Source organism: Colwellia piezophila ATCC BAA-637 (genome assembly GCF_000378625.1).
Lineage (GTDB): Bacteria > Pseudomonadota > Gammaproteobacteria > Enterobacterales > Alteromonadaceae > Colwellia > Colwellia piezophila.
In genome coordinates, this window is sequence record NZ_KB905161.1 from 115915 (window position 1) to 173585 (window position 57671).

Annotated in this window: 42 protein-coding genes (2 of these 42 only partly in view); 18 read left to right on the forward strand and 24 right to left on the reverse strand. The window is 38.9% G+C overall.

Annotated features, from left to right (window positions below; translation table 11 throughout):
* Together F580_RS0103875 and F580_RS0103880 are read right to left on the reverse strand one after the other, a co-directional pair.
* On the reverse strand, positions 1 to 168 hold the 5' portion of the coding sequence (locus F580_RS0103875) for a serine/threonine-protein kinase (protein WP_019026375.1). The gene continues 2493 nt to the left of window position 1, outside the view; 168 of the gene's 2661 nt are visible here — the first part of the coding sequence; the start codon lies at positions 166 to 168; its stop codon lies off the left edge, out of view.
* Positions 161 to 1174: an FHA domain-containing protein gene (locus tag F580_RS0103880; RefSeq protein ID WP_019026376.1), complete on the reverse strand. Its 1014-nt coding sequence runs from the start codon at positions 1172 to 1174 to the stop codon at positions 161 to 163. Before F580_RS0103880 ends, F580_RS0103875 begins: the two co-directional genes overlap by 8 nt.
* Before the next feature lie 494 nt (positions 1175 to 1668).
* On the opposite strand from F580_RS0103880, the gene F580_RS0103885 reads away from it, so the two are divergent.
* Positions 1669 to 2541: a 1-acyl-sn-glycerol-3-phosphate acyltransferase gene (locus F580_RS0103885; protein WP_019026377.1), complete on the forward strand. Its 873-nt coding sequence runs from the start codon at positions 1669 to 1671 to the stop codon at positions 2539 to 2541.
* Between the two features lie 171 nt (positions 2542 to 2712).
* Here the strand turns inward: F580_RS0103885 and pulA are convergent, their stop codons facing one another.
* Positions 2713 to 5565: a pullulanase-type alpha-1,6-glucosidase gene (gene pulA / locus F580_RS0103890; RefSeq protein ID WP_019026378.1), complete on the reverse strand. Its 2853-nt coding sequence runs from the start codon at positions 5563 to 5565 to the stop codon at positions 2713 to 2715.
* Positions 5566 to 5684: 119 nt separating this feature from the next.
* Positions 5685 to 6656 (reverse strand): LysR family transcriptional regulator, encoded by a 972-nt coding sequence (locus tag F580_RS0103895; RefSeq protein WP_019026379.1) that lies wholly within the window; start codon positions 6654 to 6656, stop codon positions 5685 to 5687.
* 223 nt (positions 6657 to 6879) lie between these two features.
* Between F580_RS0103895 and F580_RS0103900 the strand changes: the two genes are divergently transcribed.
* Entirely contained in the window at positions 6880 to 7815 is a 936-nt protein-coding gene (locus F580_RS0103900; protein ID WP_019026380.1) for a redoxin domain-containing protein, read from the forward strand.
* 136 nt (positions 7816 to 7951) lie between these two features.
* On the opposite strand, the gene F580_RS0103905 is transcribed toward F580_RS0103900, so the two are convergent.
* From F580_RS0103905 to F580_RS25380, 4 genes are all read right to left on the reverse strand, one after another.
* On the reverse strand, positions 7952 to 12154 hold the full coding sequence (locus F580_RS0103905) for an alpha-1,6-glucosidase domain-containing protein (protein ID WP_019026381.1): 4203 nt from the start codon (positions 12152 to 12154) through the stop codon (positions 7952 to 7954).
* 135 nt (positions 12155 to 12289) lie between these two features.
* The gene (locus tag F580_RS25370) at positions 12290 to 13462 is read right to left on the reverse strand and encodes a tetratricopeptide repeat protein (RefSeq protein WP_019026382.1); all 1173 of its coding nucleotides are present in this window, start codon (positions 13460 to 13462) and stop codon (positions 12290 to 12292) included.
* Between the two features lie 15 nt (positions 13463 to 13477).
* Positions 13478 to 14128 (reverse strand): SGNH/GDSL hydrolase family protein, encoded by a 651-nt coding sequence (locus F580_RS25375; protein WP_019026383.1) that lies wholly within the window; start codon positions 14126 to 14128, stop codon positions 13478 to 13480.
* Between the two features lie 79 nt (positions 14129 to 14207).
* Complete coding sequence (locus tag F580_RS25380; protein ID WP_157442993.1) at positions 14208 to 16136, reverse strand: SGNH/GDSL hydrolase family protein; 1929 nt, start codon at positions 16134 to 16136, stop codon at positions 14208 to 14210.
* Positions 16137 to 16312: 176 nt separating this feature from the next.
* On the opposite strand from F580_RS25380, the gene F580_RS0103925 reads away from it, so the two are divergent.
* From F580_RS0103925 to F580_RS26560, 3 genes are read left to right on the forward strand one after another with little or no spacing between them, the layout of a single operon-like run.
* Positions 16313 to 18223, forward strand: a complete 1911-nt coding sequence (locus F580_RS0103925) for a carbamoyltransferase family protein (RefSeq protein WP_019026385.1) — start codon at positions 16313 to 16315, stop codon at positions 18221 to 18223.
* On the forward strand, positions 18223 to 18678 hold the full coding sequence (locus tag F580_RS0103930) for an SxtJ family membrane protein (protein WP_019026386.1): 456 nt from the start codon (positions 18223 to 18225) through the stop codon (positions 18676 to 18678). The genes F580_RS0103925 and F580_RS0103930 overlap by 1 nt, the downstream gene beginning before the upstream one ends.
* Positions 18678 to 18830, forward strand: a complete 153-nt coding sequence (locus tag F580_RS26560; protein WP_019026387.1) for a DUF5989 family protein — start codon at positions 18678 to 18680, stop codon at positions 18828 to 18830. Before F580_RS0103930 ends, F580_RS26560 begins: the two co-directional genes overlap by 1 nt.
* Before the next feature lie 765 nt (positions 18831 to 19595).
* On the opposite strand, the gene F580_RS0103940 is transcribed toward F580_RS26560, so the two are convergent.
* Both F580_RS0103940 and F580_RS0103945 read right to left on the reverse strand, forming a co-directional pair.
* A complete protein-coding gene (locus F580_RS0103940; protein ID WP_019026388.1) occupies positions 19596 to 20996 on the reverse strand; it encodes a serine hydrolase in 1401 nt (466 codons plus the stop codon).
* Positions 20997 to 21193: 197 nt separating this feature from the next.
* On the reverse strand, positions 21194 to 23899 hold the full coding sequence (locus F580_RS0103945; protein ID WP_019026389.1) for an early set domain-containing protein: 2706 nt from the start codon (positions 23897 to 23899) through the stop codon (positions 21194 to 21196).
* A gap of 451 nt (positions 23900 to 24350) precedes the next feature.
* Here F580_RS0103945 and F580_RS0103950 point away from each other — a divergent pair, with 451 nt between their 5' ends.
* The 3 genes from F580_RS0103950 (at position 24351) to F580_RS0103960 (ending at position 30215) form a co-directional block, all read left to right on the forward strand.
* Positions 24351 to 27326, forward strand: coding sequence for a TonB-dependent receptor (locus tag F580_RS0103950; protein ID WP_019026390.1), 2976 nt, complete (start codon positions 24351 to 24353; stop codon positions 27324 to 27326).
* 440 nt (positions 27327 to 27766) lie between these two features.
* Positions 27767 to 29293: a tryptophan halogenase family protein gene (locus tag F580_RS0103955; RefSeq protein ID WP_019026391.1), complete on the forward strand. Its 1527-nt coding sequence runs from the start codon at positions 27767 to 27769 to the stop codon at positions 29291 to 29293.
* Positions 29294 to 29306: 13 nt separating this feature from the next.
* Positions 29307 to 30215 carry an aldo/keto reductase gene (locus F580_RS0103960; RefSeq protein ID WP_019026392.1) on the forward strand — a complete coding sequence of 303 codons (909 nt, stop codon included), beginning with the start codon at positions 29307 to 29309 and terminating at the stop codon, positions 30213 to 30215.
* An 89-nt stretch (positions 30216 to 30304) separates the two neighbouring features.
* Here F580_RS0103960 and F580_RS0103965 read toward each other — a convergent pair whose 3' ends face one another.
* Positions 30305 to 31003 (reverse strand): hypothetical protein, encoded by a 699-nt coding sequence (locus F580_RS0103965; RefSeq protein ID WP_019026393.1) that lies wholly within the window; start codon positions 31001 to 31003, stop codon positions 30305 to 30307.
* 146 nt (positions 31004 to 31149) lie between these two features.
* Here F580_RS0103965 and F580_RS0103970 point away from each other — a divergent pair, with 146 nt between their 5' ends.
* The 3 genes from F580_RS0103970 to ygjK all read left to right on the forward strand — a co-directional run bounded on the left by F580_RS0103970 (position 31150) and on the right by ygjK (position 35643).
* On the forward strand, positions 31150 to 31572 hold the full coding sequence (locus tag F580_RS0103970) for a BlaI/MecI/CopY family transcriptional regulator (RefSeq protein ID WP_019026394.1): 423 nt from the start codon (positions 31150 to 31152) through the stop codon (positions 31570 to 31572).
* Complete coding sequence (locus tag F580_RS0103975) at positions 31565 to 32908, forward strand: M56 family metallopeptidase (protein ID WP_019026395.1); 1344 nt, start codon at positions 31565 to 31567, stop codon at positions 32906 to 32908. The genes F580_RS0103970 and F580_RS0103975 overlap by 8 nt, the downstream gene beginning before the upstream one ends.
* A gap of 263 nt (positions 32909 to 33171) precedes the next feature.
* The gene (gene ygjK / locus F580_RS0103980) at positions 33172 to 35643 is read left to right on the forward strand and encodes an alpha-glucosidase (protein WP_019026396.1); all 2472 of its coding nucleotides are present in this window, start codon (positions 33172 to 33174) and stop codon (positions 35641 to 35643) included.
* 227 nt (positions 35644 to 35870) lie between these two features.
* Here ygjK and F580_RS0103985 read toward each other — a convergent pair whose 3' ends face one another.
* Positions 35871 to 36848 (reverse strand): zinc-dependent alcohol dehydrogenase family protein, encoded by a 978-nt coding sequence (locus tag F580_RS0103985; protein WP_019026397.1) that lies wholly within the window; start codon positions 36846 to 36848, stop codon positions 35871 to 35873.
* 246 nt (positions 36849 to 37094) lie between these two features.
* Between F580_RS0103985 and F580_RS0103990 the strand changes: the two genes are divergently transcribed.
* Together F580_RS0103990 and F580_RS0103995 are read left to right on the forward strand one after the other, a co-directional pair.
* The gene (locus tag F580_RS0103990; RefSeq protein WP_019026398.1) at positions 37095 to 38000 is read left to right on the forward strand and encodes a LysR family transcriptional regulator; all 906 of its coding nucleotides are present in this window, start codon (positions 37095 to 37097) and stop codon (positions 37998 to 38000) included.
* A 168-nt stretch (positions 38001 to 38168) separates the two neighbouring features.
* Positions 38169 to 38642, forward strand: a complete 474-nt coding sequence (locus F580_RS0103995; RefSeq protein WP_019026399.1) for a class I SAM-dependent methyltransferase — start codon at positions 38169 to 38171, stop codon at positions 38640 to 38642.
* A 96-nt stretch (positions 38643 to 38738) separates the two neighbouring features.
* On the opposite strand, the gene F580_RS0104000 is transcribed toward F580_RS0103995, so the two are convergent.
* From F580_RS0104000 to F580_RS0104020, 5 genes are all read right to left on the reverse strand, one after another.
* Complete coding sequence (locus F580_RS0104000; RefSeq protein ID WP_019026400.1) at positions 38739 to 39053, reverse strand: hypothetical protein; 315 nt, start codon at positions 39051 to 39053, stop codon at positions 38739 to 38741.
* 2 nt (positions 39054 to 39055) lie between these two features.
* The gene (locus F580_RS0104005; protein WP_019026401.1) at positions 39056 to 39361 is read right to left on the reverse strand and encodes a hypothetical protein; all 306 of its coding nucleotides are present in this window, start codon (positions 39359 to 39361) and stop codon (positions 39056 to 39058) included.
* 16 nt (positions 39362 to 39377) lie between these two features.
* Positions 39378 to 39803 carry a hypothetical protein gene (locus F580_RS0104010; RefSeq protein WP_019026402.1) on the reverse strand — a complete coding sequence of 142 codons (426 nt, stop codon included), beginning with the start codon at positions 39801 to 39803 and terminating at the stop codon, positions 39378 to 39380.
* Positions 39804 to 40141: 338 nt separating this feature from the next.
* Positions 40142 to 41995: an alpha-amylase family glycosyl hydrolase gene (locus F580_RS0104015; protein ID WP_019026403.1), complete on the reverse strand. Its 1854-nt coding sequence runs from the start codon at positions 41993 to 41995 to the stop codon at positions 40142 to 40144.
* Between the two features lie 78 nt (positions 41996 to 42073).
* Positions 42074 to 43708 (reverse strand): alpha-glucosidase family protein, encoded by a 1635-nt coding sequence (locus tag F580_RS0104020; protein ID WP_019026404.1) that lies wholly within the window; start codon positions 43706 to 43708, stop codon positions 42074 to 42076.
* Between the two features lie 281 nt (positions 43709 to 43989).
* Between F580_RS0104020 and F580_RS0104025 the strand changes: the two genes are divergently transcribed.
* The 3 genes from F580_RS0104025 to F580_RS0104035 all read left to right on the forward strand — a co-directional run bounded on the left by F580_RS0104025 (position 43990) and on the right by F580_RS0104035 (position 49379).
* A complete protein-coding gene (locus F580_RS0104025) occupies positions 43990 to 46584 on the forward strand; it encodes a TIM-barrel domain-containing protein (protein ID WP_019026405.1) in 2595 nt (864 codons plus the stop codon).
* Between the two features lie 3 nt (positions 46585 to 46587).
* Positions 46588 to 47646 carry a glucokinase gene (locus tag F580_RS0104030; protein ID WP_019026406.1) on the forward strand — a complete coding sequence of 353 codons (1059 nt, stop codon included), beginning with the start codon at positions 46588 to 46590 and terminating at the stop codon, positions 47644 to 47646.
* 227 nt (positions 47647 to 47873) lie between these two features.
* A complete protein-coding gene (locus F580_RS0104035) occupies positions 47874 to 49379 on the forward strand; it encodes an MFS transporter (protein ID WP_019026407.1) in 1506 nt (501 codons plus the stop codon).
* Between the two features lie 113 nt (positions 49380 to 49492).
* On the opposite strand, the gene F580_RS0104040 is transcribed toward F580_RS0104035, so the two are convergent.
* From F580_RS0104040 to efp, 3 genes are all read right to left on the reverse strand, one after another.
* Positions 49493 to 50515 carry a LacI family DNA-binding transcriptional regulator gene (locus F580_RS0104040; protein WP_019026408.1) on the reverse strand — a complete coding sequence of 341 codons (1023 nt, stop codon included), beginning with the start codon at positions 50513 to 50515 and terminating at the stop codon, positions 49493 to 49495.
* Between the two features lie 275 nt (positions 50516 to 50790).
* Positions 50791 to 51474: an outer membrane beta-barrel protein gene (locus F580_RS0104050; protein ID WP_019026410.1), complete on the reverse strand. Its 684-nt coding sequence runs from the start codon at positions 51472 to 51474 to the stop codon at positions 50791 to 50793.
* A 29-nt stretch (positions 51475 to 51503) separates the two neighbouring features.
* Complete coding sequence (efp, locus tag F580_RS0104055) at positions 51504 to 52076, reverse strand: elongation factor P (RefSeq protein ID WP_019026411.1); 573 nt, start codon at positions 52074 to 52076, stop codon at positions 51504 to 51506.
* A gap of 98 nt (positions 52077 to 52174) precedes the next feature.
* Between efp and epmB the strand changes: the two genes are divergently transcribed.
* Positions 52175 to 53215, forward strand: a complete 1041-nt coding sequence (gene epmB / locus F580_RS0104060) for an EF-P beta-lysylation protein EpmB (RefSeq protein ID WP_019026412.1) — start codon at positions 52175 to 52177, stop codon at positions 53213 to 53215.
* A gap of 38 nt (positions 53216 to 53253) precedes the next feature.
* Positions 53254 to 53559 carry a hypothetical protein gene (locus F580_RS0104065; protein ID WP_019026413.1) on the forward strand — a complete coding sequence of 102 codons (306 nt, stop codon included), beginning with the start codon at positions 53254 to 53256 and terminating at the stop codon, positions 53557 to 53559.
* A gap of 171 nt (positions 53560 to 53730) precedes the next feature.
* On the opposite strand, the gene F580_RS0104070 is transcribed toward F580_RS0104065, so the two are convergent.
* The 4 genes from F580_RS0104070 to F580_RS0104085 form a co-directional block, all read right to left on the reverse strand.
* Positions 53731 to 55485, reverse strand: a complete 1755-nt coding sequence (locus F580_RS0104070; protein WP_245560585.1) for a mechanosensitive ion channel family protein — start codon at positions 55483 to 55485, stop codon at positions 53731 to 53733.
* A gap of 34 nt (positions 55486 to 55519) precedes the next feature.
* A complete protein-coding gene (locus F580_RS0104075; RefSeq protein ID WP_019026415.1) occupies positions 55520 to 56023 on the reverse strand; it encodes a DUF3016 domain-containing protein in 504 nt (167 codons plus the stop codon).
* Between the two features lie 83 nt (positions 56024 to 56106).
* Positions 56107 to 56673, reverse strand: coding sequence for a DUF4136 domain-containing protein (locus F580_RS0104080; protein ID WP_019026416.1), 567 nt, complete (start codon positions 56671 to 56673; stop codon positions 56107 to 56109).
* Positions 56674 to 57661: 988 nt separating this feature from the next.
* Positions 57662 to 57671, reverse strand: partial view of a choice-of-anchor U domain-containing protein gene (locus tag F580_RS0104085; protein ID WP_019026417.1) — the 3' portion only. Its footprint extends 3356 nt past the window's final position; 10 of the gene's 3366 nt are visible here — the last part of the coding sequence; its start codon lies beyond the right edge, outside the window; it ends in the stop codon at positions 57662 to 57664.

Genomic DNA, 57671 nt, shown 5'->3' on the forward strand with positions numbered 1-57671 from the left:
GCGTGCCTCTTGCAGGGCATGATTAATGCCATCATCTTTGGGCTGATAGTTTAATTCTTTAATGGCTACGGATCGTTGTAACTGATTATCTTGGGCTAGGTAAACCTTACCCATGCCCCCTTCACCTAATAATCGTTCACGGCTGTAATGTGGTAACTTATTATCCATGTAATACCGTAAGTGATATTTTATCTTGTCCGCGATTCACTATCAGTTCATTACCTTTATAGATACGATAAAAAACACCGGCAAAACGTATTTTTTTACCTTTACGCTCAATTAACTCGTCACCATCACAAGCGCCATCTAGCATATCTCTAAATTGCTGCTTAGCGCGACAAACATGAGTATTAAAAAGGGTGATTTCGTAGCCTAATTCTTTAATTAACGTTTCAGGTAAGCGCCAACCTTGGTTGTCTTCATCGATACCCTTTTTAGCATCTTCATCCCTATGTCTAGCCAAACTCAAGGTTAAGTAATGATGAGCTTTATTCGCTAAAGAGAATTTTTCATCGTCAGTCGTTACCGTTAATTCAGTACTTTCTTCATCTAAACTTAAATTAAAACGATATTTTATCTGATGAACAGATAACTTCGCTTTGGCCATAAGTACGGTATTGTCAGTGAGCGGCGTTAATTTCAATTGCCATTTTTGATTACCAAAAAATAATAAGTCTGAATTTGCTACTGGATAGGCACTACCGTCGGTATCAACGAGAAACTCTTTATACCATTGATCTTTACTGGGTACATAAAACAAGGCAATTTCAGGCTTATCTTCATTGGGTAGTAAATTACCATCTGATAATACAATGGGTGCTGTCGATGCTTGCCCACTGAACTCATCAATAGGCAGTAACATATTTTGCGGTGGACTCAAATCTTGGATAGCATAACCGTGACTTTCACCCGAAGCGAAAAATATTTTATCGCCGACTTTAAGTCTGTGTGGACTATCTTTCACTAACTTTTGATTATTTACCCAAGTACCATTGTTGCTAATATCACGAATAAACCATTGGTTATTGGTCCATTCAACCACAGCGTGTATACGAGATACTTCTTGGGCATTGATAACGGTATCAACGTTAGTTGGCGAGCGCCCAAAACAATGACAGGCATTTAAATAACTTAACGCGTCGTTTTTATTATTTAGATTTAAAATAGCAGCCATAATATGTTCAATAATACGTTGAGTTGTTAATGAGACGCAAAATGCATAGAGAGAAAGGTTGATTGTATATAAATACCCGAGACTCTTCTAGTGAATATCACAAGTTCTGTGCTTATTCCCTAGTTATATCAAAATAGACCTTCGCAGTTACCACTAAACACCGTGCTTTAGCTTGATGTGAGCTCTTATTCAACAGTCAATAAGGGCATCAATATCATAGAATTAGCGTAATAATAAACTAAAACCTTTCATTTCAAACAAAAAAGCAAGTTAATATGCCTTTTTAGCAATGAAAACACCCTAGCTAAAAGCTTGTTATTATTACTAACTATAGAGCTACCCATAAGTAGTGGCAGTTCATTTTCAAACAGGCGTTCGATTTAAGTCAGCATCATATCGGTTTAGTAAACAAAATAGCTAGCCACATCAATATTTTTTGCTACTTACCTGCTACAATAGCAGGTATCTTAGTAGTAATTCTGTATTGACCCTTTATGCCTAAAAAAGCACTCACCATCCGAGAGAAGACCATCTTTGATGGTATTTTCACTAAATTTTTCCTAAAATCTTTTTTTAGCCTCTGGTTTAAATTATCCGGCTGGAAAATTTGTAAAATTGCCCCTGAAGGTGCTGGTGTAGCAATTGCTGCGCCCCACACTTCAAACTGGGACTTTTTTTACGCCCTCGGCTCGGCAATTCTGCAAGATGTTAAGATTTATTTTTCGGTAAAAGACAGCTTATGCAGAGTACCCGTATTAGGCATATGGATGATGTACCTTGGTGCAATACCCATAAACCGCTCTGCCAAAGGCGTTGGTCAAGTTGAACAAATCAAACAATTTATCAATAGCCAAAAGCTAAATCGAGTATTCTTTTTATTTACTCCTGAAGGGACACGTGGCACCGTACCTAAATGGAAAACTGGTTTTTATCATGTAGCTCAGGGATGTGGTTTACCTATATTTTTAGCTAAAGTAGATTACTTAAGTAAAGAAACCGGTGTATTTCATACCTTTAAGCTAACGGATAATAAAGAAAATGATATTAAAGCTATTCAAGCTTCTTATGAAAGCATCCAAGGAAAATTCCCGTTAACACAGTACCCTGCCTATACTGGCCGCATGCCAAAAATATCAGAAACAGAAGCCAAAATAATTAAGGCTATGTACTCATTTAAAGGCGTTGCCACTAAAGTTGAAATTACCGCCAAAGCAAAATTAGGTGAGTTATCTACTAACATGTTAGATTTTTTAGTTGATAAAGGTCTGCTCGAAAAAATGCTTGATGCTAATAATATTGGCGAGCCAAACTATCAATTAACATTTGCCGGTCGAGGTTGCTTCTTGCACTTATCACCCGGGACTTAAGCTCACAACTTAGGCTAGTAAGATGTAACGGCTTATAAAAATTAAAGGCGCTGATGATCAATTATTAATAATTGATCATCAGCGCCTTTTTTATTGCTAAATAGCTGTCTAGTACTTACCTAGTACTTATTAAATTATCTAACAACTGCTTAGCCAAGCAGTTTAGATTAACTAAAGTCTATACCTTACAAAGACCACACTGCTTAAGGGCGGCACACTAAAGCCCTTGGTGGTTACTTTGCTTTGTTTAATCGTGTCATCCGCACCCTTTTTTTGTATTGGGTGTAATTGATAACCTTGGCTGCTGCCCGAATCAAGGTCAGAGCTGAAATCATAGTTAAATGTCTGTGTTTTAGCACTGGTATTAAAGATAACTATTAAGCTCTTATAATTACTATCAACTGCCTCACCAACACTATCATCAATCTTCATCACTAGCAGGCCAAGCTGTTGCACTCGACCCTCCTGAGATACTGCAGCATTGAGGAAACTTACTTTTTTGATAATGTCCTGTTCGCTAGTTAATCTAAATAATGGGCTACTCATACGTATAGCTAACATGTCGGTAAAGATGCTACTGCTTCGTTGGATTTGTTCTGCATTGACCTGATCACGGCCTTGATGTCCTGCTAATACGTGTTTGATCAAAGGCCAGTTAGCCTGATCTTTCTCTGCGGGTGGTAGGCCAACATTATAGAAGTTATCTTGTTTGGCAAAATCAACACGGTTGAACCAATCGCCATAGTCATAACTGTCGCGAAGAAATGACTTGGAACGCATAAACTCTGAGCCCATATGTATAAAAGGAATACCTTGAGCGAATAAAGCGAAAGACAAACTTTGCACATGCATTCTCACCCTATCATCTGTTGATACATCAAACGCTAAGCGGTATTGACTGTTATCCCAAAGCGTTTGATTATCATGTTTGGAAACATAGTTGATTGTATCAGCAGGATCTAAGGCATAACCTGTTGGTTGGTCACCATATGGGATATCTTTGCCTAATATTTTTTCGCCATCAATAACCCGTAAAGGGAAGTTAATTAAATTGCCTGCTAAACCAATACGTAGCTGATCCATTCTTAACGCATAATCAGCACGATTTTCTTTTTCATTTTGCTTATCATTAGGCAAGGTTAATAAGCCATTACCAACACCTTGAGTATCACGGGTATTGTTACCGCCGCCACGAACAGCATCACGTAATCTATCAGAAAAAGTACCTATTTCAGTGCCGCCCAACTCTAGCTGACTGGCTTGAATAAATTGGCTATTACTCGCCACTTCACCAAAGTTCCAACCCTCGCCGTAAAAATAAGTATCACTGTCTACTCGGCGTACAGCTTCCCTTGCAGCTAACATGGCATCTTTTGGTTGGTGTCCCATTAAATCAAAACGGAAACCATCAATTTTATAATCGCGCGCCCAAACGACTAACGAGTCTGTCATTAGTTTTGCCATCATTACACGTTCTGTCGCGGTATTATCACAACATGTCGATTGCTCGATAGCGCCTGTTATCGGGTCTAATCTGTGGTAATAATTTGGCACTACTTTATCTAACACAGCATTAGTTTCTAAGCCCGCTTGATGAGTGTGGTTATAAACGACATCCATAATCACCCGAAAACCCATAATATGAAGGCTTTGCACCATCTCTCTAAATTCTACTAAACGTGGCACACCTTGCGCATTAACGGCATAACTTCCCTCTGGCACTGTGTAATGAAAAGGGTCATAACCCCAGTTATAGTTGTCATTTTCACGTAATTGACTAACTAATTGCTGTGCTTTTTCTCCAGCAACATCATAGCTCTGTAATAATGACCTAATTGACTGTTTTGCATCGTAAGCTTGCTGACATATGCTGATACTGGGTGTAATGGAACAAACCTTAGCCAAGTTATCATCTATATCAAGATGTTTACTGGTATCTTCATTAACCGTAGCAATATCAAAAGTAGGCAATAAGTGAATGTTATTCAGCCCTGCCGATTGTAGTGCTTTTAAATGCTGTATACCGTCAGAGTTACTCTCACTAAAGGCTTTATATTTACCTTTAAATTTAGCATTACTTAAGCGCTGTTCATTGGCACTAAAGTCTCTAATATGGGTTTCATAAAAAACATTATCTTCGACATTTTTCACCGTCGGTATTGGCTGGTTAAGCCAGTTTTCTGGTTGAGTGATAGCATCACTCAAATCGACTACCTGTGAGTACTCACTATTAACAGATAAGCTTAAAGAATAAGGGTCAGTAACCGATAAGGATTCTACTTTTTTTGATACTGGGTGATAAACATCAAGCTGATATTTATAATAAGCATAACTGGCTTGGCTATCTGATATTACCTGCCAAATACCTGTATTGGTATCTTCTACCATGTCAAGCTTACCGCCTGAAATCGCTTGTAAATTGTCATCATAAAGCTGCACCGAAACGGACTGTGCAGTTGGTGCCCATAACTTAAAGCTAACACCCTCACCTTTTTGATTATTGATAATGGTTGCGCCTAAATCTGTCACTTCATTGGCATCATTTTCACCCTGAGTATAAAGCGCATCAATCACTGGCCCAGTTTGCACAAAAGAAACCTTCTGCGCCTGCTGACTTCTATCAAGGGCAACAACCATTAATTGTTGTTTTAACCATGCTTTAGCTTCTACTGGGGACAAGTCAACTTTGAAAGCTTGAAAATCGGCAAGATGAGGGAATTTTTTTGCTAAGTGCTGAGGAAAATCAACCGCCAATAAGGTAATAGCATTAAATTCTTCTTTTCCTGTATTCAGAAATTGATATAACACCTCTTCGGTACTTTTAGGTAATACCAATAACTCAGGCGTTAGCCAATGGGCTGAGCTATCACTGGCTTGCTTAGCGAACTCACTAGCAATAGCAGCATTTTTTTCAGCAACAACTGAAGGTGAATCTAGCTTTTGAGCATTTTCACCGCAAGCAGTTAAGGATAACGATACTGCTAATGTTGCGTAAGTTAACAAGGAAACCGAAGACTTTTTCATGATGATAATTCTATTAATTATTCGTGAATACTAACTTACTTGTTCAGCTAATATAAAAGAACTAATTTTATAATTTTGCATACGTATTCAATATCCCCCCCCCCTAATACTCTATCCTGCTAACCAAGTTTTAGCGGTCTATCAAGCCAAGTATGTGATGGCGATTCGCCCATTTCTTGAAGGTAATCTTTAACGAATTTGATAAATAGTTGCGTGCGTTTGGGTAGGTCTTTTCTTTTTGGATAAACAATAAAGACTCCTGAATTTGGAAAGTCATCAAGTTGTGCCACAACCTTCATCTTGCCAGCAACGACTAAAGCTTTCGCGGTAAAATGAGGCATAAGGCTAAGGCCTAGACCTTCAGCGCACATTTGCGCCATGGCCTCACCATCATCAACAATGGTTATGTTTATCGGTTCAACATTAATGTGGCAACCTTGATAGGAGAAATTTATCGGCATTGTCCTACCTGTTTGTTTGAAGCGAAATAAGACCCAAGGTAAAGCAGCCAGTACTTTATTCGAAATATCAATATCTCTGCTGGTTACTAACTTATTACCTACTCCATTGCTACTGACACCCTCATTACTGATGCAGAGAACAAAAGGCATGGGTGACAGTTTTTGTGCCACCAAGCGGCTGTCATTTAAAGTACCACTACGAATAGAAACGTCGACTGCATCACTAATCATATCAACATATTGATCATTAAAACTGACATCTAGCTGGATTTCAGGATAGGCCTGTTTAAACCGGCTTAACATTGGCAGCATATACATACGACCATACGAGACCGGTAAATTAATTTTCAGTGCTCCACTGTAACTATTATTGTCTGATTTTAATTCTTGCTCACACGACTCTAATTGTTGATAGAGAGAGCCAACAGTATCTGCATACTTCTGCCCTGCTGAGGTCAAACTTAATTGCCGAGTAGAGCGATAGAGCAATTGCAAGCCGAGCTGATCTTCTAACCTTTTAATAGCTTTACTTACCGTCGATGGATCTGTCGAGTGTTTTTTGGCTGTCGCAGCAAAGCTGCCAGTCTCGATAGTCGACATAAACAAGGCGATCGTTTTAAACTTATCCATAATGTTTGCAATCAATGAATGTTATTAATGAATTATATTCACTAATATAATTCATTATCCGCACTTCTGATAATTATTATTTGACGTAAACTACTTTTCATTGAAAGTGTTAGCAGTAAAAACCTACAAATAAATTTACATGAATAACCTTTCATGGCGATGCCACATGCTCAGAGACTTACAGCGACTCGTCATCTTCAAACTAATTATCAAAGGGTTCTTTATGTTCATGTTAAAACGACTGTTATTGTGCATTTCACTGGCATTATTCATCAGCTCAGTTTCCTTAGCTCAAGCCAGTAATTTATCAAAAGAGTTATTAACCATGCCAATGACACTAACCACGGGAGAAGTGGTTACCTTAGAGCAATATCAAGGTAAAAAACCAGTCTATTTAAAGTTTTGGGCAACCTGGTGCAAACCCTGTATTGAGCAAATGCCGCACTTTGAACAAATTAGCCAGCAACATGGCGACAACTTAGCTGTTATCGCTATTAATCTAGGGATAAATGATAATTTAGCTGCGGTGCAAAAAGTGCAGCAAGAGTTTAATTTATCAATGCCTATGGCTATCGATAATAGTGGCGACTTAGCGCAAGCGTTTCGGTTACTCGGTACCCCGTATCATTTATTGTTTGATAAACAAATGAATTTAGTTCACCTTGGTCACAAAGCAGATTCAGTGCTTGATAACAAGATTGCCCTGATAAGTACTGAGCAACAACTTGATTTACTGGCCGATAATGCCATTACAGAAACTGCATTGCCACTTGAGTTAGGGCTTGATGACAATAAAATACAGGCGCTTTTATTTACCGCTACTTGGTGTGATTGGTATTTTAAGGACTCTCGCCCAAGCTCATCACAACAATGCATAGCGGCACAAAACTCAGTCAATAATTTAACCCAGCAGTTTGACAATATCGCATGGCAAGGCATCATTTCAAGACTTTGGACTGGTCCAGCTGAACTAGCGAATTACACTAAGAAGTATCAGGTAAAGCATGCCATTGCGATTGATGCTAACAATGGCATGTTTCATCAATATGCTGTAAAAGAATTACCGAGCTTAGTCATTATAAAAGATGGTGAAGTCATATTAAGAACTTCTGACTTTTCCGACTCTGAAACTTTAGCTGAACAAATATCCAAGCTATAAGTAGAGTAATACCAGTAGATTTCGGTCCAATACTAAAATAAAAAAAGGCTTGCTGATTTACTCAGCAAGCATTTCTGATTAACCTTTAAAACAAGTTCAAGGTCTATTTTATTAGCATGTTATTCAGGTTTGATTGTTATGGCTGGCACTGCTGAATAATTAAACTACCTACATTCGCGCCCTGTGCTGGGTTAGCGTCATTAAGTGTTAATAAAAAGCTGTAACTACCAGCTGCTAACGTAGTTTGGTTATTGTCAGTTCCTGCATTGTTATAAGCAATAGGATAACTGACACCTAAGGTTAACTGTTCACCATTAATTTCAGTGCTACCTTCAGCTTGTGCCCATAACTGCGTAGTCCAACTACCATCACTTGAAGCAAGTTTAAAGTTCATTGCCCCGTCGAAGTCAGCTACGGCTTGATAGATGTTATTACCTTTGTAATGTAAACGATAAGCTTCATCAGCGCCCCAACCAGAATGGTCACCTTTAACATAAAGCTCACCATCACCTGCAATAGAAAAAGGTATAGCGTCAGCTGAATCAACTAAAGCACTACAATCAACTGTGGGTGAAACACTACTAATAGTTAATATCGGATTGTCACCTGATGCTGATGCATCAAGGGTAAAGGTAAAGCTACCTGCAGTGGCAACGGTAATGTCCATGCTATTAGCATTGTCGGTAACGACAACAACACTTGAACTACTGTTAACATCACTAAAACCTAAATCAACAGCCACTGAATCAATAGAGGTAATGGTAAAGGTTTGCAGGCCTGAGGTTAGCGTAGTATCTACACTATAAACACCATTACCCTGGTAGGTAAAAGTATCGGCAGCAACAAAGCCATCCGCACCATCGTTATTCATTGAGCCACGCACATAAAGGGTGTTATTTCCGTAAGGAGGGATATCGGGTGCGTCACGAGTAACTCCCGCAGATAAACCAGCACCTTGGTCAGCGCCCCGTGGTTTAACAAATACGGCAGTGGTTAATGCTGGCACAGTAAAAGTACCGTCACTTGCGCCAGCACTAAAGCTTGCTGTTTGTACCGCAGTATCCGCAGAGGTTTGTTGTACGCTGTGTAATTCAAAACCACTAGCCGTTGCCACTGTATGTGACTGTTCACTTGCTGTGCCATTAATCACTACAACAATAGCATCATTGTTTGTGTCTATATCGGCGAAGCCAGTACCATCATCAAGACTCATCACAATTAAGCCCTTGGTTTGATTGGTACCGGTATTATGAAATCCAACACGGTCGTAAACATCTTGCGCGGTAGCTAATCTAAATAATTTACTGCTCGCACGAATAGCCAAAAACTCATTAAATACTTGGCTGGCAAAGGCTATATGATGAGCTTGTACTGTCGTCTCGGCATTCGCAACAATAGCTTTTACATCATCAACATTTTTACCATCATCAATCTCTATCGGTAAGCCAACATTCCAGTTGTTAGACTCTTTAGTGAAATCGACCAAGTTATACCAATCACCATTGTCATAGCTATTTTTATCCATTGATTTTGAGCGAAGTAAATCACCACCGATCTGTAAAAACGGAATACCCTGACTTAATATCGGCATAGTAATCGAGATATTTTGTGCACGTACCCTGTCGTCAACCGCCATATCAGTCGCTAAACCATACTGTAATTTATCCCATAAGGTTGAACCATCGTGCTTAGAAACATAGTTGATGATATCCGCAGGATCTTTAGCGTAAGATGATTGAGAGAAGTCTTTGCCTGATTTAGTGTTACCCGCTTTATCTTGTAACTGATAATCTTGCAAGGTACCCGATAAACCTAGGCGCATAATATCTTGGTCGTTTAAGCTAGCATCGTCATTAAATAATGAAGCACCGCGAATAGTATCACGAGGTCTGTCGTTGAACGTACCGACTTCAGTACCTGCCATTTCATATTGACCAGCTTGTTCATAACCTTCATCTGGACGAGACCAACCTTCGCCATAGAAGTAAGTATCAGCATCTACCGCTTTAACCGCAGCAAGCGCATTAAGAATAGAGGTTTTTGAATGACTGCCCATAATATCAAAACGGAAAGCGTCAAACTTATATTCTGTGGCCCACATTACTAATGAATCAATCATTAGCTTATCCATCATGCGGTGCTCTGTTTCCGTATCATGACAACATGTAGCATTCATCACATTGCCGGTTGTTAAATCACGACGGTAATAATAACCCGGCACAACTTTATCAAGCACTGAATTATCCCAAAGACTAGAAGTATTGGTATGGTTATAAACCACATCTAACGAGGTTCTTAATCCCATATCATGTAAGGCTTTGTTCATTGAGCGCATTTCTATAATACGACTTACGCCATCAGCATCGGTGGAAAAATTACCATCGGGTGCATTAAAGTGCTTAGGATCATATCCAAAGTTATATCCATCTATACCTTGTATGGCTTTAGTTAATAGCTTTGCTTGTTCTGTACTCGGGTCATAGCTTTCAAATACTGATAGCAGTGTGTCTGCACTGTCTTCAACACCACAAACTGGCGCATCAGCTTTAAGCGAACAAAGCTCAGCGACCGTATTGGTTAAATTAATTTGCGCAGAAAAATCTTCATCAACACTGGCAATGTCATTAGCCGGGAGAATTTGAAAATGTGTTAATCCAGCGGCAACCAAAGCTTTTAAATGAGTCACGGGGACTGAATTTTCTTCAGTAAATGCTAGATACTTTCCTCGATTAGCTTCACTGGTACTGACATCACGAATACTAAAATCACGGATATTCCCTTCGTAGATAATTGCATCTTCAATACCTGCAATAACAGGAATAGTATGAGTATCCCAATCAGCCGGTTTTAAATCTGCGTCCATTAAGTTTACAAATTGAGAATACATGCCATTGGTAGACAGTGAAACGGAATAAGGGTCTGTTGTCATCAGCGTTTCAAACTTTTGATTAGTATGATGATATACCGTTAGTTCGTAGCGATAAAAGACTCTATCGTTGGCAATTGGCGTAGTGAAAGACCACACACCGGTAGCACTATCAACGACCATGGTTTCAGTGCTTTGCAGCTCTTTCGTGTCATTATAGATATGTAACGAAACTTGCTGCGCCGTAGGAGCCCAAAGACTCGCGGTAATATCAGTGACGGTATAAGTTAAGCCCAACTCAGCTTCATCTGCATCACTGTTGCCTGCAGTATAAAGCGCATCAAGTACACGCCCTGTTTGTAGATAAGTGGCCGCTACTACTGTGTTATCACTGTTATAAGCAATAGCAAGCAGTTTACCGGTAAGCATTTGCTTCGCTTTAACACTATCAGGGTTTGATGCTTCAAACATATCAAGTGTATTATAACGTGGCATACCTAAACTATTAGCCGAGTTAGTGGCGGGTAAAAACTCGATAAAGTTATCACCACTAATGCCTGTTTCACCGTCATAGGCTAAATCATCTACAGCAGAGCTATATACTCTAACTTTGCTAACGCTGCTTGGAGCATGGTGCCAAAACACTGTATCTAATGTAGTCCAATGCGCTGCAGTATCGTTAATAAGCACACCTGAAGGCGGTAACGTTGGCACTGTAAATACCTCATTAACACCATCAAGCAACCAGATCATACGTTCACCAGATAAGGCGACTTGCTGGTCGGCATCATTTGGCGCTTTGTTATCACCTTTATGCATGATGTAGTTCACACAATCTGATTCAACAGCATCACTTTTTAAGCTAACAACCCAATAAGCACCGTAGTTTGCATCGTCACCTGTTTTGGCTACCGGAGCAGACCACTCGACTACAGCACCATCATAGGCGGTACATTCAGCAGCATCATCTACCCATAAATGCAAACCCCAACCAGTATAAGTATTATCAGCTCGATTATAGAAAATAACTAACTCGTTTTCTCCTGCGGTAACCACAGGATCAGGTAAAGCATTCTCTGCTTCGACAGTGATAACTACATCTTGATTATTCGTTGCGGCACTTGGATCTGAAACGGATAAATTAGCGTTATAGCCACCTGAAGATTGATAAGTAACAGTCGTTGATGTTGTCGCTAAACAGTCTGAAATAGTAACACTTGCTATGCCTTCACCAGGGTTTAGCTCACATGATAAAGCATCATCATTTGCATCAGCTACAACCCATGAAAATGTCACGTCTAATGTTGAGCTTGGGTTAACTGTCGCCGCAAAGGAAGTAATAGTTGGCGCATCATTGGGAGGGAGGGGCCCGCCAGTTACTGGTCCGCCATCATCTGAACCGCCGCCACAGGCAACTAACCCCGAAGAAAAGGCGGTACATATTAATATCTGTTTAAAGCTTGTTGTTAACATCAAAAGTCAATCCTATTTTTATATTATGACTTTATGCTAAAGCTTTGATTAACTATTGAACAGTGACTACATACGTATTCACTGAGGAAGTTGTAATTACTGTGAAACAATATCTAGTAAGCATGTGAAAATGAGTTAATTCAAACTAGCTTTTACCTTTGACAAATGCGCCTTAACCTTTGGTAACACATCATTTACGGTAACATTATCAGGATCAATCAACAGCACTGATTCTAACCAAGGCAGTGCTTTTTTTAATTGCTTCTGCTCTAAATACGCATGACTGAGTGCTAATTGGTAATTGATATTGTTACTTTCAATGTCAATGGCACGCTTTAAATACCGCAACGCTTGCACTGATTGTTTATGTTGAATCAAGGCTGTTCCAGCTCGATAATTATGAGCGGCATCAAATGGCATGGCATCAGCAAGTAACTTAGCGGATTTAAGATAGAGTACAGGGTCATTTTTCTTTGCATAATTTAAATTTTCTGTCGCGATAGCTAACCAACCGATTTGGCGTTTATATGCTGATAGACCTAATCGATCACTCGGCGTTTTCACTAAGGGCAAGCTAACTTTCTGGGGCGTTTTGGTAAAGGGATAGTCTGCCATTAAACTAGCAATTTTTGCCTTGCCCCAATAAACCTCAGCATCAAAAACAGGAATATCGTTCTCTGCTATTACCGTGCTAATCGTTTGCGGGAACTTGCCAAAAACATTTGATTGTTCAAGTGCTTGATAAAAGCTATCGGCAATAACAAAGTAGCCTTTAATTGTCGGATGCAAATGTTCTAACATCAGGGATTTACCAATAATCCCATGCTCAGCTGCATTCATTAACGCTTTATTAGCATCAACAAAGTACACCGACTCTTTTTTCGATAATTCCACGATAATATCATTGATTGCACTAGGTGCTCTAAAGCGCAATAAATCGAAGTCTCTTGCTTTAATAAAAGACAATTTAGCTTGTTGATAACTGCCTTGCGCTAGTAAATTTTTGCCTTGTTTATAATAAAAACCCGCACTTTGTTGATAAGGCTTTCCTGCAGCAGCCTTATCATCAATGGACTTACCAGTAACAAAAATCTCACTAGATGAAAAAGGCGATTGATCGGCTAAGTTACTGGAAATTGTACTAATAAATACCGGAATGCCTGCGGCTTGATATTTAGCAATAACCCGACTTATATTATTTTCAAATTGCGTTAAACCTGCCTGATATAATTCAGAGCCATAAGGAATATTTTTATGTTTAGCCACTTTAGACATAAAAGTACGCGATTTTTCTGCATTTTTTGGCACACTCGTTTTAGTAAATTACCAATAAAGGTTTTGTAGCAGCTGGAAGATTCTGGAGTTTTTTAACTTTAGATACAGCAAGGTTGCAGCAGGTGAGTTAGCCGCTGTATAAGCAGAGCCCACGCCCAAAATACCTAAATACTCATTATGCCCTGCATAAATAAGTACGGCGTCTGGTTGCTGTTCGATAATTTCATCAACAAAATCTAGCACTGTATAACTATTTACCGCCGCCAGTGCGGTATTAATCACTTCGACGGTTCTATCAGGAAAACTTTGCTTTAAACGATAATCAAGCATACCTGCTATTGAGGCGCCATAGCCAAAAGGAAAGCCTGCTGCGGTTGAGCCCCCTTGAACAACAATTCGCAAGGCCTTTTTAGGTTTTTCCTTTAAAAAGAAATTAGTTTCAATCGTTACTGATGGCGCAGATGAGCCTTCAGGGAAATACCGTTTTACTACATCAGGACGCGGTAATAGGTACTGAGGTGCTGTACTATTGTCAGCTTGAGGATAGTCAATAAAGAGTGGTATTTCTCTACCATAATCCACCAAGCGTAAGCCACCTTCGACTAAGCCGAAAAAGGCGAAAGGTATAGCCAAGGCGATTAATTGATAAATTCTTTTTTTACTTATAACTGCTTCACTTATAAGTGCTTTATTCATCATTGGCTCATTACCTTAGCATTCATATTCCTACCTATCTCACTACCTAGCTCACTACTCAGTTTACTATTGGTTTTATTATTCATTCGGTGTTATTCAGACGTTGTTGAACACTCGCCTTATGCTGCAATATTTTTTGCTTTTGCGGTGATGACTCAACCACGAGACTATCGGCTTTTTCCAATAACAATAAACTTTGCGCGTATTCTTTTAAAAAAAAGTAGTCTTGCGCTAACGCTAAAATATAGTGAACATTTTCCGCTTGTTGTTGAAAAGCTTTGTTGTGGTAATAACTGGCCAACGGCCAATCTTTTAACTGCTGATATAACTGACCTGCAATATAAGATGCTTTATGATTATCAACCATCGCGGTACTAATTGCCCCGGCAATTTTAGCCGCCTGTGGCACTTCTTTTCTTTGTTGATATTCAACTAACAATTGTTTTTGAATGGTTAACCAACTCTTTTTTTCTATGCGTTTTATTAACGCCTGTTTTTCAAATTTTCGACTCGTGGGTAAAACGATATCTTTTTTACCTGGGTTCATTGATGAAGTAAAGGGAAAGTCATTAACGAGATTATGAATAACAAAATCACCATAAAGCGCATCAACAGCGCTAATCGGAATGTCGGCTCTCGCCTTATCTCTAGAGTAAGTCTCTGCTGAAGGAATTGTTGAAGTGGTTAGTGAAATAGCGGGGACAATAGCTGTTGTTGAGACAATGACGTTATGCTCGGTAATATAGTCAACAAAAGCTTCCGCCAATAAAAAATAGCCTTCAATAGTAGGATGTAAATGCTCTAGTATGAGCTTATTACCAACGATACCTTGCGTTGAATTCTCATTGAACATCGCCTGAACGTCAACCAAACCAGCACCATATTGCTTAGTTAACGACTCAATAATTACATTGAACTCACTTGGCGCTCTAAAACGCAATAAATCATTATCTTTGGCTAAAACAAAGGCCTGCTTAGCTTCTGAAAAACGCCCAGACAATTGTAAGTTCAGTGCTAATTGATAATAATTCTCCGCCTTTTTATCGACAGACAAACGACTATTTAATCGAGCTATTGCTGGTGCAGCATTATCTTTGCTTAAACTGCGGTTAATCTTTTGCCAATCAACCTTTTCTACGCTAGAGAAAGGCACTTGACCACTTTCATTACTCACCAAGTTACCTAATACTACAGGAATACCTGCGGTTTGATATTTTTGTAATATCAACGACATATTTCCGGTAAATTGCGTAATACCTTGTTGGTATAAATCACTATTTAGTGGGATTTCTTTCTCTTTTGCCACTTGCGACATTAAGGTTTTATTCAACTTGCTCGGTTGTGTGTCAGGGGAGAAGCCAAAGGAATAAAGCTTTTGTAATAGCTGATAAATGCGCCAGCCTTTAAACTTTAAATGCATCAGGGTCGCAAAACGCCCACCTTTGGCTGCAAAAGCACTACCAACGCCCATGATGCCCAGGTATTCATTATGCCCAGCATAAATAAGTACCAGATCTGGTTTCTGTTCAATAATTTCATCAACAAAATCAAGCAGAGTATAACTATTGACGGCAGCCATAGCCGTATTAATAATTTCAATTTCTTTATTAGGATAAAGTCGTTTAAACCGCTGCGCTAACATACCTTGCAGTGATCCCCACCGCCCATAAGGAAAGCCCGCAGCAGTAGACCCTCCTTGAATAAATATCCTAAAGCTTGCTTCACTTTTCTCTTTTTTAAAATAAACCGTATCAGGACTCACTTTGGGGGCTAACGTTTCATCTGAAAAGTAACGATTAATGACTTTAGGATTAGGCTGTAAATATAACGTTGGTTGTGTTTTGTTTGTTGGTTTTTCAATAAATAGCGGATAGTCATCACCAAAAGAACTCAACCTTAATGTTAGCTCCAATAATAATAAAATAATAAAAGGAATGGCGATTAAAATGAGATAAAAGCTTAGCTGCTTGGCAAAATATGTAGACTTTGTTCTGGACAATGTATTAGGCACTGTAATTGATGCTCGCATCACTATTTAATCAAGCTTAACACCCTACTTAACCGCACATTTTTTTGCAAGATAAAGCCCATTGAATACGTTTGCAACACATGGCTTTTAGCTTTTTATTATGTCTATAATCGAACGATAGTTATTATTACTACCAAGTACCATAGCAGACACAATATATGACCACAAAAATACTCGGTATCTCAGCTTTTTATCATGACAGTGCAGCGGCAATCATCATTGATGGCGAAATAATTGCAGCGGCTCAAGAAGAGCGTTTTTCTCGAAAAAAGCACGATCCAGCGTTCCCTGCTCAAGCTATTTTATTCTGCTTAAAAGAAGCCAACTGTAAGGTAACCGATCTAGACAGTATTATTTTTTATGACAAGCCACTATTAAAGTTTGAACGTTTATTGGAAACCTACTTGGCTCATGCTCCGCGTGGTATTCGCTCTTTTATCCGCGCTATGCCTATTTGGTTAAAAGAAAAACTATACTTAAAAAATGTACTTAGACGTGAATTACGCTTACTTGCGGGTCTAGATAAAAAGGCAAAAATCCCCCAGTTACTCTTTAGCGAGCATCACTTATCACATGCTGGCTCAGCCTTTTTCCCAAGCCCTTATACTGACGCTGCTGTATTATGCTTAGACGGTGTCGGTGAGTGGGCAACGTCTTCAGCTTGGCAAGGACACAACGACCGATTAACACCACTTTGGGAAATTCAATTTCCCCATTCATTAGGGTTATTATATTCAGCTTTTACATACTATGCTGGCTTTAAAGTAAATTCGGGTGAGTATAAGTTGATGGGACTAGCTCCCTTTGGTGAGCCTAAGTATGTTGATGATATTTTCAAACATTTAGTCGATGTTAACGATGACGGCAGCTTTGTCCTTGATATGTCTTACTTTGACTTTGCTGTTGGCAGCACAATGACCAATAGTAAATTTCATCAGCTGTTTGGTTCGACACCTCGAACAAGTGAGTCAGAAATATCTCAAAAGGAAATGGACTTAGCACGTTCTATTCAAGTAGTTACCGAAGAAATAGTACTTAAAATAGTTCAGCACTTATCTACGCTAACCACGAGTAAAAATTTATGCCTGGCCGGTGGTGTCGCCTTAAACTGTGTTGCCAATGGTCGTATTTTACGAGAAGGGGCTTTTGATAATGTCTGGATTCAACCTGCAGCAGGCGATGCAGGCGGCGCTTTAGGTGCTGCATTAGTTGCTTGGCATCATTACTATGACGGTAAAAGGTATAAGGGTGAAAAGCATGCAGCTAAAGATCAGGCCACTCTAAGCGAGCAAAACGACCAAAGCGAGAAAAACACAGTAAAAATCACCGATTTAATGCAAGGAGCCTATCTTGGCCCTAGCTTTACTAACGATGAAATATCGCAAATATTACAAGCAAAAGAATTGCCTTTTAGTCAACTCTCCGACGACGAATTATATAGAAAAACAGCACAACACCTCGATGAAGGTAATGTTATTGGTTGGTTTCAGGGCAAGATGGAATTTGGTCCTAGAGCCTTAGGCAATCGTTCAATTTTAGGTGATGCAAGAAATCAAAAGATGCAGTCAGTGATGAATTTGAAGATTAAATATCGTGAATCATTTCGTCCTTTTGCCCCGATTGTATTAGCTGAAGATGTCAGTGATTATTTTCAACATCAAGGCGCTAGCCCTTATATGTTGATTGTTGCTGATATTAACGATGAATTAAGGTTGCCCATAACTGAAAACTTACAAGGTATTGAAAAGTTAAATCAAGCCCGTTCAACCTTGCCTGCCATTACTCATGTTGATTACACCGCAAGATTACAAACAGTACATAACGAAACCAATCCCAAATTGCATCAATTGCTCAATACCTTTAAAAAACGCACTAACAGCAGCGTATTAATTAATACCTCTTTTAATGTCCGTGGCGAGCCGCCAGTGTGTACACCGGAAGATGCAATAAACTGCTTCTTAAATACTGAGATGGACTATCTTGTGATGGAAAACATCCTGTTATGTAAGACAGAACAAAGCCAAGCAGCACTAGATGCCGCTAAACAGAATCAATTCGAGTTAGACTAATGAGTAAATTATCTTCCGCTAAAAAAGACATGAGTACTAGGGCTAATAGTAAAGCTAGTAGTAAGCCTAAGATGAGTAACCAAGAGCTCAAAGCCTTTGGCATACTTATGGCGTGGGCCTTCCCTTTATTTATTGGCGTGATTGCACCATGGCTATTAGGCGCGGGGTTGCAGTGGTGGACTTTATGGGTAAGCGCATTTTTTATTAGTTTATCTTTGTTAGCACCTAACCTCATTTACTTTCCTTACAAAGTTTGGATGTTTATTGGCGGCATAGTCGGCTTTATTAATACCCGTATTATCTTGGGAGTTACCTTCTACCTGTTAATTTTTCCAATAGGATTAATTTTAAGCGCATTTAATAAATTACAGTATAAAAATAAATGCACTAGCCATTCAAATTATGTAAAAAGAACAGATAAATTAACAAAAAAACAATTGGAGAACCCGTTTTAATGATTGAATTTATTACTGACCTGTGGGCATTTTTACGCATACGTAAAAAAATGTGGTTATTACCTATTTTTGTAATTTTAGCGCTACTTGGTGGCCTAGTGGTTGCTTCACAGCAATCTGCATTAGCAACGTTTATTTATACCTTGTTTTAAGCTAGAGAGCTTAATACATTAGCACTTAAGGTAAAAATTTTAAGGCATAAAAAAGGCTCTGTGGTAGTTAAGTGTTGCTGAGTAAACAAGCGAGACGCGTAAACCCATCCATGGGGCTTACACAAGCATCCATGCTTGTGATACTCACTTTTATTACTTCAGCAACGTATTATCTGCCAACGTTCAGTGACTGCCAATCACTTAAAATCGCTTGCATGGCTGAATAGGAACCAGAAGACAAAAGCGCCAAGTCTGCGTGATAAAACCCTGAAATGATTGAAAGTGCGCAGGTGTTTTCATCAGGGATGATGAAAAAGCGGCGTGTACACGGACGTACATCAACGCGGCTCCTTGAAGTACTTGATTGAATGCAAGATTAGGTTTTATTCGTAGCGCCGGGAGAGTCCAGAGAGGGCTCGGCGATAGCCATCTCTGGGTGTTGTCGCCACCGCGACGCTGAAGAAACAAAAAACAGAAACTAAAATTGTAAGCACGTACTTTGTAAAAAGTTGTGGGGATTAGTCAGATCCATGGGGCTCTACACAAGCATCAAGACAGTGTGCTCCTGCACTGTCTAATAAGGTATACCCCTTATACTGTACTTGCAAAACTCGCTTTAATCATCTCAGAAATACTTCCATAAAATCATCTCGTTGGTATATAGACAACAGCTAATTCAAACATAGCCATCATAAGTAGACCCTTATTGTTCCAATAGCAGCTATTCTCTAAAACACCCGTTAGATAACATTATTGTCAGCGACGCTAATTTGCGTAATTGCTACTGATGTAATCACTGTTAAAGCCAGGTTTTAATGCCTGTGCTTTTTGAAAAGCCTGCTCCGCTTTTTTAAACTCCCCTTTTGTATAGTGTGCAAAAGCTAAACTGTCATATGCTTGTGGCGCGTTTGGAAAAATAGCCTTTAAGTAGTTCATAATGTCAAAAGCTTCGTGCCATGATTCCTCTACCAATAACTGCATTCCCAATTCATTAATAACTCTGCCAATAAATTGCGAATAACCTGCCTGTTTGTACTCGTCTTTAAAGCCATTATAAAATTTATCTTTGCCTTTTTCTTTATAGTAATTATAGGCAAAATTCATTTCTAATGGCTTTATAGGTTCATAGGTGCCCTTTTTTATATACGATAACACCCTCCCTGAAATAAGCTCAGCGACTAGGTTGTCTGTGTTTGCCAGTACCACTATTTCAATGTTATCAACCAAATCTACTTCAATTGCAGTGCTAACACCGGCACCACCACCATATGAGCCCCAATGCTCGCCATCCATTGCAAAAGCTTTTATGTTTACAGGGTTCGTTTGAGTTAACAGTTTGTTGCCATAAAAAAGCTCTCTATAGAATTTTTGTACGTCTTCGACTGTCGACTCAATGCCTCCAGCAGGACCAGGGTGCTCCGTGACACCAACTTCTTTTATCGAGCTGTCATATAAATAGGTATATCTAACAGATTGGCCTTTAGCGAAGCTTTCAACCTTGAGTGACGTATTTTTCAAATGAATTCGTTCAAAAATATTTTTGTTTAATAACTGCTCGTATGATGATTTAGAAACCTTTTCAAGTATTGCCCCTAACACAACATAACCGTAGTTAGAGTATCTATGATCAGTACCTGGTTCAAAAAGTAGCGGTCTATTTTTAAGTAATGCTAACTTCTTCTCTAGGGTATCAAAGGCTAGTTGATTTTCTCTGTACTGCGCTATAAATATATCTTCAAAACCTGAGCGATGATTTAGCAAATGTTCAATTGTTATTGTTGATGATACTTGCTCAGGGAAACCTAAATCGAACTTATCGAGCGTATCGGTTAGCTGCAACTGACCAAGCTCTATCTTTTGAAGCACTAATACCTTGGTAAAGTTTTTCACAATCGAGCCTAAGTTAAACTTAGTCGCAATTGTATTAGGGGATTTAGTTTTTACATTTTCTAATCCAAATGAAGAACTATGAAAAACCTTACCGTTTTTAGCTAATAAAAGCGTCCCTGAAAACCAGCCTTGTTGGTGATACTTATGTGCTATTTCATCAGCAGTATTAGCTATTTCGGTCAATTCATTGTTCAGAACATTTGACTTGGCGTTACCTATATAAAAGCAAATAAGGCATATAAAAACGGATAACGCATTGGAGAAACGTAAGGGCATAATAAAAAATCCTTTTATGAAAAGTAGAGGCTCGTAGCTAACTTATTCTTTGCTATCAATACAAGCAATGTTATGCCTTTAAATTATCGATAATTTTATAAGTGGTGAAACAAAAAAGCTCTACTTTAAAAGTAGAGCTTATATTTGAAGTGAGTTAAATCAGATTAACTCACTTAATTCACTTAAATCAATAACCGTTACTTAGTAGTCACAGTCAATGTTTTAGTTACACCGTCTTCAAAGGCGAAAATATAGGTACCTGCTGGAATATCAAGATTGATATTCTTGCTGTCGCCAATATCTGCATCTGAGTGTGCAGAATATAATGTCAACGGTACATCTAGTTCAAGCATAACATCGTCAGCATCAGTACCATAGTTATAGCCAAAAGCTCCACCCCAACCAGTATCTGCCACTTTAAAACCAGAAACACCACCTGCGTAATCAACTTCTAAAGAATAAGTATGAGAAGCTTCGGCTGTATTGCCTGCATCAGTCGCTGTAAAGCCTAGCTGGTTTCCATCACTAAAACTCCAACCAACACCTGTTACAGTGCCAACTAAATGCAGTGGTGCTTCAATAACTTTCACTACAGGGTCCGCCGTTGCATAAGATACTTCAAACTGATATGTAGTTGATTTAGTAACTTTAATAGCCATGTTACCACCACTATCAGTTACGGTAAGTGCATCAGCATCAGCTGAAAGCGATACTTCACCAAAGCCCAGATTTACATTCTCCCAACTAGCCGTAGCAAATTTAAAGTTATGATTCCCTTCAGCTTCTAAACCATAGATAACAGTATAAGTCCGTGAATCTAGGTCCCAATTCATCATATCTGCAGCTGCAGGAGTACCCCAGCCATTCACAGTACCGCGAATGAAGACTTCATCAGTACCCCAAGGTCTAGGTGTAGCTACTTTCAAGGTCGGAGCTGATACATCAGATAAATCTAATACAAAAGTATGATCTCCAGCTCTTTCTGGTGTAAAACTAAATGCACCACCGTCATTAACCAAGGCAACCGCAGCATCTCCTAGCAGGATATTGTCCGTCGGAGCACCAACAGAAACACCAAAATCAGAAACGCTTACTGTATACATTGTTCCTGCTGATAGCGTTTGTACATAAGTATACTGCCCATTCGCTTTATACACTAAATCAGCACTCTCTTCACCAACGGTTACCATTGGGAATGCATCGACAGGTACTTCATTAATGGTTAATTTTACAGCACTAACATCGCTGGCATCGACTAAATATTGATATATTTTGTCTTTAACCATATCCACTTTCATGTTTTGACCAATACCTTCACCAACTGTCATGGTGATGGTTGAGCCAACAGCGGATTGATCGCCGCCTTTAATACTACCGAAAGAGCTCGGCTCAGACCAATCCTTATCAGCTACTTTAAAGTCATAAGAATCTGTACAATCTTCACCGTCTACGGCTTCAACTGGAGGAACAGCTTCTAAATCTTCTTCGATAGGTGCAACAATTACACATTCTTCTTCTGTGGTGTGAGTGTGGTTTACACGATATTGACCATCCGCATAAGCAAATGTTGAATTTGCATCTCCATCACCATCCCAGCCATTAAAGCCACCACGAAGCAGCAAAGCAGTTTCATCAGGGTTAAAGGCAACCACACATTTAGAGGCTATTTCTTCAGCGCCAACACCCACAGCTACTGTGTCAACTGGACAGGCTAGGTCATCAACTAGGTCTTCACCAACACAAATACCTGCATCATTGGCCGTTTGGCTCCAACCACAAGAGGTTATGCCTGACGAAGCTTCAGCACCAAAATAAGGATGTTGGTTTACCAGTAACATGCCATCAAGTACGTTCACAGAGAAGTTATCATCAGCGTAGGCATTTTTATCAAGGTTATGTAATACCACATTGCCTGAAGGACCAATAGGCATCATTAAATCACTATCAGAAATTTGTTTACCCAGGGCAGTATCATTAAAAATAACATTACCGCAGTTGCCTGGTTCATCAACTAAATGTAACTTCCAAAACATACCATAATAAGGGTCAATGCCTATATTACCAGGCTCATTTGCATAATTTGAGTTTTGCCCCCAACTTGAAATACTATCATCGGCATAAGCAGTACACACTGCAGCATCATCATTCCATGTATGAACTACCATATTTTCATAAAGTGCGGCGTTATCATCACTACCATCAACGTGGTTTTCATTACGATAGAAAACAATAGCTTCATTAGGACCCGCGGTAACAATAGCCGCTGGAGCATCTAAAATAGGGTTTTGCTCTGGAATAATACACTCGTATACACCAGCTTCATCAATTTCTTTATAGTTCGGACAAGATAATGGCGGCGTATAACAAATTTCATCACCATCCATGTCCGCAGTCGTTGCATTTACAGAACGATTGAGACGTTGTGATGGTCCTAAGTAGCTAGCTGGTGGGATTTCTGCAAACCAAAGTTCAAACCATTCATTAAAGCCTTCACCACGAATCACGTCTTGGCCTTGTGCTATTTGAAAAGCAAGTGCTTCTTCTTTCGCAACAACTTGGCGTTCAGTTTCTTCAAGCGTTAAACCTAAAATGCTATAAAGGTCTAACTGCTCATATTTAAAATCAGCTTCCCAAGCAGCTTCATCCCATGAATCGCCTGCTGCTTCTTCTGCAGCTGCTTTGGCTGCAGCTTTACCCGCATCAATACCCGCCTGTTCTTCAGCAGTAAGTGGGTAAAAGTCTGCACTCGCAATTTGAACTAAGTCAGGGTTTTTACACCAAAGGCCTACTTCTGCAAATATGTCTGTTATTTCTGGCTGTGCTTGATCACTACCACAGCCACTTAGGGCTAGAGATACGGCAATCGCACTTCCAAGCATAATTGGCTTGAATTTATATTTCATGAGTTTATAACTCCATTAACTATATGGTTTTAGTTTATGCGTATATAATTTTTATATTATCCCACTTTGCTGATTAAGTAAGGGACAAGATATTACCTTTCCGATTTTTAATTTTTTTCAGTAACCCCTAAAACCTACACAAAGCCCCCTAACTTGTATATAAGTGTATCCCTTTAAAAGTCTATGAATACGTATGTAATTATGTTTAACAAATTGCATACGTATGCACTGAACAATTGCTTGTTTTTTGATTACGTTGTTTTAAACTCGATTTGCTGAATATAAAATTACAAGAACAAACAAAAAACAAACACAAGTGTATATAAAGTTACATTCCGATAACTAAAAAAGGTAACAAGGCTGCAAGATGCAGGTGTTTTCACAGAGAAAATACCCTAAGCATTAAGCAATTAGAATTAAGCATAAATATAACTTGCCTTAGGGGATACACATGAAAACATTTAAGCCCAGTGCGCTGACTATCGCACTCATGATGGGAGGAGTTCAAATCGCTGCAATGTCTAACATTGCCTATGCGGCAGAAGAAACTCCCAAAGAAGCTCAAAAACAACAACAAAAAGCTGAAAAAAGTGATGTCGAAGTTATTGAAGTATCTGGCTTTAGAGGCAGTATCATCAAGTCTTTAAACACCAAGCGCTTTTCTGATACGGTTGTTGATGCTATTTCAGCCGATGACATTGGTGGTTTACCTGACGTATCTATTGCCGACTCATTAACACGTCTTCCCGGTGTAACTTCTGTTCGTATTGATGGTCAATCAAGCGAATTAAACGTTCGTGGTTTATCTGGTGGTTTTGTTTTCTCTACCTTAAACGGTCGCGAAATGGTATCAACCAGTGGTGGTCGCTCAATTCAGTTCGATATGTTCCCAGCTGAGTTAATTTCTGGCGCGCAAGTATACAAATCACAAAAAGCCTCTTTAATCGAAGGTGGCATCGCCGCAACGATTAACTTAGAAACAGCTAATGCCTTAGATAACGAAGAAGACCATTCCTTTCGTGCTTCGTTACATGGCAACTACAATGAAGCCGCTGCCGACAACGAAGATTCTGACACCTTTGGTCGTCGTCTAACCTTATCTTATCAAGGCAAATATTTTGATGAGACCGTAGGCATAGCTGTTGGTTGGGCCAATATGTTTCAACCTACCGTTTCCAGTCGTTTTGTTAACTATCAATTTGATGAACAAGACTTATCTGCCGCCTATGATGGTGCTCCCGAAAGCATTTTAGTTTCTTCTGGTTTCGAAATTAATGAACGTGGCGGTGAAGATGAGCGTAATGCGTTTACCTTAGCACTAAACTGGGAACCAAGAGATGATTTGCGCTTTCAGTTCGATGCTTTTCACTCTAAGTTTGACTCAAACAAATGGGATCGCGGATTACGTATTTCAGGTATAAATAATATAGCGACACCGGGTGCAGGGTTATTAATTGACAATCCTTTATATGCCGATGGCGCACTTGTAGGTGGTACTATCTACAGAGATCCTGATGGTACTTTGCTTGCTCCTCCGTATCCAGGATCATCACGTGATATAAATATTCAAACACAAGCCGATGATAATACTACCAATAGTTCATCATCAGCCTTTGGCTTACGTGCTGATTGGGATATTACTGATGACTTGATGATGACAGTTGATGTCTCTCACTCTGAAGGTGATGAAGAATACAAAGATCAGGTTTTGCGTATGGCCTACTTTGAAGATTCAAGTGCAGCAACACCCATTATTGATGACAATATAATCTTTAGCTATCAGCTAAATGGTTTAAATAACCCTGATCTTCAATTTAATCAAGACTTCACTGACACCGCACACATGATGGTGACGAGTTCGGAGTCGTACCCTCATATTGAGTCAAACACTTCAGACGCTCTTCGTGTTGATTTTGCTTATCAACTAGAAAGTAACATATTTAGTTCATTAGAGTTTGGTGTTCGTGCATCAATGCGTGATTATAACTTAAGCCGTGGCCGTTTCTTATACGGTACTACCGACGGTAACATGCGTAATGGTCAATATATTACTTTTGGTGAAGATGCAGATGGCAACCTTATTGAAGTTGAGCGTTTTCAGCCACATGTGTTAAATAGTAGTAACTCAACGGTTAGCGCCATTGGTGGCGACTTATCAGGTATGCCTAGCTTCTTATCTGTTGATAATGACGATATCTTAAATGCTTGGATTCCTGGCGTAGATCGTACTCCGGTGCGCACTTGGGAGCACGACTGGACTATGACCCAAGGCAACCTTGTTGAAGAGGACGTATTGTCAGCTTATTTACAAGTAAACATTGATACTGAATTCTTTGGCCTCCCCGTAACAGGTAACTTTGGTGCTCGTTATGTTGATACCACACAAAGTAGTACTGGTTTAGTCAATGTTGGCGCGGGTAATGGCGATATCATCTATGATGATGTTGGCGGAACTAATAGCGATTGGGAACATAAAAAAATTAGCGAAAGTTACAACGATTTTTTACCTTCATTGAACTTAAACTTCAAAGTCACCGATGATGATCAAATTCGTTTTGCTTATTCAAAAGTAATGTCACGCCCTGAAATGCCAACGATGGCTAACAGTGGCAACTGGAAATTTGATGTTAACCGTGATGGTGATGGTCGTAACTACATTGGTTTAGATAGCTCTACCAGCCCTAAATTACGTCCGTTCTATGCGAACCAATATGATGTTTCTTTTGAACATTATTTCACTGAAACTGAAGGTGCTTTCGTTCTTGCCCTTTGGTACAAAGATGTTGCCAATATTGTCAGTGATAGTACTGAAGTAGATTATGACTTTGCCGCCAATGGTTTTGACTTACCGTCCATTCCAGACAATAAAGTAGAAGATGAAAGTGGTAATATCTTAGTGTGGGAAGATGGTGATTACAGCCATGCGGAAAACAATGGTGATGCGGGTTACATACGCGGTATTGAGATAGGTTACACACAAACCTTTTCTTTTCTACCTGGATATTTCTCAGGTTTAGGCGCTAATGTGAATTTCTCTTATACTGAAAGTGAAATTGAAGTTGAATCTTCAGTGCCTGGAGAAGAAAATCAATTGGGTCCTATTGAAGGTTTATCACCACGCGTATTAAGTGCGACATTATTCTATGATTGGGATGATAAGTTATCTGCACGTGTTAGTGGTCGATATCGTAGTGACTACTTAAGTCGTCAAGTAGCGATTGGTAGTAATCAATCGGCTTACTTCCAAGAAGAAACGATTATTTCAGCACAAGTATCGTATAACTTCACTGAGAATCTACAAGCAGTTATTTCTGCGGATAATATCACCGATGAGCCTAATATCTCATATTTTGGTAATACCTCGCGCACAGGTACTATTCAGTACTTCGGTCGCACAATTTACTTCGGTGTAAATTACACCATGTAATACCAACCGGATGAAGCATAAAAAGCAATACTTATGAAATATGAAGTATTGCTTTTTTTTTAAGTAAGAATAATGATATTAGTGTAAACATAACTAATACCAATTGAAATAATGAATCGACCAACTTAGAACTTCAGAAGCGAGCTTAGAACAAACAAAATGAGTTAAACATAGTTATTCTATATTTCTTTCATTTTGTGACGTTATCAGTTTGCTACTGAGTTCCCAGAGGGCGAGTTTAAAAGGCTTATAAGCGGCGTTATTGCTTTTGACAAGGACGCTATATGGATGTAGCTTCTTAGAGAATGCAGGAGCTTATTCTCCTGAATAACCATTCTCTTCAATCAATGCCTTGCCTCTAAGCCTTTTAATTCTCGCTAAGTGATCAATTCATTACTTCATTTGGTATAAGAATAACGTTACAAAAGCTAAGGTGAAAAATGTCCTCAACAGATAAAATTAACAATATCGTTATTGTCGGCGGCGGTTCGGCTGGTTGGATGACGGCTGCCATGTTGTCTAAGCAACTAGAATGTGATGCAAAGGGCTCAAAGGTTGACATAATCCTTATTGAATCTGACAGCATTGGTACTGTTGGCGTGGGTGAAGCTACCATACCGCCAATCAAAACCTTTAATCGCATGCTTGGCATTGACGAGAATGATTTTCTGAAACATTGTAATGGCACAATTAAGTTAGGTATTAGTTTTGAAAATTGGCCTGAGAAAAACCATCAATATTTTCACCCTTTTGGACGATTTGCAGTCGATTTTGATTACATTCCTTTTTCTTATTTTTGGAATAAACATCGGACGTCTGGCGATAACAGACCATTGCAAGATTATGCCAGTGCCTGGCATTTAGCGAAAAACAATAAATTTTCACAGCCTTCACCTGACAAAAAATCACTTTTTTCAGGCTTTGATTATGCTTATCATTTTGATGCCAGTTTATATGCAAACTATTTAAGAACTTACAGCGAAAAGCTGGGTGTAAAAAGACAAGAAGGCAAAATTACCAAAGTAGACACTCATGAAAGTAATGGCTTTATTTCTTCTGTCACTTTAGCGAGTGGCCAAAAAATTACTGGCGATTTTTTTATTGATTGTAGCGGTACTTCGGCTTTGCTGATTGATAAAACCTTAGGTATTAAATTTATAGATTGGTCAGAAAACTTATTATGTAATCGCGCTATTGCTGTGCAAACTAGCCATACTGAAGTGATTAGTCCTTATACTCGCTCTATTGCTAAACAATCAGGTTGGCAATGGCGCATTCCACTTCAAACTCGCATGGGTAACGGCTCAGTGCATTGCAGTGAATTCATCGATGAACAGTCGGCAATGGACGAATTAATACGCGATATTGATGGCAAAATACTTTCAGAGCCAAGAGTTATTCACTTCAAAGTCGGTCGTCGTGAAAAATTCTGGCATAAAAACTGTGTTGCCATTGGCTTATCGGCTGGCTTCTTAGAGCCGCTAGAGTCTACTAGTCTGCATTTAATCCAACGGGCAGTGATGCGTTTAGTTGCTCACTTTCCTAATAAAAAGTGTGATGAAGTCAACATTAAACAATTTAATAATTTAACCATTGCTGAATATGAACATATTAGAAATTTTATTATTTTGCACTATAAAGCAACCAAGCGAGATGACAGCGAATTTTGGCGATATTGCCAAAACATGGACATTCCTGATTCACTTCAACATCAAATAGATTTATTTTCAAGCCATGGTCACCTGAATGTGGATGCACAAGATTTATTTAAACAGGATAATTGGTTAGCTGTTTTAACCGGTCAAAATATACATCCTAAGACGGTTGCGCCTATCATGGCTTACAAGCAAAAAATTGATTTACCACGAACAATGAATTCATTTTATGACATGATGATAAAAACGGTACAAAATCTGCCTAACCATGAAGATTACTTAAGAGAAAAATGTCCTTTTTCACAAAAATAGAAACAAATAACTTATGAATAAAATACAGTATAAAAATACCCATCTAAACTCTACTCGTCTAATTTATGGCTGTATGCGCATTGCCGGTGATAATACCCCAGCAGATAAAGCCAAGGGTAAGTTGGCACTTAGAGCGGCACTTGAAGCGGGTTATAACCATTTTGATCATGCTGATATTTATGGTGGTGGTCACTGTGAGAGTTTGTTTGGTGAGTTATTAACGGAACTTAAGCAAGAAACGCCAGATATTCGCGAGCAACTTATTATCACCTCCAAAGCTGGTATTCGCTTTGAGCCGCAGCGTTATGATTTTTCAACGGACTATTTAACGACTAGCGTCGAAAACTCATTAAAACGATTAAATATTGATTACCTCGATATGTTTTTACTGCATCGCCCTGATTATTTATTTAATGCCGAAGACGTAGCGCAAACTTTCCAACAACTAAAAGCCAGCGGTAAAGTAAAATATTTTGGCGTCAGTAACTTTAGCCCATCGCAAGTGAGCTTATTGCAATCAGCTTTAGCTGAGCCACTTTTGGTCAATCAAATAGAAATTAATATTCATAATATTGATAGCCTCACCAACGGCAGTTTAGATCAATGTCAGCAGTTAGGCATAACACCTATTGCTTGGTGTCCACTAGGCGGTGTTGCTTACCCAGCTTGGGGAAATACTTTCTCAACGGCTGATGAACAACGTATTGAAATTGAATTAGCAAGGCAAGCTGAGTTATATAACTGCCTGCCTTGGCAACTTATTTTAGCGTGGTTACTTAAACACCCGGCCAATATCTGTCCCATTATTGGTTCAACTACACCAGAGCGAATTATTGCGGCTAAACAAGCGTTAGCGATTGAATATAACCATGCGGATTGGTATAGGTTGCTTGAAGCACGAAATGGCTATGCGCAACCATAAGTCGCCAACCTTTAGTAAATTCTGCCAGCGTATTAGTTTTGCTAATACGCTTCGCCTATACGTTTCCCTATAAATACAGACAACTAAAATTAAACTCTTATCCCATAAATAAAGCTACATTTCGGCAGGGTATACTGTTCATCTACCGGCTTTAATTCAATGAGCTCTATCTTACCCACCACATCTGAATCTATAGTTTTCTGTATTTCATAATAGAAACGCCACATTTTATTTGACGATATTAATTCAATATAAGGGTAACTTGTGATCTGCCAACTGCCTTTTAGTTGCTCACTTTGCCTAGATTGAGCGGAGGCTTTATTTAAATATAGAAATTGATAACTAGCATCACTATTTAGCCTGAGTATCATTGAGGCCCGACAATTTTCGCTTTCATATTCATTGGCAAGATCTTGCACTGTCACTTTATCACTTTGCCTTACCCCATCAGGCAGCAATAGCAGACCCACACTATTTTTGGTGTAATAGTGATTTCCAGCAAAAATGGGCTTCACATTAGCAATAATCCAACCGGCCTTATCAAGTGAGTTTATTAAAACATCCACACGATTTTCTCCTTCAACAAAGGGAGAATAAAGTAATGTCGACTGCTCAATCTCATCCGGAAAAACAAGCGTATTAGCGATGACATCAAAGCCTAACCCTTCTAGATTATTAGTGATTTCCTCTGCTTGTTGTGCTGACAAATAACGAGTATAAAGGTGAACTTTGGTTGAAGAACACGCCATAAGAAAAAAACACATCAAGACAATACTTATCATTTTCATTTTATAAAACCCCTTATTTTAAATCACTAGCGTTGATAAAAATAACAATTGACAGTTAAGATTACAAGTGTAATCTTAACTCATAGATTACATTTGTAATAGTTAACGATACCTAGAATTATACCTAGAAAAAAACTGGACGTAATATGACTGAAATCAGTAATGCCGAATTTGAAGTATTAGAAGCACTATGGCAAAGCTATCCGGCTAGCGCGAACGATATAATTGCTAAACTTAATGAAAGTGCTAGTACCAATGTTAATGGCAATAATACTGATGATAACAATCAAGAAAAGCTATGGCATGACAAAACGGTAAAAACCTTGTTAAACCGTTTAGTAAAAAAACAAGCAGTTGGCTTTGAAAAACAACAACGCCATTATTTATATTCACCTTTATTAGAACGTGAAGCTTATACCTTAAAAGAGAGTAAAAGCTTAATAGAGCGTATGTTCAGCGGAAAATTAGCGCCATTGGTGGCTGGCTTTGCTAAGCAAAACGATCTTAATAAAGACGATATTAGCGCGCTAAAATCATTGATTTCTGATTGGGAGAAAAATAATGATTAGCGCGTTAGTTAATTCATTACTGCCATTAACCATTTTATTGTCACTAATGCTGCTTATCCGCCAACCGTTAAGAAAAAGCATCGATGCCAATACTGTTTATAACTTATGGCTGGTTATTCCATTAAGCTTAGTACTATATTTCCTGCCTTTACCTTGGCAGAATTTAAGCTGGCTAAGCATAAATGAGCTAACAGCTATTGAATCACATAATAGCTTAATGCAACGTTATTTAGTGACGCCAAGCCAGAGCATTAGCCAGCAATTATCGTTGGATAACTTGTTAGGTATGTGGCTCAGTAGTACTTGGGCTTTAGGTTTCACTCTGCTTATCGGCTACTGGAGTTTTAGCCAATATAACTATCGAAAAGCATTAAAATTAGAATTCTTAGCTGATAGTAAGTTTCAACAACAAATAATCGAAAGTGGCGCAAACAAGCTAACTATTGCGCAAAGCAACCATACTCACAGCCCAATACTTATCGGTTTAGTCAAACAAATTTTAGTTATTCCTGAGGACTTTGAGACACTTTATACCGCTGAGCAGCAACAGCTGATCATCAGTCATGAAGTATGTCATTTTTCTCAGCACCATATGTGGACGAACCAGTTAGCGCTTATGCTCTTAGCGCTATTTTGGTTCAATCCGCTAGCTTGGCGTGCTTATGCGGCATTTCGTCAAGATCAAGAGCATTCCTGTGACCAAGTTGTTTTGGCGCGAAAGCATACCCAATCCAGGATCCAATACTGTAAAGCACTGGTATTAGCGGCAGAAACATCACCACCTAACGCTTTTACCTTACTTAGTTTTAAGAATAGTTTTAAGCAAAACGGAGAACAACATTTTATGTTTAATCGAATAGAACAAATAAAACAGATGTCAAAAGCCTTCTCAGCAAAGAGCACCATCACTAAAGTAGCTAAATTATGTTTGGTTACCCTAGTATCAAGTTCACTACTGGCCGGCGTTAGTTATGCGGGTCATCAACTACACCAAGATGAAAGTAAAAAGGGTAGCCTTCAAAAAGTAGTCAATGGCCTATCCCCTACCATTCGGATTGAACCTAAATACCCTGTTTCTGCAGCTAAATCTGGCACAGAAGGCTCAGTGGTATTGAAGTTTAATGTCGAAGCCGATGGCTCGGTAAGTCATGTCGAAGTGATTAATGCTAAACCGGCTTATACCTTTGATAAATCAGCCGTCACCGCTTTAAAACAGTGGCGCTATAATGCCACTGATACAATTCATACAAACTTATTAGTGCAATTAGACTTTGTCATGAGTGAGTCATCTGTCACGCCAGAATCTTTGATTGAACGTATCGAAGTAAGTCATTAGATTTTAGATAATTAATCCATTGAACCTGTAAGGCTGCCCTGCTTTACAGGTTTTTTTATTACTTTTGATTAGCCTTTAAATTTTATATTTTCACTTTTCCTATTAAAAGATACTGCCGGTTCTTAATATCAAAAAAGATATACAATATACCAAGCTTACTTCATAGTACGCTTATCTCATTCCACTTGTTCGTGACTAATTCCAATCGAAATAGTTTATTGATGCATTTGATATCATAACAAGTTCAAATAAGAAGAAGCTCAATGCCATTTTTTAGAAAACCATCGTTTGTATTAATGCTTTTGACACTAATATTATTACCACAGCTTACCTTAGCAACGACAAGTAATATCAGCGATGTCATTGACAGAGCCGGTACGCCCAAACAACATAAAGAATATGATAAATACCAAAACCAACGTTTTAATCCACTGTTTGATTTAGGCGCTTGGCACGGTTTTTTATTACCGGAGCAAGATAATAATTACGCCGCATTCACTGGCCCTATGGTTATTGCCGAAGAATACAGTTTATTTATTGCTGAAAAACTAGAGCAATTAACCCTAACGGATTTAAGTAAAAACCAAAATTTAGATTTTTCACATGCGAAAATAATCCGTATGGCTAAACCGGGGCAGTTACAGCAAAACTTTGTTTTTAAACAATTAACACTTGAATTAAGTTTGCACTTTATCAGTAGTAGAACAGCCATTATTGAAACAAAAATCACTAACCACAGTAATGAAAAGCTAGCTTTAACACTGACTTGGCAAGGTCAGTTATTGTCACAATGGGATGATAAAAAAACCGTTAAACAAGCCCTACCCCAATGGCAGAGAAGTTTAACAGCTAATGAGAATGGCTTAACTTTTCACTTTAGTGAAGTGCGCAATACCTGGAATATTATGACCAGTAAGAGTGCTCAATATCAAATTAGCCGTTCACTAGCGACTAAAACAACAATTAAGCAAGAGCAGCATAGCTACCAAAGCACAGCCACAATCAATATTGCTAAAAATAGCAGTACTAGCATTTTTAGCACGCAAAGTTACTTTCACAACCAAACTGAAGCAGATGATGAGCAAGTTTTTATCAAAGCTGCTTTGGAGAAACCGCAGCGAAAAATTTTAGCAAGCAAGCAACGCTGGCAACAATATCTAGACAAAGCCATGGACGTTGGTAAAAATAATGGTAAACGCAGCCCGGCACAAGATAAAGTTGCCATCAAAGCGGTTGAAACCCTTAATGGTAATTGGCGTAGTCCCGCGGGTAATTTAACCCATGCGGGTGTTACACCTTCGGTTACTGCGCGTTGGTTTAATGGCATTTGGGCGTGGGATAGCTGGAAACATGCTTATGCCATGGCGCACTTTAATGCTGATATTGCCAAAGAGAATATCCGCGCAATGTTTGCCTATCAAATTCAAGCAAATGATGCCCTCAGACCACAAGACGAAGGTATGATAATTGATGCTATATTTTACAACAAAGACCAAGCCCGCGGTGGTGACGGCGGTAATTGGAACGAGCGTAACACTAAACCACCTTTAGCAAGTTGGGCGGTTTGGGAGATATATAAAGCCACTCAAGATGTTAGCTTTATCGAAGAAATGTTACCTAAATTACAGCGCTATCATCAATGGTGGTATCGAAATAGAGATCACAACCAAAACGGTTTGGTTGAGTATGGCGCGACTAAACATAGATTCCATAACAATGCTCAAGGCGATATCAGCTTTAAAGTCCGTTATTTAACTCAACCTAACTCCCCTGCCATTGACTTAAAAGCCTGCCACAGCGCGGATGAAGATTGGTATAGCTGCTCAGGCATATCTTTATATCAAAATATCATCGCCAGTAGTGATTATGATGACATAGATATAGGTGCTCAACACGGTAGCGCCTGGGAATCGGGTATGGATAATGCTGCCAGATTTGGCTTTATCAATGCAGAGCAGTTAGCCGATTATGCTAAGCAAAATTACCAAGGCGACGTAAACAAGGCTCGTAAAGATTGGCAAGTGATGTTCTACCAAAATACTAATAACGCAGGTGATTTATTAGGTTTCTCAATCAATCAAGAATCGGTAGAGTTGAATACCTATCTTGCTCATGAAAAAACATTATTGGCCAATATGGCAGAGCTGCTGCAACAGGAAAAACTCGCAGCAAGTTATCGACAAGCAGCTAAGGTATTGGCCAAACGTATTAACCAGTGCTTTTTCGATGAAGAAAGCGGCTTTTATTATGACCGCAGTTTTACCGCCACTAGTATGAAGAGTGATAAAATTGATAAAAATGGCTGCATCGGTACTTTGTTAACCGCACGTGGCAGAGGACCTGAAGGTTGGAGTCCATTATGGGCAAAAATTGCCGACGTAGATAAAGCCGAGCGAGTTAAAAACGTGATGTTAAAAAGTAACGAATTTAACACCACTATCCCGCTAGGAACAGCGGCCTTAACAAATCCTGCTTATGACGCAGATATATACTGGCGCGGCCGAGTTTGGCTAGACCAAGTCTACTTTGGCTTAATCGCCCTGGATAATTATGGTTATCATCAAGAAGCTAAAAATTTAGCAGAAAAATTATTTAATAATGCCGAAGGGTTAAGTGAAAACGGTGCCATTAGAGAGAACTACAACCCTGAAACGGGCGCGGTGCAAGGCGCAACCAACTTTAGCTGGAGCGCGGCGCATTTATTGATGTTATATAGAGAGTTTTTAGCTGAGTAAAGTCATTAAAATGGCCTAAATTATTTGAATAGTAGAAGAGGCAATAACATCGTTGCTTTCGCTATTCTCAGTCCCAATAGCCAGCTATTGGTCAATCAAGCGCCTTGTTCTTGAAAATTTATTCTCATTAAAATTTTATCATTAAGTTATTCAATCGATATAAATAAAAAGGCTACTAATAACTTATTAGCAGCTTTTTGTTAAATGAATATCAGGTAACTATAAATTTATACCGTTAGGGTGATTTTTCCTACCGCTTTACCTGATGCCATGTGATCATGCGCTTTTGCGACTTCCCAAATTGAGAAATTGCTTTCATCAATAATAGGGGTGATCTTGCCTGCATCAACAAGTTCAGCTATCTCTGTAAGAATGCGGCCATGAGAGGCATGGTTAATGCCATGGCTTAATGGGATAAGCATCAAAACACTGTGGAATGACAAGCTTTTAAGAGCAATTTGTAATGGATCGGCAATAGGTAGAATTGTTGCGACATGACCATTAAACTTTGCTGCTTCAAATGACTTTTCAATATTATCGCCAGCCACGGTATCAAGTATTTTATCGAAACCAATACCACCGGTGTGAGCCTGCACGTAGTCGGCAACCGACTCAGTATTATAATCAACTAAGTTATCTGCGCCAACTGTTTTTGCTAGCTCAAAATTAGCAGCTGAATAAGTAGCAGTGACCCTAGCGCCAAGTACTTTTGCTAATTGAATAGCAATATGTCCAACGCCGCCGGTCGCGCCATGAATAAGCACATGGTCTCCGGTTTTAACATTCATTTTTTGTACTAGTGCTTCATAAGCAGTGATTGCTACCAAAGGCAAAGCAGCAGCTTGTTTCATGGTCAATGTTTTAGGCTTCATCGCCATTAAACGGGCATCAACCAACATAAATTCAGCTAAAGCACCATCAACACCGTTAAGGCCACCGGCCATGCCGTAAACTTCATCACCAATTTTGAAGTTGCTTACGTCTTCAGCCACTTCAACCACAATACCGGCTACATCACCGTGTAGTATTTCAGGTAAATTCGCTGACCATGGCAGTTCAATTGAACGCAACATAGTATCAATTGGATTGACACTGCTTGCCTTCACTTCTACTACCATATGGCCTGTTTTAGCGACTGGTTTTGCTTTTTCAACAAGTTGGAAAACGTCTGTGCTACCGATTTCTTTAATGATCATTGCTTTCATAATTTTACTCTCTATATATTTAAATTAGTTTGCATATTTGCTTATGCTACTTGCTTAGCTATTTACTTAGTTGATTACCTAAGTAGGGGCTTTGCTTGTTCGTTTTAAGTGTGGCTATTCTATTCGTTGTCAACAAAGCAAACCATTACCCAACTGACAAATCACCTTTGCTTTTTTAGCAACACGAAGTTAAGATAGATTAGTCATAAAAGTAGCGTTTAAGCGCTAGTGCCTAGAGGAGTGAAAATGAGCTCGCTAACTCGATTACTGTATTTTAACTGTGTGGTGGAAACCGGCAGTATTTCCCAAGCAAGTCGTATCTTTGATGTGCAGCCCTCCTCTATCTCCAGACAATTAGCGGTGCTTGAGCAAGAACTGGGTGTGCGTCTGTTAAATAAAACCACTCGAAATACCGGTTTAACTGAAGCGGGGCAAAAATATTATGAGTATTCTCAGCGTATTGTTGCTGAGTTTGACGAAGCGAAAAGAGCAGTCAATGACCTGCAAGAAAAGCCCAAAGGTCAACTCAAAATAAGTATGACGGTTGGATTTGGTGAAAGCGTGGTACTGCCACTCATTCCTAAATTTATGGCGCTATATCCTGATATTAATATCAAACTGGAATTAACTGAGCGTGTTGTTGATTTGGTGGAAGAAAATATCGATGTTGCTATTAGAAGTGGCCGCTTAGCTGACTCAAGCATGATTGCCAAACGTTTAGACTTAAATAATTTCTTACTTTGTGCCAGTCCGCAATATCTTGCGAGTTACGGTACGCCTCAATCCCCTGAAGACTTAGTTGAGCATTTATGTATACGCTACAGTTATGCCCGTTGGCAAGATTGGTATCTCATGGCTGAACAAAGAACAAAATTAACCATTAGCGATACTATTTCTGTGAACTCTGTCAATGGTCAAAAACAACTGGTATTAAATGGTAGTGGCTTAACGTTAATGCCGCTCTGGGCTGTTAGAAAAGAGTTAGCAGATGGATCGCTCATCCAAGTAATGCCAGAACATACTTTCAGTCCCTATGAAGAGCTTAGCTCCACCTATGCAATTTATTTAAAACGAGAAATGGTATCGGTTAAAACCCGTGTTTTCTTAGATTTTTTGGTAGACAATATAGTAGAAAACCGAGTAGAAAATTGATTCAAAAACTGATTCGAAAACATTGCTGATAAAGAAAATCAGTAATCCCTATTATGGAATTTCCCTTTGTTAATATTTGAAACTTTTCTAATTATACTTTTTACCCTAATAGTGCTGCTCATCACAGTGTCGATTATTTATAGCACCGTAAGGCTGGGTATATCACCTATGCCAAGCTCAAATAAAGCTTATCTGGCGATGATGCAATTTATTGACGAAACGGAAATAGAAAAAAAATCAGGGCCGATAATTGATCTGGGTAGTGGTTGGGGAAATATTGTTATACGCATTGCTAAGCGATATCCGCAACGTAAAATAGTAGGTTATGAATTGTCCTATCTGCCATGGCTAACATCGACACTAATCAAAAGACTATTTAGGTTAAAAAATTTAACACTACATCGACAAGATTTTTATCAGGCAGACTTATCTTCAGCCTCGGTATTAGTCTGTTATCTATTTCCCGAAGCGATGGAAAAAATCAGTAATAAATTACAGCGAGAGCAATCAAATGTTAACTTTATTATCAGTAATAATTTTGCCCTACCCTTATGGAAACCGATTAAAACCATACAAGTTAATGATTTTTATAAGTCACCGGTTTATCTGTATAAAATAGCTAGAGCTAGAGCTAGACTATGAAAAATAAACTAGCCTAGCGTCAATAAGAACAACGAGTATGCTCTACAAGTTTAACAAGACGGTTCTCTTCATTATATCGCTAGACTATTTGATAATTTACGCCTGTTTACATAGCGCTTTAATACGAATTTTATCTGTCCAACTGAGAAAGCCATGATTAGTTAAGTACTCTACGTTAATCATTGAGGTACCATTCGGGCATTGCAGCAAAAGTTGTTTATAAGCCTGATCTACATAATTACTATCATAAACAAAACCTAACAATATTTTCTGTGACTTTTCAATATTGATGACCTTACCACTAGCCAATTCCTGCTGACTATTCGTGCCAACATCTACTTGTGACATATGAATACTGCTAGTACAGGCACTAAGCATAGCGACTGTAAGTAACAAAAATAACTTTTTCATCACTACACCTCATTACAATAAGCGGAGACAATGATTTCTCTTTTAAAGACGAGTAAATAGCCGGTAGTTTGGTGCTTGGTGTATACCCCTTCAATTTTTCCTGTTGGACATTGTGCTTTAAGCTGATCGATAGCTTCATCAACAAAGGCATTACTAAAGTTGATGCCGATAACATTCCAGCTAGATGAATTGGAGGTTATTTTGTTATCTCTTTCTGCTGGCACCTGAGTCATTGATACGGTATTTAAGCCAACACAGCCGCTAAGTGAAAGTGCTAATAATAAAAATAATATAGTGTTCTTTAACATGATAATTCCCTAAAATTTAATTAATACAGTAGCCATTGATACGGACAACTTCACCACTTACTGGGCCAACATTGGTTGCTTCGCGAACTGAGGTTAATCCCGTTATTTTTTTACTTGGACAGACTTTGATGACCTCATAGAACACTTGATCAGCATAAGCATCATTGTAAACAGGGTTCCCCGTTTTAGGACCAAAATTACTTATCGCCAGAATTAAGGCAACAAATTCTAAGTCTTTACTGGTCGAGGCAGACTTTGCCATTCCAGCGCCTATTTCAGCTGTTCTAGCGGCATCAAAACCAAGTTCATTTACCTCAATGGTAAATGGCGTCAACCTACCCTGCGACTGGTCTATATCGCCTATATGAACATGATGAAGTTGACTACATCCGCCAACAAGCAAAAAGCTCAGCCCAAGAATACTTTGTAATTTTATCGGCATATATGCCTACCTATTGTTAATATCGACTGTTAAAACTTGTCACTATTATACGCTTAATTGTAATGAACACATGCGCTTTACTGTTTAGTTAATGTGGTAGAAGTGTGAGAAACTGTAAGCTAAAGGTCTACATCACCAAGCTACATAAAGGTGTGTGTTTCAGCTGAAATTACAGGTTAATTGAGCTATATGAAGGTGAGTAGAGAGAGTATTAATGGAGCTGATATGACTTACGTTTTGTTAATAGGATAAAGAAAAAGCGACCTCGATATTACTTGAGGTCGCTTTTTATCAGTATTTATTGTACTCAATTCAGCTGAGGGTATCGCTTGGTATAGTTATTTCAGTAAATAAATATTAAAACTCAATGGGGCTATTTCGCCATCCTTTTTCGCGGTGACAGAACGGTAAAGTAATTTAACCGGTGTTTTCTTAGTAGCCTTTTGCTGAGTAACTACATCCAAGCGCTGAGCTTTGTCCGCAGTGTTAAATACAATTAATAGTTCTTGTGATTTTTCTTCGCTAGATGCTTTACTCGTTGCTTTCATTTGACGAGTTATAGCAAAAATTCCGGCTTTATCTTGAGCATAAACCACCGTCTGTTCTCCAAAACGTAACGCTGGGTATTGCTGGTAGAGTTGCGAATATTTAGCAAAGCTTTGGTAGAACAGGTGACTTGTATCAAAGTTGTCATCCGCTGTAGTTTTCTCTGTTGCTAATAAATCATCATCATTATAACTAGCAACAAGAGAAGGCATCATATCTTGACGTGAGGCTTGATCACCACCATCACCAACAAAACCTTGCTCATCGCCATAATAAATAACCGGTACACCACGACTAAAGAACATCATCGCATGCGCCAGTAAATTACGTTGTATTTTCGCTTGCTCGCTATAGTTATGAGGGCTTTGTTTAAGTGCGTAAGCAAAGCGGCCCATATCGTGATTACCGGTAAAGTTAACTAATTGATTAGCGTTGGTATTGCGCATACTTTTAAGGTCAAGGTCTTTATGCTCAGTCTGATAAAAATGATCTTTAGCAAATAATTGTGCCAATACGTCTGTACCCTGCTGTTCAACCAGGGTTTTTATCATTGCGCCTCGAAAAGCAAAGTCTAATACTGAAGGGATTTTAGCTTCAGTGGTAAAGCGGCTTAATAATTCAGGTTCAAAACTATAAACCTCGCCAAACATGAAAAAGTTATCTATGCCCTGTGTTTTAGCATGGTTCATTAAGGCAGGTGAGAATTGTTGCCAAAACTCTATGTTGACATGTTTAACGGTATCAATACGAAAACCATCTGGCTTAAATTCATCAATGATATCTTTGTAAATATCGACCATGCCCTTAACAACACTGGCTTTTTGAGTATATAAGTCGTCAAGGCCAGCAAAGTCACCACGCACTGAGCTTTCGCCTCGCCAAAATGAATCACCTTGGTTGTGATACTCAGCCATATTATTCAGCCATGCAGGATATTTTAGTGTTTCATCACCCTTAGGAATTAATGGGCTGTAATGTTTGCCCTCGGCAAGCTGCGCCATCGAAATAAATGGGCAATCATTACCTTTACTTACATCAACAATCCAACCTAAACCGTCTTCGCCGTGACATTCTTGGTATTTAATCACGTCAGCGGTATGGTTAGTAATAATATCAAAGAATACTTTAATATTACGCTGGTGTGCTTGGTCAATAAAGTGCTTTAACTCTGCGTTTCTACCCAAGTGAGGGTCAATTTCAGTAAAATCTAAAATCCAATAACCATGATAACCCGAGGTGCCAGCTTGCATCGCGCGATTACGTAATACCGGCGTTAACCAGATAGCACTTACCCCCATATTATCAAGGTAAGGTAATTTTTCAGTAAGGCCGGCTAAATCACCGCCGTGATACATGCCTTTATGAGTTTTGTCTAAACCTCCGCGAGAAACAGCACGTTTTGTATCATTGGCAGCAGCACCTAAGTCATTGCTGCTATCACCATTATAAAAACGGTCCGGTAAAACAAAGTAAAAAACCTCATCTTGAAAGGCACGTTGCTGATAGGGTGCTAACTTTGCCGCCTTGGCGATTAATTTATCCGTTACTTTTGGTGTTAACCTAGCTTCGCTTGCCTGGCTCAGCTGAGATGTTAAACAAGCCAAGCTTATGGTTGCTAGTAGCGAACATTTACTAATAAAATTCATAGAAGTTCTCTTAATGCGTTTACCGTATTTACGTTACTAACATTACTGGTGTTAATCAATTTAACTTACTGACTTAGCTTACTGCTCTAGTTTGCAGTAAAAACAGCCAAAAGCAGGAAACTGTACAACACCATCAACAATGATTGCGCTTGTTAACTTATGCCCTGTTAAGGCAGTTAAGCTATCGTTTTGTTGAGTGAGTGAAGATAAAGCCATTGTTTGACTCTGTTCGCTAAAGTTAAAGCATACTAATAACTGCTCACCTTGGTATTGACGCACAAAAGCTAATATTGGCTCAGGGGTATCAATAAAGCTGATATCACCGTAACGCAACGCCGGTTGTTCCTTGCGCCAGCGATTAAAGTGACGGTAACTATTTAATACTGAATCAGTCGTTTTATCTTGTACATCTACGGATTTATCAAAGTGTTCGCTTGCTACAGGTAACCAAGGTTTACCTTCACTAAAGCCAGCATTAACTGAGTCTTGCTGCCAAGGGTGTGGTGTTCTACAACCATCTCGACCTTTAAATTGTGGCCAAAAAGTTATGCCATAAGGGTCTTGAATATCTTCAAAGGCAATATCAGCTTCGGTTAGACCTAGCTCTTCACCTTGGTAACTACAAACACTACCACGTAAAGACGAAATCATCGCGAAGAGCATTTTAGCAAAATCTTTACTGTTAAAACCGCCCCATCGGGTGACAACACGCTTTACATCATGGTTTGAAATAGACCAACATGGCCAGCCATCAGAAACTCGTGACTCCAGACTTTCTACTACTTGTTTAATATAACTAGCACTGAAATTATCGGTTAATAGATCAAAGCTGTAGCCCATATGTAGTCGGCTATCACCTTGGGTATATTCAGCCATAGTTTTTAACGAGTCTTCAGAAGAGATTTCACCTAAGGCCACTGCTCCAGGATATTTATTCAATAAACTGCGAATATCTTCCATAAAGCCCAAGTTTTCATCTTGGGTATTATTAAAATAATGGTACTGATAGGCGTATGGGTTTTTTTCATCAAAACCGATGTTTGTTCTTAATTCTTTAGGCTTAGCTGGGTTATCACGTAATTGAGCATCATGATAACAAAAATTAATGGCATCAAGACGGAAACCATCAACACCACGTTTAAGCCAAAACTCAATATTGTCTAACACCGCTTGGCGAACATCTGGGTTATGGAAGTTTAAGTCTGGCTGGCTAGTGAGGAAGTTATGCAAGTAATATTGTTGACGCCTAGGATCCCAAGTCCAGCCTGTGCCACCAAATATAGATAACCAGTTGTTAGGTGCCGTGCCATCTTCTTTGGCATCACTCCATACGTACCAGTCAGCTTTATCGTTACTTTGATCTTCACGTGAATCAATAAACCATTGATGCTGATCTGAAGTATGACTAAGCACCTGATCAATCATAATCTTAATATCAAGTGCATGCGCTTTAACCACAAGCTCATCAAAATCAGCTAGGGTACCAAAAATAGGGTCAATATCACGATAGTCGCTGATATCATAACCAAAATCTTTCATTGGGGATTTGAAAAAAGGCGAGATCCAGATAGCATCAACACCTAAGCTAGCAATATAGTCTAACTTACTAATAATTCCTGGCAAATCGCCAATACCATCCTGATTAGCATCATAGAAGCTACGTGGATAAACTTGATAAATTACCGCGCCACGCCACCACATTTGTTCATTCATTTGAAAACCCCAACACTGATACTTGCTCATTTAGTGACAGTTATTAGCAACCGTCGCTGTTTAAGCATTTAATAATTCTATCAAATAAGAATACGCAATTAAAAACTGACCTGAAAGCCTTTGCATACGTATGTATCGAAATTATCAAAAAATGCATACGTATGTAATAGCAATTGTGGGGTTAGTCCGGTCTGCATACGTATTCAAGATGCTGTGCACCTTAGACTAAGGTTATTATCATTAACACTCTGCTATCCATATTCAACTTTAAGGGTTTTGTTTTGCGTTTATTCACCTTGAAATACTGCACCGCTTACTTATTAACAAGTGTATTAACTTGCTTGTTCTTCTCAAATCAATCATTGGCAAGTACTGGCAAATACCTAAGCCATAAATTATCAGGCAATACCGTTTTTATCAGCACTAATGTAGCGACAGTAACCTTAAATGCTTATGGGGAAGGCGCAATAGCAATACACTATCAAAGTCATAAAGAAAAACTTCCTGCTAGCCAACTGCCCTCTTTTGCCATCAAGGAACAGGCGGTGAACAGTAGCTTTGTTATTAAAGAAGATAACAAACAGCTAACACTTACCTTGAATAAACTCAGCGCGGTAATCAACAAGTCACCTTTTTATATTTCCTATTACCAAAGAAATAAGCACAAAAAAAACAAGTTACTTATCGCCGAGCAACAAGGTTTTTTTAGCGGTACTGTCAATGAAGTTACCGAAATAGCCGCTATTGAAGGCAGCAGCACTACCACCAAAATAACTACAAAACTGCCGGTGCAAGGATTTCGCTTTTACTTAGATGATACCGAAAAACTGCTCGGTGGCGGTGAACGTGTATTAGGCATGGATAGACGTGGCCATAGCTTCCCTTTATATAATCGCGCCCATTACGGCTATACCACACATTCAGAGCAAATGAATTTCTCAATCCCCGCAGTAATGTCGAGTAATAAATACATAGTGTTATTTGATAATTCCGCCAAGGGTTATATGGATTTAGCTAAAAAAGAAGAAAACATATTAGAGTTTTCTGCTGTTGCCGGTCGTATGGCTTATATCGTTTTTTCCGCTGATACTTACCCGAAACTACTTAATAACTATGTTGATGTTACCGGTAAGCAACCCCTACCACCGCGTTGGTCTTTAGGTAATTATGCTTCACGTTTTGGTTATCGCTCAGAGGCCGAAGTAAGAGCAACGGTAAATAAATTTATTGATTTAGATTTCCCTCTTGATGCGCTGATCTTAGATTTATATTGGTTTGGTAAAGATATTAAAGGTCATATGGGTAATTTAGCTTGGGATAAAAACGCCTTCCCTGAGCCTGAAAAAATGATCAATGATATTAAAGAGCAAGGCGTAAAGACTATTTTGATCACTGAACCTTTTGTGCTGAGTACATCCAGTAAGTGGCAAGATGCTGTTGATAGCCAAGCATTAGCGACAGATGCACAAGGTAAAGCTAAGCAATTTGATTTTTACTTTGGCAATACCGGTTTAGTTGATGTCTTTAGTGATAAAGGTCAACAATGGTTTAACGATATTTACCAGCAGCTTTACCAACAAGGTGTCACGGGTTGGTGGGGAGACTTAGGTGAGCCAGAAGTTCACCCAAGCGATACCTTACATACACTTAGCGATGGCAGCGTAGTTAATGCTGACGCCATTCATAATGTTTACGGTCATCAATGGGCTAAGATGGTTTTTGAAAATCAACTTAAGATGAATCCAGAGCAGCGACCGTTTATTTTAATGCGTTCAGGTTTTGCTGGTTCACAGCGTTACGGCATGATCCCTTGGACCGGTGATGTTAGTCGCTCTTGGGATGGCTTAAAGCCGCAAGTTGAGCTGAGCTTGCAAATGGGTTTATTAGGTATGGCATACACCCATTCTGATTTAGGCGGCTTTGCTGGTGGTGAGACCTTTAACCAAGAAATGTATATTCGTTGGTTACAGTATGGCGTTTTTCAGCCTATATATCGTCCTCATGCCCAAGATAATATCGCCCCAGAAGTCGTTTTTCACGACAAAGAAACCCAAGATATTTTACGTAAATTCATAAAACTAAGATATAAACTACTGCCGTATAATTACAGCCTAGCCTATCAAAACAGTACCACGGGCATGCCGCTAATGCGTCCGCTCTTTTTTGAAAGTGAAGAGCTTGAGCAAGAGCTTAATCAAGACTTAGAACAAACACTTAACAGTAGCCCTAACAGTGGCAACTATTTAGCTTCCTTTGATAATGCTAGCAGTTACCTGTGGGGCGATGCTTTTTTAGTGACTCCAGTAGTGGCAGCTAATATCAACTCAGTTTCAGTTAATTTACCCGAGGGGGTTTGGTTTGATTACTTTACTCGTGACAATGAAGTAGCTAAAAAGTATCAAGGCGGACAAGCAGTTAACTTAGCAACAAGTCTAGAGACACTACCAGTACTGGTGCGCGCTGGTGCCTTTATTCCTATGATTGATGATATTCAATCTACCCAAGATTATGACGCCAGCAAGTTAACCTTACATTATTATGCTGATAAGTCAGTTACTAGTGCTAACTATGAAATGTATGAAGATGATGGCAAAACCTATCAAGCCATTGAGAAAGGATTGTTTGAATTATTACAATTTTCAGCTAAGCAGCAACAAAAGCATTTAACCATAAACCTTAATCGTACCGGCAAGGGTTATAACGGTATGCCACAAGAACGCACCATGACCTTGGTTATTCATAATATATCGCAAGTCCCCAATAAAATTAGCTTGAACAATAAAGTGATAAACAATGCTGTTTGGCAAGAAAAAGACCACAGCTTAACTATCGATTTCACTTGGCAGCATCAACCTTTAACTTTAACGATACAGTAAATAATGAAGACAACTTTATCTAATAAAAATAAACATTCCATCAACCTTATTGCCGATATTGGTGGTACTAATATTCGCATAGCACAAGCAATGAAAAAACCTAAGACTGACCTTGCTGATAGTGATACCACGGACATTGATACCATGAGCATTAATATAAGTGACATTGAAACTTACCAATGTAAGCAGTTTACTAGCTTGGCTGAAGTGCTTGCTCATTATATTGAGGTTAAAGCGTTGGCCGGCTGTAATATTAACGCTTGTTTTGCCATTGCTTGCCCGGTAGATAAAGACTTAATAAGCATGACTAACTTACCTTGGCAGTTTTCCCAAAAAGAACTTCAACAGGCTTTAAAACTTAATACCTTAAGCTTTATTAATGACTATACCGCCATAGCTATGGCAATCCCGCTGCTAACCGAGCAACAGAAAGTAAAAATTGGTGGCGGTGAAAGTGTTGCGGGTAAACCTATTTCAGTATGTGGTCCTGGAACAGGTTTAGGGGTGGCTAATTTAGTACCACTAACCGTTTCAGGCAATGACCAATGGCACTGCATTAGTGGTGAAGGTGGTCACATCGATTTTGCACCGATTAATGAAATAGAGCAGCAAGTAAAAGACTTTATCCATAAGATAAAGAAGCGTGTTTCATACGAGCAATTACTGTCAGGTTATGGTTTAGAGCAAGTATATCAGGCGTTATTATTTATTAATGAAGCTAAAGAAATCACCATAATCAAAGGTAAGCTTTCAGCCAGAGATATCACCGCCAAAGCGTTAGACGGCAGTTGTGAAATCTGTCAGCAAACGCTTACTTTCTTTTGTAATGTGCTCGGCAGTTTCGCCGGTAATTTAGCGCTAATAATGAATAGCCAAGGTGGTGTTTATATCGCAGGTGGTATAGTGCCGCGCTTTATTGATTACTTGAAATCAAGCGACTTTAGAACGCGTTTTGAAACCAAAGGCCGCTTGTCATCTATTACTGAGCAAGCACCGACTTACGTGATAACAGAAGAGCAACCTGGGTTGCTCGGAGCCGCTGCTTGTGTCTTACAAAACTAGCGCTGTAGCGACTTTTTAAAATACTGAATACGTATGTAAACGCTAGTGGTTACCCGCTAAAATGGGTATATTAAAATTCTTGTCTTAACTTTTTTTGATCATTTCGGCTTAAAAGATATTTCAATACACACCTTGTTTAGCACACTATTATCATCTGTCTTTATGGTAATAATGTGCTTTTTTTTAAAAACAAGCACCGCAATACATAACAATAAGAGTGCCTCTAAATGAGCGATACTAGCGACATGAGTAATCAAAGCAAAAATAACCAGCAAAAACCACGTTTGAGTTTTTGGCAAATTTGGAATGTAAGCTTTGGCTTTCTCGGTGTGCAATTTGGCTTCGCCTTACAAAATGCCAATGCCAGTAGGATACTCTCCGATTTAGGCGCTGACTTACACTCGTTATCACTATTTTGGTTAGTAGCGCCAATTATGGGCTTACTCATTCAGCCTATCGTCGGCTCAGCTTCAGATAAGACCTGGAATAAATTAGGTCGTCGTAACCCTTATATTCTAGCCGGTGGTATTGCCGCCGCTATTGGCATGTTATTAATGCCAAATTCAGCCACCTTAGCGACCTTTATCACACCGTTATTTTTTGGCGCTATGATGTTAGCCTTAATGGATGCTTCGTTTAATTTAGCTTTTCAACCTTTTCGCGCCTTAGTGTCTGACATGGTGCCGGCTGAGCAACGTACTGTTGGTTACTCTATTCAATCTTTTTTAATTAATATTGGCGCCGTCTTTGGCTCGATATTACCTTTTGTATTAACCAATGTTATTGGTTTAGAAAACACCGCTAGTACTGGCCAAGTGGCACCGTCTGTTATTTGGGCTTTTTATATTGGCGCAACAGTGATGTTAGGTTCAGTATTATGGACTGTTTTTAGAACCAAAGAATATGCGCCGGGTACTAATGGTTTAGCTACCTTAGAAAAACATGATACTGTTCGCCCTCTTAGCGAGAAATTAGCCGAGTTTTTTGCTCTAATGAAAACGATGCCAACCACCATGAAACAACTTGCCTTAGTACAGTTTTTCTCTTGGTTTGCGCTGTTTATTATGTGGGTATATACCATGCCAGCTATCGCTCAACATATATGGGGTATTGATGCTAAATGGTTTGATCCAGACTACCTAGCGGCTGTGGGTACTGTACCTGAGCATATTGCCAAAGCAAAAGGCACTGCCGGTGACTGGGTTGGTATTATCTTTGCTGCTTATTCATTATTTGCTGCCATTGCTTCTATCTTTATGGCAAAAGTTGCCAATACCATCGGCCGTAAATTAACCTATTCATTATCACTATTGGCTGGTGGTATTGGTTATATCAGCATTATGTTTATCCAAAATTCGGAGCCAACACTAGTCAACTTAGCCATTACTGAGATTATAGTACCACAAGGTGCAGTATCATTATTCTTGCCTATGATTGGCATTGGTATGGCTTGGGCGGCAATATTAGCAATGCCTTATGCTATTTTGGCAGGATCACTCCCCGTAAAACAAACTGGTGTTTACATGGGCATATTTAACTTCACCATTGCCGCGCCACAGATAGTGTCAGGTATTTTTGCCGGTTGGATTTTAACGGCAGTGTTCGACAATCAAGCCATCTATATCATTATGTTAGCCGGTGGTTCAATGATTTTAGCGGCATTGTCGGTGTATTTTGTTAAGGATGGTGTGGAAGAGCAAACGGTTAATCATCAAGATGAAGCAACGGCTTAATACCAGTACCACTAATAACTTAACTGAACAAACTAAAAAGGCGCTTAAAGCGCCTTTTTAGTTTCTAAATTAAGTAATTTAATTAAGTCGGTATTAAAGCAAAACTTAACTAGCTAATTGCCACAAGATTTTCGAACAACTAATTCAGGTGGGATCAAGGTGGTTTTCGCCTCTTCACCACTAATCAAAGCCAGTAAAGTTCCCACTAATAACTCCCCCGCCAACTGGGTATCTTGTTTCACCGTAGTTAATGGTGGGAAAGTAAAACTGGCAATGGCAATATCATCAAAACCAACCAGTGCTACTTGCTCAGGAATCTTAAGTTCATGCTCTTGTAGTGCCCGCATTGCGCCAACTGCAATAAGATCACATGCTGCACAAATGGCATCAAAAGATTCACCACTTGCGATTAATTTACATGCTGCCTGATAACCCGCTTCCTCGGTATATAGCGCGTTAAACTGCAACAGTGGATTCACCACTATGCCATTAGCTTTTATCGCCTGGCAGTGGCCTTTATAGCGGTCAAAAAACTCAGGGGCATGAGTTGAGGCACTGCCTAAAAAGGCAATATTTCTACGGCCTTTATTGATGAGGTGCTCTGTCATTTCTATACCGCCTTGATAGTTATCACAACCTACCGAGATAAGGGGCAAATTTTTAACTTCTGCGCCCCAACGAACAAAGTGAGTTCCTTGCTCTAGCAATTTAATTAACTTCTCTTCGTAGTCAACATAGTCACCATAACCTAATAAAATTAAGCCATCGGCTTTATTGCTATCTTCAAAGTCAGCATGCCAGTCATCACTTGCTTGCTGAAATGACACTAATAGGTCATAGCCTTTTTGCGAACAAGCTCGGGTGATACTGCCCAACATAGATAAAAAAAATGGGTTTATGGCTGAATCATCATTGGTAGGGTCTTCAAACAACAGCAAAGCAATAGTGTCACTTTGCTGTGAGCGTAAATTACTGGCATTTTTATCTACCTTGTAATTTAACTCTTTGGCAATGGCCTGGATTTTTTCTCGTGTAGCCTCATTAACTAATGGGCTATTTCGCAATGCTCTTGAGACAGTGGATTGCGAAACCCCTGCTTTATAAGCGATGTCAAATGACGTTGATTTTTCTTTCACGCGACCTACTCAAAAAAAATAAAATAACAAGAATAAAACTTAATAATAATATACCTGAGCAGCTGTCTTATGTATAGGAAGACGCTGATAAAACAGCATTAACTCACTGACAATTTGGTCAAATACCTCATACTAAAACAAAAAACAATAACAAAAAACAATAACAAAAAACCCAGTAAACAGGTATCTGCTTGCTGGGCTTTTATTGATAATTTGACTAACGATTTACTACCAACTAACGTTATTCAAAATAAGTGTGCTGTCGCTTATATAACTTAGAAAATAGAACCTATTTCTAAATGATAAGAGCCGATGCTGGCATCATCTGAGTTGCTAAAATCAATCCAAGCTTGTTTGTAACTAGCACGGAAAAATAAGCTGTTATCTAACTCGTAACGAAAACCTGCGGCTACATTGTATGAAAAACGGGTGTCATTAAACGTATTTTGATAGCCTTCGCATATGTAACCCCACCACGGATCCCACCAACATACTTGACCAGGAGGACCATCGGAAATATTACTATCAACATAACTCCAACCGGCACCAGCTTGAACATACGGTGTAAATTGTGAAGCAAATAAACTATAGACCACGTTAAACTGGCTTTCTATCAAGTCCATTTTATGGCCGACATTGAATTTTTCACCCTCATCGTTCACTAACGTTGCATTATAACTAGGCGTGGATGAAGAGAAGTCAAAATTAAATAAAATATGATCATTCATGTTATAGCCAAGAGTAAAGCCCCAGCCATAATCACTTTCCATCGCAGTTTTTGAGCCATTCTGGCCATCGATATCGCTAGACAAGTTGTTCAAAACTTTGAAGCTAGCTTCCCACTTATCACCGCGCTTGGTGTAATTAGCATTTGCATCAGTACTCACCGTACTGACTATTAAGCCAATAACACAGCTTATTATCATTAATTTTGACATTAACATCTTGTTAAAAAACATTATTATTCCTTTAATTTAGCTTATTTATATTAAGCTTTACTTGCGCGCGATACATATTCGCCCGAACGAGTATCAATGCGAACTTTCTCACCAATTTGCACAAACAAAGGCACACGAACAACAGCGCCTGTTGCTAACGTTGCCGGTTTGCCACCAGTACCCGCGGTATCACCTTTTAGACCGGGATCTGTTTCGGTGATATCGATTTCAACAAAGTTTGCCGGCGTTACGGTAATTGGCGTACCGTTCCATAAGGTAATAGTACAAATATCACCTTCAACTAACCACTTAATAGTATCAGCAACTGCTTTTTCATCAGCGCCGATTTGCTCAAAGGTTTCGTTGTTCATAAAGTGCCAGAATTCACCATCAGCATATAAATAGGCAAGTTCAATTTCCATTACGTCAGCACCTTCAACCGTCTCTCCTGACTTAAAGGTTTTCTCTAATACTTTACCTGAAACGAGTTTGCGAATTTTAACACGGCTAAAGGCTTGGCCTTTACCAGGCTTAACCAATTCATTTTCAAGAATGTTACAAGGTTCGCCATCAAGCATGATTTTAAGTCCAGCTTTGAACTGGTTGGTACTGTAATTAGCCATAATAAGTGTGCTCTTTTATTGATTACTTAGTTATTTATTTGATCTTCACTAGTCTATAACCGTTATAATGGCGACAGTAGCTAGTAAGAGATGTTCAATTGAAATTAGAATTGCCGCAGATAATAACCCAAATTGATCAGGATTTGCATCTTTGTGATGAAAAATCATGGCAAAAAGATTTACGTGATGTAGTGACCAAGCCAGAACAACTCTTAGCCTTGGTTAATATTGCTCCTGATGACTATTTACAACATTTTAAAGCACGTAAATTATTTCCGGTGCGTGTGCCGCTGTCTTTTATTAAGCGCATGAAAAAAGGCGATTTTAACGATCCACTCCTTAAGCAAGTTATGCCCTTATCTGAGGAGTTTTTGCTTAATGATGGCTATTCTGCTGATCCCTTATTTGAGCATGATACAGTCGCCGAAGGTTTGCTGCATAAGTACAAAAATCGGGTATTGATGATAGTAAAATCGGCGTGTGCTATTAATTGTCGTTATTGCTTTCGCCGTCACTTTCCTTATCAAGATAACAGCCCGAATAAAAAGCGTTGGCAAAGCGCCCTTGATTATATTGCGGCTAATGATGAAATCAGTGAAGTTATCTTCAGTGGTGGTGACCCATTGATGGCTAATGATGATCACTTAGGCTGGCTTATCGATAAAATAGAAAAAATTCCCCATGTAAGACGTTTGCGACTTCATACTCGCTTACCTGTGGTAATTCCTAATCGTATCACCGCAAGTCTTGTGGCTCTTTTAAAAGATTCACGCTTAAAAACCACCATGGTATTGCATATCAATCACCCCAACGAAATTAATGATGAGTTAATTGCCGCACTTGAGCCGCTACGGGTTGCGCGGATACCGCTATTTAATCAAAGTGTGCTATTACGTGGGGTTAATGATGATGCAACGGTATTGAGCAAATTAAGTGAGACCTTGTTTGATGCCGGCATTCAACCCTACTATTTGCACCTTTTTGATGCGGTACAAGGCGCGGCCCACTTTGATGTCAGTGAGGCGGACGCCGTAGCAATAGCTAAAGAGATGCTTGCCCGCTTACCTGGATTTTTAATGCCTAAGTTAGTGCGAGAAATTGCCGGCCAAGCTAACAAAACCCCAATCAATCTGGCATAATTACCGCAATTAAGAAAAACCTCAACGTAAGAAGTGTTATGACTAAAGCAATTGAACAACAACTTATTGAAAATATCTCAGTTATATTAAAAAGAACTTTAACCGCTGATGCCACCCTAGCCAATTTACGTGAACAGAAAAAAGCCAGCTTTAAAGCTATTTTTACTGCTGATGCTAGTTTTACCAGCACAGCTGACACCTTCCAACCCTATGTTGAAGAAATTGCTGATGATCTTTTACAGTGGCAAGCAAGTAAAGAGCAAGGGCAATTAATAACCTTGGTTAAAAAGATAGAGCAGTTGTACACCGTATTGGCTAACTTTGAACAAAGCTACAATCAATAAGATAAGCATTAATCTGATTGATAACATAATCAACTAAGTACTCAAAAAAATAAGCAATAACTCTTACCCTTGAGACTGTCATCTTCGAGGTGTTTTCGTCGAACATCCATGCTCTAAAAGAGATGGATTCTCGATCAGACATCTCGACAATGACCAATAGCCTTTCCTAAGCTACTCTGCAACTCTCTCAGCCATGACTTGTATTTTACAATCATGTGCATTGAGTAAAGCCAGGATATTCAGATTAAGTTGGTTGATCTCATCAAGAAACACATCAAAGTCTGTGGTGTTAACATAAGCAAGAATATCTAACTCTAAACCATAGATAGAATACGCTTTGAAGTGAGCGCGTATCGGTGACTCGGCAACCATCTCTGTCGAGCTGAACATAGCTTTTACTGCAACTAATAAGGCATCAATGTTTTCTTTTGGCGTATCTGGTGCTAAAAATATCTTAGGCCTAAACAATATCTTTTCTCGTTCGGAAAAATTTTCAAGATTCATATCAATAAACTTTGCATTCGCGACATAAATAACGGTTCTTTCTAAGGTTCGGATACGTGTTGAACGTAAACCTATTTCCTCTACCACACCAAAGCTATTGCCAAAGCGACAAAAGTTGCCAATTTTGATCGGTGCTGAGGTGTATAAAGTAATGGCACCGATAATATTCTCTACTGTTTTTTGCGCCGCTAATGCAATGGCTAAACCACCAATACCTAAACCAGCTAATAATGTAGATGGATTAAAGCCTAAGTTTTCCAGCCAGTTGAGTGCTGCAATGCTAAAAATAATTATTTTTATCACTGTACCGGCCGGCCTTAATAAATATACGGCTAAGGGTTTTTCTTGCGCAATGAACTTTTCTGCCAGTATAATTTTCATTAAATCAATAAAACGAAAACACACCCAGCACCAAGCAATAATGAGTAGCGTACTGCCTTCAGTCACCGCTCTAAACGCAATAGTAACATTGGCCTCATCGCGAAAGCTGCGTGCTAAAATCACCGCAATTAATAAAGCGATTGGCTCCTTGATAAAGCTTAAAACATCCTCAGAGACATTTTTGTAAACTCTCTTGGTAATAAAGGCTGTCAGCCAAGTAAATGCTTTAGCAATGCAGTAATAAATAAGCATCATCAAAGTGAAATAAAGCCACTGCCACAGCATGACACCAAATAAATCTATCGCCGGTAACCTTTTAGCTAAAAATTCTCCCAAGGGGGAATATGAATAACGCTTAAATAAGCGGGGGATTTTCTCAACGGTGGCATTGGATATTTTCCAAATTTTAACTTTATCTTCCGCTCTAGGAATATGCTGTAATAAAATATCTACATCATTACCTTGATATTCAACTTTTCCAACCAACTCTCGATAAGAAGGTAAGTCATCATTTTTTCGGCCTTCTTGTCGGGCACTGATACTATTTAGATCAACCCATAAGGTGCGGTTTAGCACAACGCCTAATTGTCTCGCCAATTCTTCTTTACCAACGTTAAGCGTTTTTTCTGACAAATTTCGGTAATCTAAATAATTGGTCGCTAAGGCTAAGTCTCCCGCTCGCATAGCTCGTAAATATCCGGCAATAGCGCTGCGAGGTTGGCCGCGTTCAAACTCATCCTCGGGAACATTAAAGGCTTGTGAATAGTCGTATTGGTTTAAACTTTGCTTTGCCTCTTTTTTGCTATCGAGCATAGTTTTAATGGATAAGTCTGCACCACTTTTATTCGGTGATTGTGCGCTAGAAACATCGAGACTGAACAGGAGTATAAAGAATAAAATGCCCCAGGCAACAGGAGATCGGTATAAAAGAGTAGAGTATTGAGCAGGCATCATTGCGCCATTTCCTTGCGATAACATAAAGTAAGATAATAACTTAAATACTGAAAGGAAAATAGAATTGACGGTAATAAAAAAAGCCACCACTGTGACTTTTTATTGAGTTTCTCATGGCGTATTATTTTTTGAGAATCAATGTTTTAAAGGTCTTATCAAACCAATCATCGAGCATTTTCTTTTCATAACCAAATGACTTATGACGGTACTTCAAACTATTGCCTGACATGAAGTTCATATCTTTAACCACAACCTCATCTGCTTGAACAACGTTACCATTGGCGTCAATGAGCTGATAAGAAAAGTTCATACGAGGCGAATATAAATGCTTGATAATACGGACCCGGTTAATGCCAGCAGCATTAGTATCTCCGGCTAAATCCACATCGGTAACATCTATTTTCAAGGTTTGATCAGCAGGCAAGGTCGCCGCAAGTTTAGCAAAGTGTTTTTCAAAGTCTTTAAAAACGCGCTCTCTAAATGACTTACGGTTTTCATTACCGGCATCGATATCACGATAGCTTTTATAATCAGTCCAAGTCACTTCACTATTTGCCGCAAAGGCACTCGGTGTTAGTAACAACGTCGACATTAAAACTGATAACATATAAGTGTATTTTTTCATTTTTAAATCCCCTCACTGAATATTAATACTTAGTAAAGCAGACTCTACCGATAAATATCGTATCATTCTGATGGTTTAACGTACTAATTTGTCATGTAAAACTGCTTCATCACACGACTGACAATCGCTACCGTGCGTTGTATTCTTTCTGCTTCACTACTGTCTTCATGAGCAAAACCTTGTGCAGCGCCACGCCAAACTTTTTTCCCTGTGCGGGCATCTTCAATGTAAATTAAAAAACTACCTTTTTTCAGTTCATCGTTACTGGGTAAACCAGGAGTAACACCAAATTTATCATTGATGGTTTCATCCGATAAATCACTGGCTAAAGCAACGCCAAAACCGACATAAAAAGCAGAATGACTCGCATCATCAGTATTTTTAAAACCATGACTATTTAAATCAGCAATAATGGCATCCGCATAAAGCTTATATATCGTTTGAGTTTGTTCAGCTTTTAACGAGGTTTCTTCTACATATTTAGGGGCCAAAGAGAATTGACTACCCGGTGAATAAGAAATAGGAATATCACGAACACTTGAAATGGCTAATTGATTTTTATTTACTTGCGGCTGTACCTGTACAGTCACACAAGCACTTACAAATAGGCAGCTAAGTAGAGCTGTGGCTACAGTAATATTTTTCTTCATTATTCAATCCTAGAAATATGTATTATCACTTCAATACTGACTTAAATCACCAGTTAAGTATATAAATACAATCAACTAAATTACGAGGAACAATGTAACCTTAACGTTATCTTGTGTAATCGCTACTTTATTAGGTTTCAGCGACACTATTTATACTTTACCAGCACACTAGCCTTCATATTTCCTTTAACTAAAGGTAAAAAATAACAAGTAAAAAGCCCGCCGAAGCGAGCTTTTATTTACTTATTCAAGTATGTGCTATAAACAATAAAATGTTTTATGCGCAGGATAAATCGTTTAGTTCAAGGCGCTTTATGATGACGTTTAGTGTTTCTTAAACGAACTATTCACTTAGTTTTATACAAAAAACAAAAAACAAAAAAGCCCGCCGAAGCGAGCTTTTATTTACTTATTCAAGTATGTGCTATAAACAATAAAATGTTTTATGCGCAGGATAAATCGTTTAGTTCAAGGCGCTTTATGGTGACGTTTAGTATTTCTTAAACGAACTATAAAGCAACGCTGAAATTAACAATTTAGACAAGCATAAATTACATCATGCTGCCCAAAAAATGTAACACACTAATTTAAAGAGAAAATAAACACCAGTAAATTAAAGTACCCTGCATTATACCCTTGATATCCTGACGCTCTTTAATAACGGGATTGTTCCAAAAAAATCAATATACCTTTTAAAGTTTCAATAGCCAAAACTGGCTTTATTTGATCAAACTTAGCATGAAAAGATCAGTTTAGGCTTAACAAGGCTATATTTAATTAGGGTATTTACTCTATGGCGCTATAGCCCCCTTTCCGCCATAGAAACTATAAATTAATGGCCAAAATCATTTAGCCATTACAAAGGATCTGCCTTGTATAAATACCCATCAAATCGCTACCCGAAGGGTTCGGCTAAAAACAAAAATGCCAGTCAGTTTAACTGACTGGCATTAACTCGGTGGTTTATTTTAAACCGCTTAAACTCTGCTTAAAGGTTA

Coding starts and splice junctions, on each gene's coding strand:
- F580_RS0103880 (WP_019026376.1), bottom strand. CDS start 1,174: ATGGCTGCTATTTTAAATCTAAATAATAAAAACGACGCGTTAAGTTAT.
- F580_RS0103885 (WP_019026377.1), top strand. CDS start 1,669: ATGCCTAAAAAAGCACTCACCATCCGAGAGAAGACCATCTTTGATGGT.
- pulA (WP_019026378.1), bottom strand. CDS start 5,565: ATGAAAAAGTCTTCGGTTTCCTTGTTAACTTACGCAACATTAGCAGTA.
- F580_RS0103895 (WP_019026379.1), bottom strand. CDS start 6,656: ATGGATAAGTTTAAAACGATCGCCTTGTTTATGTCGACTATCGAGACT.
- F580_RS0103900 (WP_019026380.1), top strand. CDS start 6,880: ATGTTCATGTTAAAACGACTGTTATTGTGCATTTCACTGGCATTATTC.
- F580_RS0103905 (WP_019026381.1), bottom strand. CDS start 12,154: ATGTTAACAACAAGCTTTAAACAGATATTAATATGTACCGCCTTTTCT.
- F580_RS25375 (WP_019026383.1), bottom strand. CDS start 14,128: ATGATGAATAAAGCACTTATAAGTGAAGCAGTTATAAGTAAAAAAAGA.
- F580_RS0103925 (WP_019026385.1), top strand. CDS start 16,313: ATGACCACAAAAATACTCGGTATCTCAGCTTTTTATCATGACAGTGCA.
- F580_RS0103930 (WP_019026386.1), top strand. CDS start 18,223: ATGAGTAAATTATCTTCCGCTAAAAAAGACATGAGTACTAGGGCTAAT.
- F580_RS26560 (WP_019026387.1), top strand. CDS start 18,678: ATGATTGAATTTATTACTGACCTGTGGGCATTTTTACGCATACGTAAA.
- F580_RS0103940 (WP_019026388.1), bottom strand. CDS start 20,996: ATGCCCTTACGTTTCTCCAATGCGTTATCCGTTTTTATATGCCTTATT.
- F580_RS0103945 (WP_019026389.1), bottom strand. CDS start 23,899: ATGAAATATAAATTCAAGCCAATTATGCTTGGAAGTGCGATTGCCGTA.
- F580_RS0103950 (WP_019026390.1), top strand. CDS start 24,351: ATGAAAACATTTAAGCCCAGTGCGCTGACTATCGCACTCATGATGGGA.
- F580_RS0103955 (WP_019026391.1), top strand. CDS start 27,767: ATGTCCTCAACAGATAAAATTAACAATATCGTTATTGTCGGCGGCGGT.
- F580_RS0103960 (WP_019026392.1), top strand. CDS start 29,307: ATGAATAAAATACAGTATAAAAATACCCATCTAAACTCTACTCGTCTA.
- F580_RS0103965 (WP_019026393.1), bottom strand. CDS start 31,003: ATGAAAATGATAAGTATTGTCTTGATGTGTTTTTTTCTTATGGCGTGT.
- F580_RS0103970 (WP_019026394.1), top strand. CDS start 31,150: ATGACTGAAATCAGTAATGCCGAATTTGAAGTATTAGAAGCACTATGG.
- F580_RS0103975 (WP_019026395.1), top strand. CDS start 31,565: ATGATTAGCGCGTTAGTTAATTCATTACTGCCATTAACCATTTTATTG.
- ygjK (WP_019026396.1), top strand. CDS start 33,172: ATGCCATTTTTTAGAAAACCATCGTTTGTATTAATGCTTTTGACACTA.
- F580_RS0103985 (WP_019026397.1), bottom strand. CDS start 36,848: ATGAAAGCAATGATCATTAAAGAAATCGGTAGCACAGACGTTTTCCAA.
- F580_RS0103990 (WP_019026398.1), top strand. CDS start 37,095: ATGAGCTCGCTAACTCGATTACTGTATTTTAACTGTGTGGTGGAAACC.
- F580_RS0103995 (WP_019026399.1), top strand. CDS start 38,169: ATGCCAAGCTCAAATAAAGCTTATCTGGCGATGATGCAATTTATTGAC.
- F580_RS0104000 (WP_019026400.1), bottom strand. CDS start 39,053: ATGAAAAAGTTATTTTTGTTACTTACAGTCGCTATGCTTAGTGCCTGT.
- F580_RS0104005 (WP_019026401.1), bottom strand. CDS start 39,361: ATGTTAAAGAACACTATATTATTTTTATTATTAGCACTTTCACTTAGC.
- F580_RS0104010 (WP_019026402.1), bottom strand. CDS start 39,803: ATGCCGATAAAATTACAAAGTATTCTTGGGCTGAGCTTTTTGCTTGTT.
- F580_RS0104015 (WP_019026403.1), bottom strand. CDS start 41,995: ATGAATTTTATTAGTAAATGTTCGCTACTAGCAACCATAAGCTTGGCT.
- F580_RS0104020 (WP_019026404.1), bottom strand. CDS start 43,708: ATGAATGAACAAATGTGGTGGCGTGGCGCGGTAATTTATCAAGTTTAT.
- F580_RS0104030 (WP_019026406.1), top strand. CDS start 46,588: ATGAAGACAACTTTATCTAATAAAAATAAACATTCCATCAACCTTATT.
- F580_RS0104035 (WP_019026407.1), top strand. CDS start 47,874: ATGAGCGATACTAGCGACATGAGTAATCAAAGCAAAAATAACCAGCAA.
- F580_RS0104050 (WP_019026410.1), bottom strand. CDS start 51,474: ATGTTTTTTAACAAGATGTTAATGTCAAAATTAATGATAATAAGCTGT.
- efp (WP_019026411.1), bottom strand. CDS start 52,076: ATGGCTAATTACAGTACCAACCAGTTCAAAGCTGGACTTAAAATCATG.
- F580_RS0104065 (WP_019026413.1), top strand. CDS start 53,254: ATGACTAAAGCAATTGAACAACAACTTATTGAAAATATCTCAGTTATA.
- F580_RS0104075 (WP_019026415.1), bottom strand. CDS start 56,023: ATGAAAAAATACACTTATATGTTATCAGTTTTAATGTCGACGTTGTTA.
- F580_RS0104080 (WP_019026416.1), bottom strand. CDS start 56,673: ATGAAGAAAAATATTACTGTAGCCACAGCTCTACTTAGCTGCCTATTT.